General features: G+C 71.1%; 51 protein-coding genes, 1 tRNA gene, 1 other RNA gene and 2 pseudogenes (2 of these 55 only partly in view). 39 read left to right on the top strand and 16 right to left on the bottom strand.

Annotated elements, in window-relative coordinates; translation table 11 throughout:
• Together ddaH and ACGFR7_RS15000 are read right to left on the bottom strand one after the other, a co-directional pair.
• A protein-coding gene (gene ddaH, locus ACGFR7_RS15005) for a dimethylargininase (RefSeq protein ID WP_393318580.1) crosses the window boundary here: on the bottom strand, positions 1-499 show its 5' portion. 326 nt of this gene lie to the left of the window's left edge; only the first 499 of its 825 coding nucleotides appear in the window; the start codon lies at positions 497-499; its stop codon lies beyond the left edge, outside the window.
• Positions 500-713: 214 nt separating this feature from the next.
• Positions 714-1208 carry an Lrp/AsnC family transcriptional regulator gene (locus tag ACGFR7_RS15000; protein WP_393318193.1) on the bottom strand — a complete coding sequence of 165 codons (495 nt, stop codon included), beginning with the start codon at positions 1206-1208 and terminating at the stop codon, positions 714-716.
• Positions 1209-1615: 407 nt separating this feature from the next.
• On the opposite strand from ACGFR7_RS15000, the gene ACGFR7_RS14995 reads away from it, so the two are divergent.
• The 4 genes from ACGFR7_RS14995 to ACGFR7_RS14980 all read left to right on the top strand — a co-directional run bounded on the left by ACGFR7_RS14995 (position 1616) and on the right by ACGFR7_RS14980 (position 7383).
• A complete protein-coding gene (locus ACGFR7_RS14995; RefSeq protein WP_393318190.1) occupies positions 1616-2650 on the top strand; it encodes a RimK family alpha-L-glutamate ligase in 1035 nt (344 codons plus the stop codon).
• Positions 2647-3576: a RimK family alpha-L-glutamate ligase gene (locus tag ACGFR7_RS14990; RefSeq protein ID WP_393318187.1), complete on the top strand. Its 930-nt coding sequence runs from the start codon at positions 2647-2649 to the stop codon at positions 3574-3576. The genes ACGFR7_RS14995 and ACGFR7_RS14990 overlap by 4 nt, the downstream gene beginning before the upstream one ends.
• Positions 3577-3730: 154 nt before the next feature.
• Entirely contained in the window at positions 3731-6052 is a 2322-nt protein-coding gene (locus tag ACGFR7_RS14985) for a germacradienol/geosmin synthase (RefSeq protein WP_393318184.1), read from the top strand.
• A gap of 302 nt (positions 6053-6354) precedes the next feature.
• The gene (locus ACGFR7_RS14980; protein WP_393318181.1) at positions 6355-7383 is read left to right on the top strand and encodes a hypothetical protein; all 1029 of its coding nucleotides are present in this window, start codon (positions 6355-6357) and stop codon (positions 7381-7383) included.
• A 16-nt stretch (positions 7384-7399) separates the two neighbouring features.
• On the opposite strand, the gene ACGFR7_RS14975 is transcribed toward ACGFR7_RS14980, so the two are convergent.
• Positions 7400-7591 (bottom strand): hypothetical protein, encoded by a 192-nt coding sequence (locus ACGFR7_RS14975; RefSeq protein ID WP_393318178.1) that lies wholly within the window; start codon positions 7589-7591, stop codon positions 7400-7402.
• On the opposite strand from ACGFR7_RS14975, the gene ACGFR7_RS14970 reads away from it, so the two are divergent.
• The 3 genes from ACGFR7_RS14970 to ACGFR7_RS14960 all read left to right on the top strand — a co-directional run bounded on the left by ACGFR7_RS14970 (position 7552) and on the right by ACGFR7_RS14960 (position 11400).
• Positions 7552-7782, top strand: a complete 231-nt coding sequence (locus ACGFR7_RS14970) for a TetR/AcrR family transcriptional regulator C-terminal domain-containing protein (protein ID WP_393318175.1) — start codon at positions 7552-7554, stop codon at positions 7780-7782. The two genes, ACGFR7_RS14975 and ACGFR7_RS14970, sit on opposite strands and share 40 nt — an antisense overlap.
• Before the next feature lie 214 nt (positions 7783-7996).
• Complete coding sequence (locus ACGFR7_RS14965) at positions 7997-8833, top strand: ABC transporter ATP-binding protein (RefSeq protein WP_393318577.1); 837 nt, start codon at positions 7997-7999, stop codon at positions 8831-8833.
• Positions 8830-11400: an FtsX-like permease family protein gene (locus ACGFR7_RS14960; RefSeq protein WP_393318172.1), complete on the top strand. Its 2571-nt coding sequence runs from the start codon at positions 8830-8832 to the stop codon at positions 11398-11400. Before ACGFR7_RS14965 ends, ACGFR7_RS14960 begins: the two co-directional genes overlap by 4 nt.
• Before the next feature lie 121 nt (positions 11401-11521).
• Here the strand turns inward: ACGFR7_RS14960 and ACGFR7_RS14955 are convergent, their stop codons facing one another.
• Both ACGFR7_RS14955 and ACGFR7_RS14950 read right to left on the bottom strand, forming a co-directional pair.
• Positions 11522-12166 carry a response regulator gene (locus ACGFR7_RS14955; protein ID WP_393318169.1) on the bottom strand — a complete coding sequence of 215 codons (645 nt, stop codon included), beginning with the start codon at positions 12164-12166 and terminating at the stop codon, positions 11522-11524.
• Complete coding sequence (locus ACGFR7_RS14950; protein WP_393318166.1) at positions 12154-13425, bottom strand: histidine kinase; 1272 nt, start codon at positions 13423-13425, stop codon at positions 12154-12156. The genes ACGFR7_RS14955 and ACGFR7_RS14950 overlap by 13 nt, the downstream gene beginning before the upstream one ends.
• A 193-nt stretch (positions 13426-13618) precedes the next feature.
• On the opposite strand from ACGFR7_RS14950, the gene ACGFR7_RS14945 reads away from it, so the two are divergent.
• Positions 13619-13783, top strand: a complete 165-nt coding sequence (locus ACGFR7_RS14945; protein WP_350252388.1) for a hypothetical protein — start codon at positions 13619-13621, stop codon at positions 13781-13783.
• A gap of 38 nt (positions 13784-13821) precedes the next feature.
• On the opposite strand, the pseudogene ACGFR7_RS14940 reads toward ACGFR7_RS14945, so the two are convergent.
• Positions 13822-14708 (bottom strand): annotated as a pseudogene (locus tag ACGFR7_RS14940) (SLC13 family permease).
• 32 nt (positions 14709-14740) lie between these two features.
• The gene (locus tag ACGFR7_RS14935) at positions 14741-15313 is read right to left on the bottom strand and encodes a TetR/AcrR family transcriptional regulator (protein ID WP_393318163.1); all 573 of its coding nucleotides are present in this window, start codon (positions 15311-15313) and stop codon (positions 14741-14743) included.
• 128 nt (positions 15314-15441) lie between these two features.
• Between ACGFR7_RS14935 and ACGFR7_RS14930 the strand changes: the two genes are divergently transcribed.
• The 4 genes from ACGFR7_RS14930 (at position 15442) to ACGFR7_RS14915 (ending at position 20712) form a co-directional block, all read left to right on the top strand.
• On the top strand, positions 15442-16344 hold the full coding sequence (locus ACGFR7_RS14930) for an MBL fold metallo-hydrolase (protein ID WP_393318160.1): 903 nt from the start codon (positions 15442-15444) through the stop codon (positions 16342-16344).
• 265 nt (positions 16345-16609) lie between these two features.
• The gene (locus tag ACGFR7_RS14925) at positions 16610-16744 is read left to right on the top strand and encodes a hypothetical protein (protein WP_393318157.1); all 135 of its coding nucleotides are present in this window, start codon (positions 16610-16612) and stop codon (positions 16742-16744) included.
• A gap of 295 nt (positions 16745-17039) precedes the next feature.
• Positions 17040-18917 (top strand): ABC transporter ATP-binding protein, encoded by a 1878-nt coding sequence (locus ACGFR7_RS14920; protein WP_393318154.1) that lies wholly within the window; start codon positions 17040-17042, stop codon positions 18915-18917.
• 139 nt (positions 18918-19056) lie between these two features.
• The gene (locus tag ACGFR7_RS14915) at positions 19057-20712 is read left to right on the top strand and encodes an APC family permease (protein ID WP_393318151.1); all 1656 of its coding nucleotides are present in this window, start codon (positions 19057-19059) and stop codon (positions 20710-20712) included.
• 319 nt (positions 20713-21031) lie between these two features.
• Here ACGFR7_RS14915 and ACGFR7_RS14910 read toward each other — a convergent pair whose 3' ends face one another.
• The 4 genes from ACGFR7_RS14910 to ACGFR7_RS14895 form a co-directional block, all read right to left on the bottom strand.
• Entirely contained in the window at positions 21032-21550 is a 519-nt protein-coding gene (locus ACGFR7_RS14910; RefSeq protein ID WP_393318148.1) for a hypothetical protein, read from the bottom strand.
• A gap of 180 nt (positions 21551-21730) precedes the next feature.
• Positions 21731-22708 (bottom strand): helix-turn-helix domain-containing protein, encoded by a 978-nt coding sequence (locus ACGFR7_RS14905; protein ID WP_393318145.1) that lies wholly within the window; start codon positions 22706-22708, stop codon positions 21731-21733.
• Between the two features lie 734 nt (positions 22709-23442).
• On the bottom strand, positions 23443-24144 hold the full coding sequence (locus ACGFR7_RS14900) for an HAD family hydrolase (protein WP_393318142.1): 702 nt from the start codon (positions 24142-24144) through the stop codon (positions 23443-23445).
• Complete coding sequence (locus ACGFR7_RS14895) at positions 24134-25000, bottom strand: GntR family transcriptional regulator (protein ID WP_393318139.1); 867 nt, start codon at positions 24998-25000, stop codon at positions 24134-24136. The genes ACGFR7_RS14900 and ACGFR7_RS14895 overlap by 11 nt, the downstream gene beginning before the upstream one ends.
• A gap of 436 nt (positions 25001-25436) precedes the next feature.
• Between ACGFR7_RS14895 and ACGFR7_RS14890 the strand changes: the two genes are divergently transcribed.
• The 13 genes from ACGFR7_RS14890 (at position 25437) to ACGFR7_RS14830 (ending at position 35996) form a co-directional block, all read left to right on the top strand.
• Positions 25437-25706 (top strand): DUF6284 family protein, encoded by a 270-nt coding sequence (locus tag ACGFR7_RS14890; RefSeq protein ID WP_393318136.1) that lies wholly within the window; start codon positions 25437-25439, stop codon positions 25704-25706.
• Positions 25703-26149: a Pycsar system effector family protein gene (locus ACGFR7_RS14885; protein WP_393318133.1), complete on the top strand. Its 447-nt coding sequence runs from the start codon at positions 25703-25705 to the stop codon at positions 26147-26149. The genes ACGFR7_RS14890 and ACGFR7_RS14885 overlap by 4 nt, the downstream gene beginning before the upstream one ends.
• On the top strand, positions 26146-26469 hold the full coding sequence (locus ACGFR7_RS14880; RefSeq protein ID WP_393318130.1) for a hypothetical protein: 324 nt from the start codon (positions 26146-26148) through the stop codon (positions 26467-26469). The genes ACGFR7_RS14885 and ACGFR7_RS14880 overlap by 4 nt, the downstream gene beginning before the upstream one ends.
• A complete protein-coding gene (locus ACGFR7_RS14875; RefSeq protein WP_393318127.1) occupies positions 26466-27005 on the top strand; it encodes a hypothetical protein in 540 nt (179 codons plus the stop codon). The genes ACGFR7_RS14880 and ACGFR7_RS14875 overlap by 4 nt, the downstream gene beginning before the upstream one ends.
• Positions 27002-28012 (top strand): DUF2637 domain-containing protein, encoded by a 1011-nt coding sequence (locus tag ACGFR7_RS14870; RefSeq protein ID WP_393318124.1) that lies wholly within the window; start codon positions 27002-27004, stop codon positions 28010-28012. The genes ACGFR7_RS14875 and ACGFR7_RS14870 overlap by 4 nt, the downstream gene beginning before the upstream one ends.
• The gene (locus tag ACGFR7_RS14865) at positions 28012-28389 is read left to right on the top strand and encodes an RRQRL motif-containing zinc-binding protein (protein ID WP_393318121.1); all 378 of its coding nucleotides are present in this window, start codon (positions 28012-28014) and stop codon (positions 28387-28389) included. Before ACGFR7_RS14870 ends, ACGFR7_RS14865 begins: the two co-directional genes overlap by 1 nt.
• The gene (locus tag ACGFR7_RS14860; RefSeq protein WP_393318118.1) at positions 28382-28699 is read left to right on the top strand and encodes a hypothetical protein; all 318 of its coding nucleotides are present in this window, start codon (positions 28382-28384) and stop codon (positions 28697-28699) included. Before ACGFR7_RS14865 ends, ACGFR7_RS14860 begins: the two co-directional genes overlap by 8 nt.
• Before the next feature lie 106 nt (positions 28700-28805).
• Entirely contained in the window at positions 28806-30923 is a 2118-nt protein-coding gene (locus ACGFR7_RS14855; RefSeq protein ID WP_393318115.1) for an FtsK/SpoIIIE domain-containing protein, read from the top strand.
• A gap of 203 nt (positions 30924-31126) precedes the next feature.
• A complete protein-coding gene (locus tag ACGFR7_RS14850) occupies positions 31127-31591 on the top strand; it encodes a hypothetical protein (RefSeq protein WP_393318112.1) in 465 nt (154 codons plus the stop codon).
• Between the two features lie 90 nt (positions 31592-31681).
• Positions 31682-32530 (top strand): DNA primase, encoded by an 849-nt coding sequence (locus ACGFR7_RS14845; RefSeq protein ID WP_393318109.1) that lies wholly within the window; start codon positions 31682-31684, stop codon positions 32528-32530.
• 3 nt (positions 32531-32533) lie between these two features.
• Positions 32534-34009: an ATP-binding protein gene (locus ACGFR7_RS14840; RefSeq protein WP_393318106.1), complete on the top strand. Its 1476-nt coding sequence runs from the start codon at positions 32534-32536 to the stop codon at positions 34007-34009.
• A 476-nt stretch (positions 34010-34485) separates the two neighbouring features.
• Positions 34486-34728 carry a helix-turn-helix domain-containing protein gene (locus ACGFR7_RS14835; RefSeq protein ID WP_393318103.1) on the top strand — a complete coding sequence of 81 codons (243 nt, stop codon included), beginning with the start codon at positions 34486-34488 and terminating at the stop codon, positions 34726-34728.
• Positions 34729-34736: 8 nt separating this feature from the next.
• Positions 34737-35996, top strand: a complete 1260-nt coding sequence (locus tag ACGFR7_RS14830) for a tyrosine-type recombinase/integrase (RefSeq protein WP_393318100.1) — start codon at positions 34737-34739, stop codon at positions 35994-35996.
• A gap of 80 nt (positions 35997-36076) precedes the next feature.
• Here the strand turns inward: ACGFR7_RS14830 and ACGFR7_RS14825 are convergent.
• Positions 36077-36164, bottom strand: a tRNA-Ser gene (locus ACGFR7_RS14825).
• A gap of 140 nt (positions 36165-36304) precedes the next feature.
• On the opposite strand from ACGFR7_RS14825, the gene ffs reads away from it, so the two are divergent.
• The 10 genes from ffs to ACGFR7_RS14775 all read left to right on the top strand — a co-directional run bounded on the left by ffs (position 36305) and on the right by ACGFR7_RS14775 (position 47745).
• An RNA gene (gene ffs, locus ACGFR7_RS14820) (signal recognition particle sRNA small type) lies at positions 36305-36403 on the top strand.
• 45 nt (positions 36404-36448) lie between these two features.
• The gene (locus ACGFR7_RS14815; protein WP_393318098.1) at positions 36449-39091 is read left to right on the top strand and encodes a DNA polymerase III subunit gamma and tau; all 2643 of its coding nucleotides are present in this window, start codon (positions 36449-36451) and stop codon (positions 39089-39091) included.
• Between the two features lie 273 nt (positions 39092-39364).
• Entirely contained in the window at positions 39365-39715 is a 351-nt protein-coding gene (locus tag ACGFR7_RS14810; protein ID WP_093484352.1) for a YbaB/EbfC family nucleoid-associated protein, read from the top strand.
• A gap of 51 nt (positions 39716-39766) precedes the next feature.
• Positions 39767-40366 (top strand): recombination mediator RecR, encoded by a 600-nt coding sequence (recR, locus tag ACGFR7_RS14805; protein ID WP_018089931.1) that lies wholly within the window; start codon positions 39767-39769, stop codon positions 40364-40366.
• Positions 40359-41021 (top strand): DUF5063 domain-containing protein, encoded by a 663-nt coding sequence (locus ACGFR7_RS14800; RefSeq protein ID WP_393318094.1) that lies wholly within the window; start codon positions 40359-40361, stop codon positions 41019-41021. Before recR ends, ACGFR7_RS14800 begins: the two co-directional genes overlap by 8 nt.
• A 478-nt stretch (positions 41022-41499) precedes the next feature.
• Positions 41500-42771 (top strand): aspartate kinase, encoded by a 1272-nt coding sequence (locus tag ACGFR7_RS14795; RefSeq protein ID WP_088799022.1) that lies wholly within the window; start codon positions 41500-41502, stop codon positions 42769-42771.
• Positions 42768-43883, top strand: a complete 1116-nt coding sequence (locus ACGFR7_RS14790; protein WP_393318091.1) for an aspartate-semialdehyde dehydrogenase — start codon at positions 42768-42770, stop codon at positions 43881-43883. The genes ACGFR7_RS14795 and ACGFR7_RS14790 overlap by 4 nt, the downstream gene beginning before the upstream one ends.
• A 475-nt stretch (positions 43884-44358) precedes the next feature.
• A complete protein-coding gene (locus tag ACGFR7_RS14785) occupies positions 44359-45021 on the top strand; it encodes a SigE family RNA polymerase sigma factor (RefSeq protein WP_393318088.1) in 663 nt (220 codons plus the stop codon).
• On the top strand, positions 45018-46736 hold the full coding sequence (locus ACGFR7_RS14780) for a hypothetical protein (RefSeq protein ID WP_393318085.1): 1719 nt from the start codon (positions 45018-45020) through the stop codon (positions 46734-46736). The genes ACGFR7_RS14785 and ACGFR7_RS14780 overlap by 4 nt, the downstream gene beginning before the upstream one ends.
• 70 nt (positions 46737-46806) lie before the next feature.
• The gene (locus tag ACGFR7_RS14775) at positions 46807-47745 is read left to right on the top strand and encodes an SURF1 family protein (RefSeq protein WP_393318082.1); all 939 of its coding nucleotides are present in this window, start codon (positions 46807-46809) and stop codon (positions 47743-47745) included.
• Positions 47746-47801: 56 nt separating this feature from the next.
• Here ACGFR7_RS14775 and ACGFR7_RS14770 read toward each other — a convergent pair whose 3' ends face one another.
• Positions 47802-48053, bottom strand: a complete 252-nt coding sequence (locus ACGFR7_RS14770) for a hypothetical protein (protein WP_393318616.1) — start codon at positions 48051-48053, stop codon at positions 47802-47804.
• Between the two features lie 30 nt (positions 48054-48083).
• On the opposite strand from ACGFR7_RS14770, the gene ACGFR7_RS14765 reads away from it, so the two are divergent.
• Positions 48084-49058, top strand: coding sequence for a cation diffusion facilitator family transporter (locus ACGFR7_RS14765; protein WP_393318574.1), 975 nt, complete (start codon positions 48084-48086; stop codon positions 49056-49058).
• A 366-nt stretch (positions 49059-49424) separates the two neighbouring features.
• On the opposite strand, the gene ACGFR7_RS14760 is transcribed toward ACGFR7_RS14765, so the two are convergent.
• Positions 49425-51263 carry a S9 family peptidase gene (locus ACGFR7_RS14760; RefSeq protein ID WP_393318079.1) on the bottom strand — a complete coding sequence of 613 codons (1839 nt, stop codon included), beginning with the start codon at positions 51261-51263 and terminating at the stop codon, positions 49425-49427.
• A gap of 270 nt (positions 51264-51533) precedes the next feature.
• Here ACGFR7_RS14760 and ACGFR7_RS14755 point away from each other — a divergent pair.
• Positions 51534-51833, top strand: a pseudogene (locus ACGFR7_RS14755) (hypothetical protein); the annotation flags it as partial.
• A 49-nt stretch (positions 51834-51882) separates the two neighbouring features.
• On the opposite strand, the gene ACGFR7_RS14750 reads toward ACGFR7_RS14755, so the two are convergent.
• The gene (locus tag ACGFR7_RS14750) at positions 51883-53175 is read right to left on the bottom strand and encodes a cytochrome P450 (protein ID WP_393318076.1); all 1293 of its coding nucleotides are present in this window, start codon (positions 53173-53175) and stop codon (positions 51883-51885) included.
• Positions 53176-53283: 108 nt separating this feature from the next.
• Positions 53284-53970, bottom strand: a complete 687-nt coding sequence (locus tag ACGFR7_RS14745) for a TetR/AcrR family transcriptional regulator (RefSeq protein WP_393318073.1) — start codon at positions 53968-53970, stop codon at positions 53284-53286.
• Positions 53971-54801: 831 nt separating this feature from the next.
• On the opposite strand from ACGFR7_RS14745, the gene ACGFR7_RS14740 reads away from it, so the two are divergent.
• Complete coding sequence (locus ACGFR7_RS14740) at positions 54802-56898, top strand: bifunctional polysaccharide deacetylase/glycosyltransferase family 2 protein (protein WP_393318070.1); 2097 nt, start codon at positions 54802-54804, stop codon at positions 56896-56898.
• A 391-nt stretch (positions 56899-57289) separates the two neighbouring features.
• A protein-coding gene (locus ACGFR7_RS14735) for an LCP family protein (RefSeq protein ID WP_393318067.1) crosses the window boundary here: on the top strand, positions 57290-57671 show its beginning. The gene runs 791 nt beyond the window's last position; only the first 382 of its 1173 coding nucleotides appear in the window; it begins with the start codon at positions 57290-57292; its stop codon lies beyond the right edge, outside the window.

The following is a 57671-nucleotide window of genomic DNA, read 5'->3' as shown; positions in this document are numbered from 1 at the left end:
GGTAGAAGTACGGGTCCACCAGCTGCAGGCCGATGGTCGGTACGCCGAAGAACTCCTGGACCTCGCGGTGCGCGGCCGGCGTGGTGCGAAAGCCGGTACCCGCCAGGATGTAGCGGCCGGCCGGTACGAGATCGCCCTCGCCCTCGCACGGCGACTCGGGCCGGTAGACGTCGTACCCGGCCGCCTTGAACCAGGTCTCGTACTCCACGGACTCCGGCCGCCGCTGCGGCGCATGGAAGGACGAGCCGAAGACCCGGCCGCCCACGACGAGCGCGGAGTTCGCCGCGAACACCATGTCGGGCAGCGTGGCCACCGGCGGCACGCTCTCCACCGTGTGCCCGTGGTCGCGGTAGGCGCTCATCAGCGTCTCCCACTGGCGCCCCGCGAGCGCGGTGTCCACCGGGATGTCCGCACTCATCCACGGATTGATCGTGTAACGCACATCGAAGTGTCTGGGCTCGCAGACCAGATAGCGCCGGGGGCGCGACACACGACTCATCGACACGGGACGTTCCCTTCGCTTCTTACCGGGCTTGCGGGGTACTGCGGGGCACTGCGGGGTACTGCGGGGCGACCGGTTGTCACTGAGGGTCACCCGCGTGCTTCCACGGTAAGGAGCGACGGATTCGGGTCACAAGAAACAAATGCTGCTCGTCGGCGCAGGAATGCTGCGTAGTGGTACCGGTGAGCGCCGGATTTCTGCGTGCTTCGCGTCAGGGCGAGGAGCCGTCCGGGGGCTGGCTGGCGCCCGCCTCCGGGCTGTCCGGCAGGAGATGGGACAGCACCATGTAACTGATCGTCTTGCGGATGAAGGGCTCGGCCCTGATCCGTTCGAGCACTTCCTCGAAGTGCTCGACGTCCTTCGCCCGTACGTGCAGCAGCGCATCGGCGCCACCGGTCACGGTCATCGCCGCGGCGATCTCCGGATGGTTGCGCACCACCTCCGCGAGCCGCCGGGGCGGCGCCGCGCCGTCGCAGTACACCTCGACATACGCCTCGGTCAGCCAGCCCAGGGCGGCCGGCCGGACGGTAGCGGTGAACCCCGTGATCACGTTGTTCTCCCGCATCCGGTCCACCCGACGCTTCACCGCGGTGGACGACAGCCCGATCGCCGCACCGATCTCCGCAAAGCTCGCCCGGCCGTTGTCGATCAACGCCGTAACGATCTTGCGGTCGAGGTCGTCGAAGGGCGCGGCCTTGTTGGTCACTGGGCCTCCCGAAATCCTGCTGGTCCGTACGAGTCCGCACCGGTCCGTGATGGTCCGAACCAGTCCGAGCCCGGTCCGTACCGGTCTCTCTCCGTCGTGGTCGCCTCACGGTAGCGGGGCGCGGGGAAGCGGGTGGGCGGACGAGCGGGTGGCGGGCAAGCGGGAGGGCGGACGAGCGGGTGGGCGGGCAAGCGGGAGGCCGGAGGGCTGGAGGGCGGAGTCGAGCGGGCCAGGAGGAGGCCGCAAAGGCGGGAGGGCGGACGAGGTGGCCCGGCCTCGCCCGAAGCCGGGCCGGAGCCGGGTGCGTGGGCCCGCGACCCCCGCCGGAACCCGCATGGGATCCTGGTACGTCATGGTTCTGCCGGACGGACGGTGGACGGACGTGCGGCGATGATGAGGGTGCCCCGATGAGACTCTGCTTCCTGGTGGAGGAGCAGTACCGCCACGACGGCATGCCGTTGGACGTCGTCCGCCAACTCGGCGCCTGGGGGCACCGGGTGGATGTGCTGTGGCCAGGCCGCTCGCTCATCCCCATATCCGAGGCGATTCAGGCCGGCAGCCATGATGCCTGGGTCCTCAAGACCGTTTCCGGCGGGCCGGGGCTGACGCTTCTGGAAGCCGCCGCTTCCGTCGGGCTGACGACGGTGAACGATGTCCGGGCGATCCGCGGCGTGCGCGACAAGGCGCTGGCCGCGGTGATCGCCCGCCGCAGCGGGCTGCCCGTCCCGGTGACGTATGCGGCGGCCCGTCCCGAGGAGTTCGCCAAGGTCCCCGAGGCGGAGTTCCCCCTCGTGGTGAAGCCCGCTGACGGCAGTTCCGGACGTGCCGTGCGGCTGGTGGCGACGCCGGACCGGCTGCTGGATCCCGCGGCGGAGGCCGGCGCAGGTGCTCCGGGCGCGCCGGACGGGGGGCTGCTCATCGCCCAGCCCTATGTGCCCAACTCCGGTACGGATCTGAAGGTGTACAGCGTCGCCGGCGAGCTGTACGCGACCGAGCGGTGCTCTCCGCTGCATCCCGCGCACGCCGTCCGCGAACGTCAGGTGCCGCTCACCCCCGACATCGCCCGGATCACCGCCGAGATCGGCACGGTGTTCGGCCTCGATCTGTACGGGGTCGACATTCTGCTCGGACCGGACGGCCCGGTGGTCGTGGACATCAATGACTTCCCGAGCTTCCGTCAGGTGCCGGACGCGGTCGCGCGGGTGTCCGCCGCGATCCTGGACCTCGCCCGTCACGGCAGGGCGGTGCAGGCGGCCGGGCCGGCCCTCGGGCAGCCGGGCAGTGAGCCGCTGACGACCGGGCAGATGGCGGGCGAACAGCCCTCGGCGGCGCCGGCCACGGCGAAGCCGGGCGCCGCCGCGGCCCCCGCGACGCCCCCGATCACCGCTCCGCCCGTACCCCGCCCCAGCCGGCCCGCGGCCTCGATCGGTGGCGGCCGGTGAGGATCGGGCTGGTCACCGCGGATCCCGGGCATCCGCTGCTGGCCGCGGTCACCGAGCTGCTGACCCCGGAGCACCAGGTCGTATGGCTGGACCCGGGCGGCGAGGGGCAGGACCCGGATCCGGTCCTTTCCCCGCCCGGCTCTTCCTCGTTCGGCTCTTCCCCGCCCGGTTCCTTCTCGTCCGGCTCCCTCTCGCGCGATCTCTTCCCGCTCGCCGATGTCTACCTCCTCAAGGCGCGTACGCCCCGGGCGCTGGCGCTTGCCGCCCTCCTGGAGGAGCACGGCGCCCCGGTGCTCAACTCCGCGGCGGCGACCGCGCGATGCCAGGACCGGGTCGAGATGGCGGCGGTGGCCCGCGCGGCCGGGCTGCCGTTCGCCGGTACCGCCGCCGTGGCCACGGTCGGGGAGCTGGCCGCGGCCGGTGAACCGGACGGGCCCCTGGTCATCAAGAGCCGGTTCAGCCGGCGCCATGACCTCGTGGCCCGCGCCGACAGCGCCGTACGGCTGCGGGAGCTGGCCGCTGACTGGGCCGATGAGCCGGTGGTGGTCCAGGAGTTCACCGCGAACAGCGGCTGGGACCACAAGCTGTGGGTGGTCGACGGGCGGCTCTTCGCCGGATTGCGCCGGTCGGAGCTGTCTCCGGACGGCCGCGGACCGACACTGCCGCTGCCGGTGGGCGAGCTGCCCGACGGCTGGACCGGCGCCGCGCTCCGGGCCGGCGAGATCTTCGGTCTGGACGTCTACGGGGTGGACGTTCTCGACGCCGGTGGCGGTGCGCCCCTCATCGTGGACATCAATGCCTTCCCCGGCATCCGCGGCCAGGCAGGCGCCCCGGAGGCGCTGGCACAGCTCGCCCTGCGCACGGCCGCAAGAGGCCGGGACCTCGATGCCGGCGAAAGAAAAGCGGCAGAAGTCGGCGAGAAATAGCCCCGTTCGGTAGGCGCCGAACCGAAGTGGATCGGTGGCGGAAGCTCCTCCTCCGTAAGGCCTAACGCGTTGACCCCTGGGGTAGCGCTGCTCCGTCTGGAGGGCGTGGTTCCCCGCGCCTTCCTTCCTTACGTAAGGGGAGAGGCCGGCAACGGTGACACAGCCATTCGAACTGCCTGACTTCTATACGCCCTACCCGGCGCGGTTGAACCCGCATCTGGAGACGGCGCGTACGCACTCCAAGAAGTGGGCCCGCGACATGGGGATGCTGGAGGGCTCGAACATCTGGGAGGAGAAGGACCTCGACGCCCACGACTACGCCCTGCTGTGTTCCTACACCCACCCGGACTGCGACGCGGACGCGCTCTCACTGGTGACCGACTGGTACGTCTGGGTTTTCTTCTTCGACGACCACTTCCTGGAGAAGTTCAAGCGGACGCTCGACCGGGAGGGCGGCAAGAAATACCTCGACCGGCTGCCCGCCTTCATGCCGATGGAGCTGACCGCGGCCGTTCCCGAACCCGTCAACCCCGTCGAGGCGGGGCTCGCCGATCTCTGGGCGCGCACGGTGCCGCACATGTCCATGGCGTGGCGGAAGCGGTTCGCCGAGAGCACCGAGCATCTGCTCAACGAGTCGCTGTGGGAACTGTCCAACATCAACATCCACCGCGTGCCCAACCCCGTCGAATACATCGAGATGCGCCGCAAGGTCGGGGGCGCGCCCTGGTCGGCGGGCCTGGTGGAGTATGCGACCGGCGCCGAGGTGCCCGCGGCCGTGGCCGGCTCCCGTCCGCTGCGGGTGCTGCGCGACACCTTCTCCGACGGGGTGCATCTGCGCAACGACCTCTTCTCCTATCAGCGGGAGACGGAGGAGGAGGGTGAGCTGAGCAATGGCGTCCTGGTGCTGGAGACCTTCTTGAACTGCACCACCCAGGAGGCCGCGGACGCCGTCAACGATCTGATCACCTCGCGGCTGCAGCAGTTCGAGAACACCGTGGTCACCGAACTCCCCGCGCTCTTCCTGGAACGGGTCCTGGACCCCAAGTCCTGTGCGGAGGTGCTGGCGTACGCCAAGGGGCTCCAGGACTGGCAGTCGGGCGGCCACGAATGGCATATGCGCTCCAGCCGCTATATGAACGGCGGCGGCTCCGCGGCCCACACCTCGCGGCCCTGGTCGCCCTTCTCCTTGGGCGGACTCGGCACCTCGGCGGCGGATCCGAGGACCGCGCTGACCACGGCAGGAGCGCGGCTGACCACGGCAGGTACGCCGCTGACCACGGCCGATGGGCAACCGGCCGCGGCCGAGGGGCAGCCGACCGCGCCCGCTGCGCGCCGTCTCCGCAGCGCCACCCATGTCCCGCACCAGAAGGTCGGCCCCTCGCGCATCCCCGACTTCTTCATGCCGTTCACCACCACCCTCAGCCCGCACCTGGAGGGCGCCCGCCGCCGCGTCGTCGCATGGGCGCACCGGATGGGCATCTTCGGCCCGCAGCCCGGGGTGCCGCTGTCCGATATCTGGGACGAGCCCGCCATGGTCCGCTACGACCTGGCGCTGTGTGCGGCCGGCCTCCACCCGGACGCCACTCCGGAACAACTGGATCTGGACGCCGCCTGGCTGGCCTGGGGCACCTACGCCGACGACTACTACCCGCAGGTCTTCGGCCGGACCCGCGATATCGCCTCGGCCAAGGTGTGCACCGAGCGGCTGTCGGCGTTGATGCCGCTCGACCCCTCGGCCGCCGTGCCCGAGCCGGCCAACGCGATGGAACGCGGGCTGGCCGACCTGTGGACACGTACGGCGGGACCGATGACCCCCGAGGCGCGCCGGATGTTCCGTGAAGCCGTCGACACGATGACGGCCGGCTGGCTCTGGGAGCTCGACAACCAGCTTCACCACCGCATCCCCGACCCCGTCGACTACATCGAGATGCGCCGCGCGACCTTCGGTTCCGACCTCACCATGAGCCTGTGCCGCATCGGCCACGGCCGGCAGATCCCGCCGGAGATCTACCGCACCCGCACCCTGCGCTCCCTGGAGAACGCCGCGGCCGACTACGCCTGTCTGCTGAACGACGTCTTCTCCTACCAGAAGGAGATCGAATACGAGGGCGAGATCCACAACGGCATCCTGGTCGTCCAGAACTTCTTCGACTGCGACTACCCGACCGCGCTGAACATCATCAATGACCTCATGACCTCGCGTATGCACGAGTTCCAGCACGTCGCGGCCCATGAACTCCCGGTCGTCTGCGACGACTTCGACCTCTCGCCCGAGGCCCGCAAGGCACTCGACGGCTACGTCCACGAGCTGGAGAACTGGCTGGCCGGCATCCTCACCTGGCACCGGGGCTGCCTGCGCTACACCGAGGCCGAGCTGCGTCATCCCGTGGGTTCGCCGGGGCGGCTGACCGCGCCGACCGGGCTGGGGATGTCGGCGGCCCGCCTCTTCAGGGCGTCGGTCGCGGGGGTGGGGTAGGCGGACCGAGCGGGCCGGGCGGACCAGGTGGGCCGGGCGGGCCGGGCGGGCCAGGTGGGCCAGGTGGGCCGGGTGGACGAGCACGGGCGCTTGGCCCACGGGCGGCGTCCGGCCCGTCCCTCGAACAGCGGCCTCAGGTCCCCGCAATGCCTCCCGCGGGCTCCTGCTGGCTGGTGAACTTCCCATCCGGGGTGAATATCCTGATATGTCATCGGGAACCCCACATGGCGAAATCCCGCACGGGTGTGACCGAGGGCCGGACCGCTGCCCATGGCTGACGAGGAGTTCCGACTGTGCGACGCATGATCGCTTTGCTTGGCGCTGTGGCCTTCACGGGGGCGTCCGCCGCCTTCGGCCCCACCGACGCCGAGGCCGTCAGCGGCGTCATCACCTACCACATCCGCCAGGGCAACCGGATGTACCGGATCGAGGACCCCGGCGACGACCACTGCTACGGAGTGGGCGAAGGGTACGGCGTGGTGGACAACGACACCCCCACCGACCTGGTCCTCTACAACGGTCGCGACTGCACCGGATCCGTGGTGACCACGGTGCGCGCCGGATCCTGGCTCAACGCACGGTTCGGGAGCCTGCGGCTGAGCGCGAACGGCCCGCGGTATCCGCAGGAGCCGGATGACCGGGACACCACGGCGCGTGCGGACGACCCGGGTGACTCGGACGGCCCGTCGCGTTCGGATGATCCGTCGCGTTCGGATGACCCGTCACGTTCGGATGATCCGCCGCGTTCGGATGACCTGGGAGACATGGACGGGCCGGCGTCTTCGGGCGGCCCGGAGGACGCGGACGGGCCCGGCAACTCGGACGGCCCCGGGAATTCGGACGGGCCCGGGAACTCGGACGGCCCTGGGAATTCGGACGGCCCCGGGAACGCGGACGGCCCCGGGAACTCCGACAGTGCGGATCAGCCTGCCGACACGGAGCGTCCCGCGGATCCGGTGAATGCCGCGCATCCGGTGAGCGCAAAGCATCGGCTGAACGCGGCGCATCCGGCGGGTGCTGAGCATCGGGTGAGCGCTGGGCATCGGGTGGACACCGGGCACCCGGTGAACACCGGGCATCGAACGAACGCTCGCCACCAGGTGACGCCTCCGCACCGGGTGACGCCTCCGCACCGGGTGAACCCTGCGCATCGGGTGAATCCTGCGCACCGAGTAAACACCGCACACCGGGTGCGTCCGGCGAATCCGGGGAGCCCCGTGCGTCCGGGGAGCCCCGTCTACCCGGGGAGCCCCGTCGACCCAGGCAGTCCGCTCTACCAGGGAAGCCCCGTCTACCCCGGAATCCTCGGGTACCCGGGGTTCGCCGGCTGACCTGCACGGTCGCCTCTCAGTCCGCTGCGGGGCGACCGGCCCAGCTGGTCAGCGCACGGAACCGTTCGCTGCGGCGGGTGTGTACATCCGTGCTGCGGGTGGCCCAGGCGATATGGCCGTCGGGGCGGACGAGGATCTCACGTACCCGTCCAGATCGGTGCGGGAGGCGTGGCCGGTGACGCTGAGTGCGGTCACCCGCTTCCCCCATGCGGTCTCGACGGACTGCCGCTCCTCCTCGTCCCCGCGAGGTCCCCCCATCTCGCCCCGGCACTACCGGTGTTCACCAGCACGGACTTCGCCGCCCACTTCACGTTCGGGCTGCGGCTGCTCATCGAAGGACTGCGAGCCACCGGGCCTTGTCCCACGCCCTCGCCCCCGCCCCCGCCAGCCGGCAGTTGACCGTCGCCCGGGGCCATCGGTGCCGGGCCATCAGCGCCGGACCCCCGGTGCTGGGACACGGTGCCCAGGCACCGATGCCGGGCGGCTCCCGCGTCCGTGGTGGAGCCCGCTACACCGTGGAAACGGGGCCGTGCTCTCTCCTCTCCGTCCCTGTTCGTTTCTAGCGTTTCTCAGTGGCCTGGTGATCCATTCGACCCACTGAGAGGGCGTGCGCATGTTCGGGCGGCGGCGCGATCCGGCGACGGCTACCGCGGAGCGGGCTCCGGCGAAAGCCACCGAGAGGCGGCGGGGCCCGGGCTCCGATGCGCTCACGCTGGAGGGGGTCGGCCGGGAGTACCGGCGCGGGGTGGTGGCCCTGCACCCCGTTGACCTCGTGGTGCCGCGGGGGCGCTTCCTCGCGGTGATGGGGCCGTCAGGGTCGGGGAAGTCGACGCTGCTGCAGTGCGCCGCGGGGCTCGACCGGCCGACCGCGGGGGCGGTGCGCATCGGCGGTACGGAGCTGTCCTCGCTCAAGGAGGCGGCCCTGACCCGGCTGCGGCGGGAGCGCGTCGGGTTCGTGTTCCAGGCCCACAATCTCGTGCCGTCGTTGAGCGTCGCGGAGAATGTCGCCCTGCCGTTGCTGCTCGGGGACGAGCCCGTGGGCGAGCGGGCCCGGCGGGGGCTCGCGGCCGTCGGGCTGGAGGAGCGGGGCGAGGCCGCGCCGTCGGAGTTGTCCGGCGGGCAGCGTCAGCGCGTGGCGGTCGCCCGGGCGCTGGTCACCGAGCCGGACATCGTCTTCGCCGATGAGCCCACGGGATCGCTCGACCCGGCCACGGCACAGGACGTCCTCGCCCTGCTGCGGGGCGCCGTCGACCGGGACGGCCACACCGTCGTCATGGTGACGCACGATCCGGTCGCCGCCGCCTGGACGGATGAGGCTCTTTTTCTCGTACGGGGGCGGATCCTCGCGCGTCTGAACCGGCCGGACGCACGCCAAGTCGGCTCCATCATCAGGGACTTGGGTGACGGGCGGGAAGCGGCGGCCGGGCCCGGCGGGGGGCGGGTGGCATGAAGGTGACCGGACTCCTCGCCTCCCGCGCCGCCCGTATGCACCGCAAGGCCTGGGCCGCAGTCTTCGCCGCCCTCGCCCTCACCTCGCTGCTTCTCGGCACCTTCGGGCTCGCGCTCGCCTCGGCCGGGGTCGGGCATCCGCGGGTGGAGCGGTATGCGGGGGCCGCTCTCGTGGTCGCCGGAGACCAGGGAACCCGCTTCACCGCGAAGCCGTGGGGCAGCGCACCCAGGACCGCCCGGGCAGGGCTCACCGAGCGGGTGCGGGTCCCGTGGGCGGCCCTCGGTGTGGTGCGGAAGGTACCCGGGGTGCGGGCGGCCGTCGCCGACCAGGTCTTCCGGGTGGGCATGGCGGGACGGGCCGCCCTCGGAAGGCCCTGGGAGGCGGCCCGGCTGGCGCCCCGCGTCGTACGGCAGGGGCATCCCCCGCGGCGGGCGGGCGAGGTCGCGGTGGGTGACGGGGCCCGGCTCGGAGCCCGGGGCGGGACGCGGGTGGGCGCACGTGTGGTGCTGCGGGTGGACGGCAGGGATGCGGCGTACACCGTCGTGGGCGTCGCCGACGGGCCGTCCGCCGCCGCCTACTTCACTGCCGGCGAAGCCCGCCGGCTGTCCGGGCACCCGGGGGCGCTGGACGCCCTGGGGGTGGTCGCGCGGCCCGGTGTGGACACGGGGGCGTTGGCCGCGCGGGTACGGCACGCCCTGGATGCGGCAGGTGTCAGGAGCGTCGGACGGCGTGCGGACGGGGACGTGGCCGCCCTGCGGGTGCTGACCGGGGACGGGCGCGGCGGCGCCGAGTTCCTCGACGCCGGCCCGGTCCGGACGGGCTTGCTGGAGCTGCTGGGCTCGGTAACCGCCACCGTCGTACTGATCGCCCTGCTCGTGGTGTCATCGACGGTGGTGCAGGCGCTGCACCAACGCGAGCGTGAACTGGGCCTGTTGCGTGCCGTCGGGGCGACACCGCGGCAGTTGCGCGGTGCGGTGGGGAGGGAAGTGGGGCGGGTCGCCGGCTGTGCGGCGCTGACGGGGGCGCTCGGAGCGGTCCCCGGGTACGCCGTGTTGCGGGCGCTGCTGGCGGCGCACGACGCGCTCCCGCCCGGCCTCGAACTGCCCTTTCCGCCCTGGCTGTGGCCCGCACCGCTGATCACGGCAGGGATCACCGTCGCGGTGGCCCGTATCGCGGCGGTGCTCGCCTGCGCCCGGACCGCGAAGGTGCGCCCGGCGGAAGCGCTGCGCGAGGTGGCCCCCGGCACGGCGCGCAAGGTCACCGGGCTGGTCCTGTTGCTCGCCGGCGTCAGCTCGGCGGGGACGGCGGTCTTGCAGCAGGGGGCGGCCGCCGGTGCCGCGGCCGGGGCGGCGGCGGTGACGATGGTGAGTGCCTGTGCGCTGCTCGGGCCGTGGATCGCGGAGGGCGCGATGCGGGTGCTGGGTACGCCGCTGCGGCGGTTCGGCGGACCGGGCGGGCATCTCGCCGCCGCCAACTGCCGTGCGGCAGCGCGCCGTTCGGGGGCCGCGCTCACCACCGTCATCCTGGTCGTCGCCTTCGTCTGCGTGCAGCTCTCGGCGGGGGCGACGCTCGCCCACGAGGGGGCGGCGCAGGCCCGCGGGGCACTGCGGGCCGGCCTTGCGGTGCGGGCGGACGGCGGGCTGCCGGCCGGTGCGGTGGAGCGGATCCGTGCGGTGCCTGGGGTGCGGGCGGCGACGGAGGTGGTGCGCAGCACCGTGGTGGTGGCGCGGCGGGAGGCCGGCGAACCCCGGCTGGACCGGCTGCCGGTGCTGGGCGTCACACCGCAGCGGCTGACGCGGACGCTCGATCCCGGGGTGCGCGAGGGGACCGTGGAAGAGCTGCGGCCCGGCACGGTCGCGGTCGGTGCCGACCGGGCGCGGTCGCTCGACGCCCGCCCCGGCTCCGTGGTGACGCTGCGCTTCGGGGACGGGGCACAGGCACGGCTGCGGGTCGTTGCGACCTACGAACGGTCGCTGGCCCTGGGGGACTTCCTCTTCTCCCGGGACGAGCTGCTGCACCATCTGTCGCTGCCGGGCCCGGGACAGGTGCTGGTCACGGTCGCACCTGGCGGTGACCATGAGGCGGTCGTCCGGGCCCTGACGGCTGCGGTGCCGGATGCGCGGGTGGAGCAGGGTGCCGCCGCCTCCGTACAGGTCGTGGCACAGGATCAGGCGCTGGGCGATGTGCTGACGGTGGCGGCGGTGTCGGCGATCGGGGGCTTCACCGTGATCGCACTGCTCAGCACGCTGTCGCTGATCGCTCTCGGCCGTCGGCCCGAACTGCGAGTGCTGCGCTTGGCGGGGGCGGGGCGCCGCCAACTGCGCCGGATGCTGCGGCTGGAGGCGGCGGCCGTGGCCGTTGCCGGGCTGGTCGTCGGGGCCGCGGTGGCCTCGGTGCCGCTGCTGGCGTTCAGCCTGGCGATGGCGGGTACGGTGCCGTCGCTGCCGCTGGGGCAGGCGGTGCTGGTCGTCGCCGTGGTGGCGGTGGTGACGGGGGCGGGGACGATGTTGCCGTTGCGGGGGACGCTGCGGGGGCGGTATCCGGGCACTGGACCATCGGGGTGGTGAGGAGAGGCGAAGGGGGCGGGGCGGAGGCCAGTGGGGGAGGCTCTACGGCTCGCCGGGGGCGGGTCCTGCGCGCCCCGGCGCCTCGGTACTTCCGCCTCCACCCCGCCGTCGTGGGCCGCGCCTACCGCCCGTTCAGGTACGCCAGCACCGCCAGCACCCGCCGATGCCCGCTGTCGCTCGCCGGCAGCCCCAGCTTCGCGAAGATGTTTCCGATGTGCTTGCTCACCGCGCGGTCCGACACCACCAGCAACCGCGCGATCGTCACGTTGTCCCGGCCCTGGGCCATGAGCTGCAGCACCTCACGCTCGCGCGGCGTCAGGGCGTCGAGGGGATCGTCGCGGCGCCGGGTCAGCAGCTCCGTCACCACCTCCGGGTCCAGGGCGGTGCCGCCCGCCGCGACGCGTTCCAGCGCGCTCAGGAACTCGTCGACCCGCCCCACCCGGTCCTTGAGCAGATAGCCGACCCCGCCGGCGCCACCGCTCAGCAGCTCCACGGCGTAGGTCTCCTCCACGTACTGCGACAGCACCAGAACCGGCAGACCGGGCATCTCCCGCCGCGCCGCCAGCGCCGCGCGCAGCCCCTCGTCACGGAAGGAGGGCGGCATCCGGACATCCAGCACCGCGGCATCCGGGCGGTGGGTGAGCAGCGCGGGCAGCACCTCGGGCCCGTCGGCCGCGACCGCCACCACCTCGTGCCCGGCGGAGGTCAGCAGCAGCACCAGGCCCTCCCTCAGCAGGGTGTTGTCCTCACCGATCACCACACGCACGGCAGCTCCACTCCGATCACGGTCGGGCCCCCGACGGGGCTGGTCACTTCCACGGTCCCGTCGAGCGCCGCGACCCGCCGCCGGATGCCGAGCAGCCCGCTGCCGCGCGGCGCGCCGGCGGAGCTTTCCCCGGGGGAGCCGGCCCCGGAGCCTTCCCCGGCGGCCCCGACCCCGGCGCCGCCCCCGACCCCGACCCCGACCCCGGCGCCGCCTCCGACCCCGGCGCCGCCGCGGCCCTCGTCGCGGACCGACACCGTCAACCCGCCGTTCCCGCGGACCAGTTCCACGGTGGCGCGGTCCGCCCCGCTGTGCTTCGCGGCGTTGGTCAGTGCTTCCGCGACGACGAAGTACGCGGCCGCCTCGACCGCCGCCGGGGCGCGCGGGCCCGCCTCCACGCCGTCCTCGTGCACCGCCACATCGAGCCCGCTGCTCGCCGCCAGCGCCCGCACGGCCCCCACCAGACCACGGTCGGTGAGGATCGGCGGATGGATGCCGCGCACGACATGGCGCAGCTCGGTAAGAGCCTCTTCGGCCTGGTCCTGTGCGTCGTCGAGGAGCCTGCGCGCCCTCTCGGGGTCCTTCTCGTACGCCCTCTTGGCCAGCCCCACCCGCATCGACAGCGCCACCAGCCGGGCCTGGGTGCCGTCGTGCAGATCCCGTTCGATACGCCGCAGTTCGGCGCCGTGCGCGGCGACGGCGCCGGCCCGGGTGACGGTCAGCTCCTCGACGCGCTCGGCGAGCAGGGCGGTGCGCCGGCTGTCCGGGGACGGCAGCAGCAACGCACGTGACCAGGCCGCGTCGAGGTCGGCGAGGCGCCCAATCAGCGGCAGGACGACGGCCGGGCGTCGCAGCAGTCCGCACCACACCCCGTCGATGAGGAGGCCGAGGGGCCAGAGCGGCAGCGACAGGTAGGCCAGCAGGAGGCCGTAGCCGAAGTGGGCGGCGAGCCAGCGCAGGTCCCGGTAGGTGCCCGGGTCCGCGGTCGCCGTGCGTACCCGCTCGAACAGCTCTCCGGTGAGCGGCAGATACGCCTCCGGGACCGGCTCTCCCGTCCAGGCCGCCACCCGCCGCCGCTTGAACCCGGCCATCCTGCGCAGCATCAGGACCGTCTCGGGGAGCACCCCCGCGCCGACCACGAGGAGCGTCGCGACAGCGGTGAACAGCAGCACCGCGAGGAAGAGATAGGACACCAGGGCCAGCCCGGCCGATACCAGCAACGAAACCGTGGCCCGCCCCGCCCGCCGCACCGTCTCCCCCATGGGCACAGGCTAGGCGACCCGCCCCGGCCACGGCGCGGGAGCGAACTCCCGGACCGGGGGTGTAGCGCACTCCACCCCGCCTTCGGGAGGACGCTCCCTCGAACCGGCGGCCCGGCCGCGGCATTGTCGGTCCCGCAGATGTTCACCTCTTCACCTCTTCACCTCTGTTCACCTCCCTGCGGAAGGAACTCCCATGAAGGCCCTGCTCTGGTGTGTGCTCTGCCTCGCCGTCCTCGTCAACGTCTCCACCAGCTTCGCCTTCGACGGGGTGCAGCAGGTGCTGATCAGCGTCGGCACGGGCGTGGTGGTGATCGGGTCGGGGGTGGGGTTGTTCCTGATGCGCACCAAGCGGACCTGACGCCCGGAGGGGGCCGGAAGGGCGGCCTCCGGCCCGGGTCAGCTGCCGATGAGCTGGAGCGAGCCCCACAGCGCCACCGTGGCCGGGCCCAGGGCGGCGGGCACCGTGAGCAGGCCGAGCCGGGTGAACTCCTTGAGGGCGACGTCGTGCTCGTGGTGGTGGACGATGCGCCGCCACAGCACGGCGGCCGGGGTGGTGTCGCGCCGGGCGAGCGCACGGAGGGCCATGACGAGGGCGCCTGCCGCCGCGGCCCAGGCCGGGTTGACGCCCAGTGCGGAGGTCAGCACGAATCCGGCGAGTGTGCAGGCCACCGTCACCAGGGCGAACAGCGGCAGCTCGGGGGGCTCGGCGGTGCCCGGGCCGGGGGCCGGGGCGCGCAGGTCAGCGGCGAAGAAGCGGCGGAAGACCAGATATTCGACGCCGATCGCGACCACCCACGGCAGCGCCATCAGCGCCCCGATCCGGGTGAAGCTCAGCCCGCTCGCCGTGAAGGCCGGCAGGTTCGTCAGGTTGGAGACGGGCAGCAGCAGCGACGCGGTGTTCGACAGGTGGGTGCAGGCGTACACATGGGGTTGGGATGGACGCCCATGTACGCGGCGGTGGCGAACACGACGGGGGTCGGCAGGACGACGGTGGCGTCCAGGCTCAGCACGGCCGTGATGGCCGACGCGCGGGCGAAGACCGCGCCCAGCAGACGACTGTGCCGTCCCGCTGACCAGCGCGCCATCCAGGTGCCACAGGCGTGGGCAGCCGGAACGGCCGGCTCACGGCACACACCAGCACCACCAGCAGCATGGCCAGGGACAGGGATTCGGCGAGCACCATGCGCTGGTTGTTCCCTTCCGCGCCGCGGAGCGTGACGTGCGGGCGAAGGCCTCACCCGGGGTTCATGGGCCGCGCCCCGGCGCGCCACGACGGGCGCCATGCCTCACCGGTGCGCCGGTGAGGCGCACGGGGTCAGTGCCGCGGCATCAGCCCGGAGAGGGTCGCCTCCACGAGGCCGCGCGCATACGCCGCGTCCGTCGGGCCCGGCCGGAAGACCAGCCGGTACATCATGGGGGCAACGATGTGGTCCATCACGAGTTCGGTGTCCGGGGCCGGCTCCCCGCGCTCGGCGGCGCGGGCGAGGATGACGTCCACCTGCTCGGCGGCGTAGGCCGAGCACTGGCCCGCATGACTGCCGTCCGGATCGCCGGCGAGCGCGTCGCGGAGGTAGGCCCGCCCCGGAGGCGAGGCCATCTCCTCCAGGAACTGCTCAGCCCATGCCTCCAGGTCCGTGCGCAGCGCTCCGTGATCGGCGGGGGGCGCCTCCGGACGCAGGCGCTCGACGGCCACGTCGGACAGCAGCTCCTGGAGGTCTCCCCACCTGCGGTAGATCGTCGACGGCGTGACCCCGGCGCGAGCGGCGACGAGGGGAACCGTCAGCGCCGCACGGCCCTGCTCGGCTTCGAGGGCGCGCACGGCTGCGTGCACCGATTCCTGGACGCGGGCACTACGCCCCCCGGGGCGGGTCATCGGCCTGGGGCTCATGGCTCCACCTTAAGGGCTCGGAGCCGCGCGGGTCCACATAAAAGCAATCTGTTTGCGTTAGTGTCGCGAGCGCGGTAGCGTGGACTTAACGCAAAGGAATTGCCTTTGACTCGCGGAGAGGACACCTCATGTCTGCCGTCAGTGACACGGCCCCCGCCTGGACGGTGGGCGAGATCACCGTCCGCCGAATCGACGAGACCGCGCTCCCCGCACCGACCGGCCGATGGCTGCTGCCCGACGCCACCCCGGACGTGGTGGCCCAAGTGCCGTGGCTGCAGCGCGATTTCACCGACCATGACGGCACTCTCCGCCTGGCCACGCACAGTTTCGCGATAGAGGTGCAGGGGCTGCGCCTGCTCGTCGACACCGGAATCGGCAACGGCAAACCCCGGACCAACCCCGCCTGGGACCACCTGGACAGCGACTACCTCCCGCGCCTGACGGCAGCGGGCTTCGCCCCGGAGGCGGTGGATCTGGTCCTCCTCACCCATCTGCACACCGATCACGTCGGCTGGAACACCCGTGCCGACAAGGGTGATTGGGTCCCCACCTTCCCCCGCGCCCGTTATCTGGCGGCGCGTACGGAGTGGGACCACTGGTCGGGCCAGGACCTGGACGACGCCCGCCGCCAGATGTTCCGGGACTCCGTCCATCCCGTCCGCGATGCCGGACTGCTCGACCTGGTCGAGGTGCCTGGCGAAGGCACCACGGTCGCTCCCGGCGTCCGTCTCCTGCCCACCCCCGGGCACACGCCCGGCCAGTTCGCCGTGGAGCTGCGCAGCGCCGGGCGGACGGCCCTGATCACCGGCGACTGCATCCACCACCCGGTGCAGCTACCGCGCCCCGACATCTGCAGCTGCGCGGACGTCGACCCCGTACAGGCCGCCAGGACCCGCCGCAGCCTCCTTGCCTCGCTCGCCGGTACCGACACCCTGCTCCTGGGCAGCCACTTCCCGCCGCCCACGGCAGGCCGGGTCATCGCCGAGGGCGACGCCTACCGGCTCTCACCCGTCGCCCCCGACCGCCCCTGACTCCATCGCCGCCGCTGCCTGCCGCTGCCCGCCGGTGACGCCGTCCGCACGCCGGTTCCCGTCCCGCGCATCCCCTCTCCCACCCCGTGAGATGGCATCCGGAGAGTGATCCCTCGCCACCCTCAGCCATGTTTAATAAGAAAATCGGCTTATGTCTGAATTTTCACGCATTTCGCCTTGTTGGAGACAGTTGAGCGTCGTAGCTTGGGAGTTGTCGGAGCCGGTAACGGTTCGACAACAAGGAAAAAACAACGAGGAGGCGAGTATGAGCTTCCGCAAGGTCTTCCCCAGAAGGCGTCACCGCGACCATGACGACTGGCACGACCACGACCGCGACCGCCGCAGGCGCCGCAGGAGGTTCCGTCGAGGCCGCGGGCGCGGTTACCGCTACGGCTACTGACGCACACCTCTTAGTTTCGAGGCAGGCTCGCGTACGGCGCGAGTTTGCCTCGTCGTTTTAGGGGGCGGTGCCTCGTGGTTCCGCTCAACTACCCCACCAGCGACGAGATGACGTAGCGATCATGCACCTGCGTAGCTCACGCCGGCGCGGAGAGCGCCCCGCAGCATCGCCCCAACGAGGCACGGAATCAGGGCCCGTTGGCGAGAATTCGGCACTGCCGCACGATGCCGGCGACCACTCCACTCACTCCACCCCCTCAACCCCCGCCACCGAGACCAGCGAACCCGTCAGCGGCATGCGGTCCCGGCCCCAGCCGGACCCGGACCCCGCCATGGACCGGGTGTTCCGTGCGCTCGTCGCGGACACCTCCATCCGCACCAGACGGGTCGGCTTCAAGGAAGCGGTACGGCGCTTCTGGCCGCTGACCCGCGGCGACCGGCGCTGGATCGTCCTGGTCTGCCTGAGTGCCATCGTCGCCGCGCTCGCGGAGACCGTGGCCATCCTTGTCTTCGCCAAACTCACCGACAACGCGCTCCAGAAGGGCTCGATCAGCGCCTTCTGGGGCCCCGCCGGGCTATGGCTCACCGTGGCCGTCGCCGGCGCGATCGTGGGATACCTGGGCAACTCCCTCGCCGCCTGGACGGCGGAACGCTTTGTGATGCGGCTACGCGCCCGCGTCTTCGCCCATCTCCAGACGCTCCCGCCGCACTTCTTCCAGCGCAACCGTCGCGGTGACCTGGTCGAGCGGCTGACCGGCGACGTCGACGCCATCGAACAACTCGTGGTCTCCGGCCTCGTCCAGGCGGCCACGGCCCTCTTCGGCGTCATCTTCTATGCCGGAGCCGCGCTCTGGCTGCGCTGGGACCTGGCGCTCGCCACCTTCGCCCTGGCCCCGCTGTTCCTGGTCGCCACCACCCGCTTCACCCGCCGGGTCAAAGAGGTCTCCCGCCGGGAGCGTGCGGCGGACGGCGCCATCACCTCGGTGGTCGAGGAAGGGCTGGTCAACGTCATCCTCACCCAGGCCTACAACCGGCAGTTGGACGAACAGGAGCGGCTGCGCCGCGAGGCCCGCAAATGGCTGCGGGCGTCGGTGACCAGCGCCCGTATCAACGAGCTGTACGGACAACTGGTCGAGGTCCTCGAAACGCTCTGCGTCCTGGCGATCATCGGCCTGGGCGTGTGGGAGATCTCCTCGGGGCGGATGACGCTGGGGGAGCTGCTGGCCTTCGCCGCGTTCGTCGGCTACCTCTACCCGCCGATCCGCGACCTCGGCCAGCTCGGCCTGACGGTCACCGAGGCGACCGCCGGAGCCGAACGCCTGCTGGAGATCCTCGACGCCCCGCCCGCCGTCACCGACCCGGACCCCGCGGACGTCATACCGGCACCGGACCGTGCCGTCGGCGCGGTGGAGGTGTGCCAGGTCGGCTTCAGCTACCCGGGCGGCAAGGAAGAAGTGCTCCATGACTTCTCGTTCACCGCGGTGCCCGGGGAACTGGTGGTCATCACCGGCCCCAGCGGTGCGGGCAAGTCGACCCTGGCCGCCCTGCTGCTGAGGTTCTACGACCCCGACACCGGCAGCGTCCGGCTGGACGGCATCCCCGTGAACCGGCTGCCGCTCGCCCAGCTCCGCCGGAACATCACGCTGCTGCCCCAGGACACCCTCGTCCTGCACGACACGGTGGAGGAGAACATCGCCTGCGGACGCGACGGCGTGACCCACTCCGACGTGGTGGGCGCCGCCCGGGCCGCCGACGCCGACGAGTTCATCTCCGCCCTCCCCGACGGCTACGACACGGTCATCGCGCCGGGCACCTCCCGGCTCTCCGGCGGCCAGCTGCAGCGCATCGCGATCGCCCGCGCCATGCTGCGCAACGCCCCCGTGCTCATCCTCGACGAGCCCACCACCGGCCTGGACACCCTGGCCACCCAACGCATCCTCGAGCCGCTGCGGCGCCTCGCCGAAGGCCGCACCACGCTCGTGATCACCCACGATCTGGACCTCGCCGCGGACGCCGACCGCATCCTGGTCCTGGACGAGGGACGCCTGGTGGAGTCGGGGCAGCACGCCCAGCTCCTCGCCCGCCACGGCCTGTATTCCACCCTCTTCCACGCCCACCCGCCACCCCGCAACGGCTCCACACACCCCGTCGCCCGCCCGTCGGGCAGCCACTAGCCACTAACCACTGCCGGTCCCGGCGCCCGGGCCGGCGCGGACAGGCCACTCACTCTCGGTACGCACGACGACACGCAAGGCGCATGCCCGCCTGGTCCGCCTCCCGGGACCAAGATGGTCCCGTGAACCAGGAGCGCGCGTGACCAGGCCATCCGCAGCGGGGAGTGACAGCGCCACCGGAACCCGCCACCTCCACCGGGCGGTCGGGTTCTGGGGGCTGATGTTCATCTCCCTGGGATCGATCATCGGCTCCGGCTGGCTGCTCGGCGCCCTGACCACCGCCGTCATCGCCGGACCGGCCTCGCTGATCTCCTGGGTCCTCGCGTCCACGATGCTGGCCGTGCTCGCGCTGGCCCATGCGGAGCTGGGCGCCACCTACCCGATCGCGGGCGGCACCGCCCGGTTCCCCTTCTTCGCCTTCGGCCCCCTGGTCGGCTTCACCGCGGGCTGGATGTCCTGGCTGCGCTCGGTCCTGATCTCACCGATCGAGGTCGAGGCCACGCTCTCGTACATGGACCGCATCGGCTGGGTGCACGACCGCATCCACGTCCTGCACCCCAACGGCACCCTCACCGCGGCCGGCCTGCTGATCGCCAGCGTCTTCATGCTGATCTTCACGCTCATCAACGTCCTCGGCGTACGCCTGCTGTCCGGGATCAACTCGGTCACCGCGGTGGTGAAGACGGCCGTACCGCTGCTGACCGTGGTGGTCTTGATGACCCTGTCCTTCCACGGCTCGAACTTCACCGCGGGCGGCGGCTTCGCACCGCACGGCGCGCACGGGGTCTTCGCCGCCCTGCCCGCCGGCGTGGTGTTCGCGCTGCTGGGCTTCGAGCAGGCCATCCAGCTGGCCGGTGAGGCGCGCGACCCGCAGCGCGATGTCTCGCGGGCGGTGATCGTGGCCATGGCGGTCGGTACCGCGCTCTACCTCCTGCTGCAGATCGCCTTCATCGCCGCCCTGAACCCCGACGCCGTCAGCCACAGCTGGGACAACCCCGTGGGCAAGGGCAACTTCGGCCCCTACGCCACGCTCGCCACCGTCGTCGGGGCCGGCTGGCTGGCGACCATCCTCTACGTCGACGCCGTCATCTCCCCGGCGGGCACCGGCCTGGTCTACATGGCCGGTGCCGCGCGTCTCTCGTACGCCATGGGACGCGAGCGGGTCCTGCCCCGACCCCTCACCCAGGTCGGCCGCAGCCGGGTGCCCGTCGTCTCGATCCTTCTCGCCTTCGTGGTCGGCGAGATCGCGTTCCTGCCGTTTCCCAGCTGGCAGGCGCTGGTCAGCGTGGTCACTTCGGCAGCGGCGATCATGTACGCCTTCGCCCCGGTGGCGCTGTACGCCCTCCGCGTCCAGGACGGCGGTCGGAACCGCCCCTACCGGCTCCCGGCCGGACCCGTACTGGCCCCCGCCGGCTTCGTCTTCGCCAACTTGATCTTCTACTGGTCCGGCTACGAGGCGGACTGGAAGCTCGGTATCGCCGCCCTGCTCGGCTTCGTCGTCCTGGCGCTCACCCGCCGCGGCATCCCGGCCGCCGAACGCAGCGGGCTGCGCGCAAAGTCGGCCGCCTGGGTGTGGCCCTGGCTCGGCGGCATGGTCCTCATCGGCCACTTCGGCCGCTACGGCGGCACCCGCGCCCTCCCCGCCTGGTGGGACCTGGTCCTCGTGATCGTCTTCAGCCTCGCCATCTTCTACACCGCCGTACGCATGGCCATGCCCCCCGAGGCGGTGGACGCCGCCGTCCAGCACGAGGAAGAGGGCGAGTCGGTGCCACCCCCCGCCGCCTCATCGAGCTGATCCCCTGGGCCGCTGGGCCCCTGGGCTTCCACGCCCCTCGCCCCTCGCCCCTCGCGCAGCCTCGACCGCAGAAACAGCGCTGCGCCATCCGTCACCGGTCCCTCCCCTCGTGGGGACCGGTGCCGAATGGCGCTGGCGAGGACGGTCCGCGCCGGGTGGCGCTGGGCGCGGACGGTTCCGGTGGAGGAGGAGCCATGGCACTGGGCCGCAAGGGAGCGGCAGTAGGTGACCGAGTCGGACGCCACCGCCTACCGGACCTGCCCAACGGACCTGTTGGTGACAAAGGAAGTCACCAACAGGTCCTGCCCCGCTCGGTCGTTCAGTTCTCCGCGTCTGCGGTGCTGCTCTTGTACTTAGGGGTGTTGCCCTTCCAGGCCATGGCGATGAAGTTGATACCCCGGCCTTCCCTCATCTCCCTGGAGAAGTCGCAAGCCGTCCAGCCCTTGGCGCCGCCGAGGTAATCCCTGCACTCGAAGACGGTTTGCGTGTTGCCGCGGTACAGGGCGCGCATCGAGATGCTCATTCCGTCGGCCAGCGAGTCCTTGACGTAGAACGTGTCGCCGTCCGGATCGAAACACACTTCGCCGTGGGTCTTCTTGCCGCCGCCCGACATGACCCAGTTGCAGACGACCGACCGGCCCGGCTTCGGCACGCCGGAGTCGGCGACGTTCTTCGCGTTCTTGATGTGCCAGCCCCCGCCGGCGAGCCGCACCGTGGCCGGGGAGGCAGAGGCGGTGGACGCTGAGGCGGCGGGCGTTGCGAAGGCCGGTGCGGCCATCAGGCCGAGGGCGAGGCCGCCGGCGGCGACGAGTGCTCCGGCTGATGTGAGAGTGCGCATTGATCCCCCTGTGGATATTGCGATTGCGGATCACTACCTGGTTGGTCGTTTCGGGACACGTCCCCTTGGCGACAGGCCCCCGGCCCGTGCACAGGCACTGATCGAACTAACGCCTCCATGATGTCGGTGCGCGGCTGGTGAGTCGTTGGCTCGGAGTGCACAACCGTGTTGGCAATGAGTTCACTTGCGGCCGTTGAGGGCCTGCTGCCGGTGATCCTTGGGCGTGGTGCCATAGGCGGCGCGGTAGGCGCGGCTGAAGTCGGTTGCGCGGGGGAATCCCCAGCGGGTGGCGATGGCGTGGACGGGGAGGGCGTGGAGCGCTGGGTCGGTGAGGTCGCGGCGGGCCGCCTTCAGGCGAAGGCGGCGGATCCAGGCGGCGACTGTGGCGTCCTCGTCCCGGAAGAGGCGGTGCAGGTAGCTGGTGGAGATGTGGTGGGCGGCGGCGATGGTGGCCGGGGTGAGACTCGGGTCGTGCAGGTGCTCCCGGATGAACGCCTGGATACGCAAGATGAGGGTTCGTCGGTGGGTTTCCGGAGGGAGGCAGTCGCCGGCTTCGAGCAGGTGGGCGAAGAGCGCGGCGACCAGATCGTTCAGGACCGTGCCCAGCCGGGGCCCGTCGGAGGGCTGGTACGCGCTCGTGTCCGCGGTCAGCTGGGTGAGAAACCGTGCCAGGAGGGCGCCCATGCCCTCCTGGCCCGACACCGGCGCCCCGACCAGCCGTGGAGCCACGCTGCGAGGCAGCGGCAGCAGGGCCTTGGGAGTCTCCAGCGCAAGGATCGTGACCGGGCCCCCGGTGCTGCTGCGGATGTCGTTCGGCAGTGAGGTGGAGGTGACGAACAGGTCGTGCGGCTTGTACGCGGTCTCCCGGTTGCTCCACTCGCCTGTCCCGGTCCCCTGTACGACGAGGGAAAGATGGTAGGCCTCCGGGTCGGATTGCCGGATCAACTTCGGTGTGCGCCGGAAGGCCAGGGGCTGGTAGGTGGCAGACCACACCGTGACACCACCGAGGTCCAGCACGCGTTGGGAAGCGCGGAAATCGTCGGTGTAGTCGCTGCGCAGGTCCATGGGGGCGTGGGTGCGGCCCAGTAGCTCGACCCAGTAGTCGAACCGGTCCGCCGCGGGCAGAGCATCGGTCCGGAACACCATCTCTTCCAACAACAGTCTTTCCCCGTTTCAGAGGGCGCGGCTCAAAGGGCTCCCGTCAGGTTGTACACGGTGTGCTGGACGCCCTGGTTCCGTGCCCGCGGCTGCCGGACACCCCGGTTCCGCGCCGCGCCGGCCGGTGGTGCGGACGCCCACGTCGCGTGCGCGCCGGCCGGTGGAGCGGACGCCCACGTCGCGCGCGGGCCGGCGCATCATCGGTCTGCCCGGTCCGCTGATCACGATCCTCCGGCAGCATCAGGAGTTCCCGGATCGGGAGCGGCGGGGTGGCGCGGGGTGCGGCCGGGCCGGAGCGGAAGGGCGGGTTCGACGCGATCACGGGGTGGAGCCCGGGAGGACGGCGCGGATGCGCGCTCGGCACAGGCTCGGCACGGGGCTGGTACGCGGCAAGACCGCGCGGCAGACCCAGACGCGCCTCGGGCGCCGACCGAGTCCGACCGCGAGGAGAGCTGAGTCGGAGAGTGGAGCCGGAGAACCGCGAAGGGCCCCACCGCAAGTGGTGGGGCCCTTCAACGTTGTGCCCGGTGAGAGCACTGGCGGAGGATACGAGATTCGAACTCGTGAGGGGTTGCCCCCAACACGCTTTCCAACTCTGCGCGAGTGGGTCCGTGGCTGTTCGGGGGCGTTCAGGGGCTGGGTTCGAACTGTCGCTGACCCGGTTCTGAACGCCCCCGAACGGGCACGGATGAGACTGCGGTTGAGACTACGCGGCTGGGGTGATCAGGCCGTCGTCAAGCCAGAGGGGGGATTGATGCCAGAGCATCGGCCACAGTGGTCATGTCGGTGACCACTGCATCGGCGCCTGCCTCAGCCAGCGTAAGGCCCTTGTGGGGCTTGTTGGCGAAGCCGATGGACATCGCTCCAGCGGTACGAGCAGCTTCGACGTCTGTCACCGAGTCCCCGATGAGGGTGCAGTGATGGGGGTAGATGCGAAGTCGTGCGGCGGCGAGCACCAGCGAGTGGGGGTCGGGCTTCATCAGGTCGGGGTGATAGGCGGCGCGTCCAATGACTTCGTGCACCAGGTGGCGCAGGCCGTGCAGCATCAGGAACGCCCGTACACATGCCGTCGAATTGTTGCTGACGACGGCGACCTTTCGTCCGGACGAGTGCGCCGCTTCGAGGGCGGCGACCGAGCCAGGGACGGGCGGACCCGCGACCTTGACGGCCGACACTTCGGCTTTGGTCAGTGATTCTTCGATTGCCCGGATGACCGGCTCGCCGCCCTGCGTGGCAAGGCGCAGGATCTCCATCGGGTCGTCGACGCCGGCCGCCTTGCCGCCAAGAGCCGCGTCGTGCTGGGCCACGATCTCCGTGAGTTCCCGCGCGACACCAGGGGCGGGCCGACCCGCGAATACATCGCAGATCGGCCCGTCAAAGTCGAACAGGACTCCGCTGGTGGCTCCGACGACCTCGGAGAGCTTGCTATTTCCCATCAGGGTCGAGGTCCCTTCCGATGGTGCTCCACACGCTGTCGAACCACATGCGCGCCTGCTCGACCTGCTGCGCCCCGCTCGATGCCTCACCCTCGTTCACGGAGTAGTGGAAGAGCGTGGCGTCTGCCCCCACCAGGTCGTAGATCTCTACGACCTCCCCCTCCGCGACCACCTTGTTGGGCCGGATGGGGTAGTACCCGAAGAACGCATCTTCCTGATTGACCACGTACAGCTTGAAGAACTGCGTTCCGCTGTGGACGCGCACGCTCACCTTGGTCTCCGGCACCAGTCCCAGGACGCTTAGCTCGTGGATCGAGTTGGCGATGCTGCGGGTGAAGCTGACCATCATGTCGTGCATGCGACGGCGTAGGCGTGGGTCGTCCGCCCCGTCTTCGCGGCGCACGGGCGCGGCGTGCGGGATCGCCATGTCCGGCACCAGGATGCGGATGCTGATGCTCGACGGCGTCAGCCGACCGACGCGGATCTTGTCGATGGGCTCCTGAAGCGCGCTGTGCAGGGTCTCGCTGGAGAACCCAGCGAAGTCGATCGAGACGTCCGTGCTGGCGAATGCCTGCTCGACGTACGGACGGAGACCGGCCGGCCGTTCCGTGCGGTTGCGGACGTACACGCCGCTGCCCTTGCGGGACACGACGAGACCCTCATCTTCCAGATCTCGGAGGGCTCGCTGGATCGTGGCGCGGGCGAATCCGTACAGCTCGGTCAGCGTTTTGTGCGACGGGAGCTTGTCGCCGGGGCCTAGCTTCTTCGTCCGAATGGCGGCGCCAAGACTGCTCGCCACCTGCTCATACGGCGGCCGGTCGTCGTCCGGATCCAGGGGTTCGGGCGTGAAGGTCATGCCCCGATGCTACGTCCTTCCCCCTTGATCAGGACAGCCAGGATAGCCAGGTGTTGACGTGACTAGCCAAGCTGGCTACGTTGTTCTTGCGCCCACCAGGCTAGCCAAGTTGGTCAGGCTGAATGGCGTGGATGGGCCTTCTTTGGCCTGCACAAATGCGAAACCTGCACAGCAATGGGCTCCGCTTCGGCGGGGCCAAGGGGCCCGGGACAGAGCGGGCCGAGGGGCCCGGATCCCTGGTCAACCGGAGGGCTCAGACCGAAAGGTCACGTCTCCATACGCCTGAAACGGGAGCCCGTGTTCCCGAAGGAGACAGCACACGCACTACCTCATCCCGCCGTCTAAGGCGCCCACACGCCCATGAACGGCGCGCGGCCCCGGGGCGCAATCCCGGGGCCGCTGTTTGGGCCGTTCCACTGTGAGAGGAGCACGACCCATGAACCACATCGTCACTGTTCAGGACGCTGTTACCGCGTTCGCCGACTTCATGGAGCCGACGAACGCTGAGCTGGACGCGGTCGAGCAGGAGATGCCCGTGATCCTCGCGGACGTCGAGCTGCTGGACGCGCACATCGTCACCCTCGACCGCACGCCGACCGAGCTGGACGACCGCCGCATCCGCCGGGCCCGCCGCCGCGCGCTGGCCGCGCGGGTCGCGCTGGTCAACCGTGCGGCTGACACGACCCTGCCCGGGGGTGCCGCGTGAGCGCCACCGACCGGAACCTGACCGCTGCGCACGCTGAGGTGAAGGCGGAGATCGCGCGGACGGACACCAAGACGGCGTTGCTGCTGGCGTTCGTCGGCGCGGTGCTCGCCGGATCGTGGACGGTCGCCCGTGACTTGCCGCTGAACGTGCCCGCCATCGTCACCGGCGGTCTCGGTCTGGCGCTGCTGCTCGGTGCGGCTGGTCTGCTGCTGCGGTCGGTGCGCCCGAACCTTGGCGGCCGGCACGGCTTCCCGCTGTGGGCCACCCTCACCGCCGACGAGATCACCAGCGCCGTCGCCTCGGACCTGGCCGCCGACATCGCGGGACTGTCCCGGCTGGCGGTCGCGAAGTTCACGTGCCTGCGCCGCGCGGTGGACCTCACCATGATCGGCGGCGCCCTGCTCATCCTCGCCGCTCTGCTCACGGCTGGAGGTGCGGCATGAACAACCAGACAATGAGCGACCTCGCTGCGCCGCTGCGCTTGCTGCGGCTGCTGGCCACGGACTTCCCCGACCTGCCCGCCATGAACGTGGATGTCTCCACGCTCTTCCCCGACCAGCTTGAGCTGGTGAGCCACGACGGCTTCGGCACGTTCGAGGCGTGGCGCGCGGCGGTCGGCATCCTCCCCGAATCGGTGACATACGCCGAGCAGAGCGAGGGGCAGACGCGGGTTCTGCGCGCGGCCACCGACTACGCCGGCACCCGCCTGAGCCTGATCGCCTACAGCGCGAACCCCGCGCATGAGGACGGTGAGTCGCTGTGATCCGCATCGTCACCCGTGCCCAGCTCGCCGGGCTGCAGCAGGACATCGATCAGGCCCGCGCCCGTACGCGGGAGGTGCAGGAGACCGCGGATCGTGCGTTCGCTGGTCACACCCGCTCCGCTCAGCGCCTGACCGCGCAACTGAAGACCGCACGTCGTGAGGCCGAGGTGGCCCGGGCGGATGCGCTGGACCTCCAGGCGGCCCTGGACAACATCAAGGCCCAGCTCGCCGAGGCACACGACCGGGCAGCCGAGCAGGCCGCCCGGACCGAGGCACTGAGCGCACCGGCCCCGGCGGATGCGTCCATGGCACTGCTGCTCTACTACGGCAAGCCCCACAGCATCCACCCCGACCGGTCGGCCGCCTACGCCTATGCGGCCACCCTGGGGGCACCGTTGAGCGGCTGGGTCCCGGTCGGTGAACGCCCCGCCGCGGAGCTGCGGTGGGTGTGCATGTCGTTCATCTACGACGCCGCCCGCGACCACTTCCGCAGCGTGACCGCCCCCGCGGTGGAGCCGTTGGGGGGTGCGGCGTGAACGGTGTTCAAGTGCGTTCAGCGGAGAAGGCGTTGTCCGCTGGCACGTGGCTGATCGTGGGCGGGTCAATGCTCTTCTCGATCCTGACCGTGACCCCGCTCATGTCCGCCCACACCCCCAAGGCGTGGGCCTGGACAGCACCGATCCTGCCGCTCGTTGTCGACGCCGCGGTCGTCATCGTGGTCCGTCTGGACTCGGTGCTGGCCCGCCTGGGCGGGCACGGAGGCCGGTGGCCCATCGCCCTGCGGTGGATGACCGGCGCCATGACCCTGGCCCTGAACATCGCTGACTCCGCCCTGAACAAAGACCTGGTGGGCGTAGCCGTTCACGCGGTGGCGCCGCTGCTGCTGATCGTCACGGCAGAGACCGGACTCGCCTACCGCCGCGCCATCACCCACGCCGTGACCGCCCTGGAGGACAAGCGGCAGGCCGAGCGCGAGCGCCGGGAAAACGCCGTGCGCGAGCGTGAGGAAGCCGCCCGCCGGGAGCGGGCCGAGGAGCGCGAGCACGCTGCCTCCCTGGCGCGTGAACAGCGTGAGCATGAAGCCCAGCTCACCCGTGAACAGGCCGACCGCGAAGAGCGCCAGCGGCGAGAAGAGCGTGAGCAGGCCGCCGCCCGGGAGCGGGCGGAGCGGGAGGCTCGTGAACGCCGTGAACGCGAGCGTGAACAGCAGCACCGCGAGCGTGAACAGCGTGAACGCCAAGCCGCCGAAGAGGCAGCGCGTGAGCGTCGCGAGCGGGCCGAGGCCCGTGAGCGTGAACAGCGCGAGCGCGAGGAGCAGGCCGAGCGTGAACGCTCCGCGCTCCTGGCCCGCGGCCCGGCCCAGGAGAAGCTGCCCGAGGACGAAGCCCGCACCCTGATCGCCGCGGCGTTCGCCGCAGGCCTGCCGGTGCGTGCCGCCTCCGAACTGTGCGGCTGGTCGGTCGGCTGGGTCTCCACCCGCTACGCCGAGCAGCGCCAGCCGGACGACGCCGGCCGCGCTGACCTCGCCATCGCCACCTCGTGATGGGCAGGCCCAGCCGCGAACCCTGCGGCCTGCCCACCTACCCCTGGCGCCTGGCCCCGGAGGGCCTGGCCACCCGCCGCCAACTGCGCGCACGCGGTTTGCGGCCCGGGGGTCAGTGCGTGGCCGCGACGCTCGAAGGGCCACGCCGCCGCCGGGGGCCGCTGGTCGCCTACCTCTACCGCGTCGACCTGGCCAAGCCGGTACGGCCGATGACGCCGGGCCGTTGGGCGGCGCTGGCCGCTGCGAACCGGGCCCGCCGCGTCTGCCCCGGCTGTCGCCGGGATGCGGGCTACGTCATCCCCACCTCGCTGGGCACCTGCGTGCCCTGCGCCTACCCCGACCCAGATGGGTCTGAAGGGAACACCTCGCATGGGTAACTCCGACCTGCGCCGCCTGGACCGCGAGATCCAGGCGACCACGAAGAAGCTGGAAGCGGTCCGCCGGGGCGAGTCGTGGCCGCTGAACGGCCGTGAGCGCCGGGCCATGGCCCGCGCCCTGGCCGGCGGATCCTACCGGGCCGCCCGGGGCCGCAGCACGGGCCGTGCGGAGGAGCAGGTCGACGCCACGGGCAGCGCTGCCGAGATGCGGCTGAGCGCGGAGTTGACCGCGCTGCACGGCGAGCGTCAGCGGCTCATCACCGAGGCTGCCCGCGACAAGGCCAAGAGGAAGTCGTCCGGCTGGTTCTGACCAGCCCCTTTCGGTGCCGGGGTGGCCGCCTCTTTCCACGGACACGGCCACCCCGACCCTCTCCTTCACTCCCGCCCCTGCTGGGGCAGTCAGGAGCACGTTCAGCATGTCTGAGAACGTCGTTCACCTCCACAAGCCCACCGACCCTCCGACCGACGACACGGCCCCGATGGTGCTGACCGTCGTGCCCGACCCGGCCCCGGCGGCGCCCGTGCCGCTGTGGGTGCGCTCCGGCCGCGCCGTGAAGAGCGCCGCCACGCACGAGACGACCCGGGCGACGGTCCGCGCGGCGGCCCGGCACAGCCTCTACACCCTCAACGGCGGCCGGATCGTGGCCCGCCGCGCCTGGGACGGCCGCACCGGGTCCCGGTACGAGCGGATGATCCGTGCCGCTGAGGCCGCGGGGAACCTGGAAGCGGCCGAGGAGTGGGAGGAGCGGCTGCAGCGCTTCCGCGCCGCCCGGCACCACCGCCGCATGGACCTTCTCCACTCCCCGGCAGAGGCCGCCAAGGGCGTAGCCGTCGGCGCCGGCATGAGCATCGGTGTCCTGGTCGCCCTCGGCGTCGTCATGGCCCTCAACACGGGGCACGTCGGCGACGTGATCACGCCCCTGTCGGCGACCATCGACTTCATCGCGCTGCTGATCCGGATCGTTCAGGTCGTGTGGGGTCCGGCGCTGGCGATCGGGCCGTTCCTGGCCTTGCTAGCCCTGTGGTCGGTGGGCCGTAAGCAGCACGCCGCCCCGGCCTGGGCACTGCCCGCCAACGTCCGGTCGGATGAGGGTGAGCCGATCACCCCGTCCATCGTGGTCAAGGCCCTGCGCGACCTCGGCGTCCCTGCCCTGGCGCGCGCCATCAAGGAGATGGGCGACGCCGGCGCGTCCATGCTGGGGCCGATCCGGATCGCCGGATGCGGCGTGGAAGTCGACGTGACCCTTCCCTCCGGGGTGTCGACCAACGAGGTGCAGGGCAAGCGCCGCAAGCTCGCCGAGAACCTGACCCGGCACGAGCACGAAGTGTTCATCACCATCCCCCAGGCCGCCCGCACGGTCCGGCTGTGGGTGGCCGACTCGGGGGCGCTGGACGAGCCGATCGGCCCGTCGCCGCTGGTCACCGACGACACGATGACCGCCGACTACGCCAAGGGCCGCGCCCCCTGGGGTCAGGACCTCCGCGGGGACGCTGCCGCGCTGAGCCTCTACCAGCGCCACCTGCTCATCACGGGTCTGTCGAACCAGGGCAAGACCGTTGCCCTTCGCTCCCTGGCCCTGTGGCTCGCCCTGGACAAGTCGGTGCAGTTCCTCATGGGCGACCTCAAGGGCGTGGGCGACTGGGCCATGTTCGACGGGCTCGCCACGACCCTGATCCAGGGCCCGACGGATGAGCACGTGATCCAGGTGACCGAGATGGTCGAGGGCGCGGTGGACGAGATGAACCGCCGCATCCAGGCGCCGCCCGGCACCGTGTTCCCGCCGCTGATCGTGCTGGTCGACGAAGCACAGGTGGCGTTCATGTGCCCCGCCAAGGACGCCGACAAGCGCCCCTACGGCGGGTCCAAGGCCAACTCCCGGTACTTCATGGCTGTCCGCAAGATCCACAACCAGGGTCGGGCCGTGAACGTCCTGATGTGGCAGGGCACCCAGGACCCGACCAACGAGAACCTGCCCAAGCTGGTCCGCGAGGGCGCCCACACCCGCGCCTCCCTTGCCCTGGGCACCGAATCCCAGGCCCGCATGGCCCTGGGAGACAAGGCCGTTGACGGCGGCGCGGCGCCGAACCTGCTGCGTCCGGGCCTGGACCGGGGCACCCTGGTCGTCGCCTCCGACGGCATCACGATCCCGGCCGGACAGTCGTCCATCACCGTGCGCACGCACTACATCGACGACGACGCCGCCGAAGCCATCACCGACCGGGCCAAGGCCCTGCGCGACGGCGTCACCACTCTGCACGCCATCGAGCGGGAAGAAGAGCACGACCCGCTCGCCGACATCGCCGCAGTCGTCGGCGACGCGACCCGCGTGCGCACGAAGGACGTGCTGGCGCGGCTCGCGACGCGGAACGCGGACGCCTACGGCGGCTGGTCGTTCATCGACCTCAAGAGCGTCCTGGACGACGCCGGCGCGGAGCCGTACAAGTCCGACGGAGTGATGGTCGTCGCCCGCGACCGGGTCACCCGCGCCCTCGCCGACCGCGACACGAACGGTTCCGCTTCCGCCGACGGATGACAGGGATCCGAACCCCGAGGGGTCAGGGAGGCAGGGAGAACTCCCTGAACGCCTCCCTGACCCGCCTCCCTGGCCCTGACCTGCATAAATGATCGTTCAGGGAGGCAGGGAGGCACGCAGGTCAGACCCCCAAACACCCCTCCACACGGCACCCCGAAGGGGGTGCCACTGCCTCCCTGACCATGCACCGGAAGGGATTCCGCATGTACCCCGACCACACCCACCACCCACCCGTGCAGCGGGCCGTGGAAGTTCACCAGCCCACCCCGTACCCGCCCGCCGTCGCCGCTCCGGCGCCGGTCGTGTCGGTGCAGCCCGGCAGCGTTCCGGCGGTGGCGAGCATCGTCCTGCCCGACGGCCGTGTCGTCACCGGCTATGCCGTCGACCCGGCGCAGCCTGAGCCGGTGGCAGTCCCGCCGGCTGTGTCCCGTACGGCCGTGAACGTCGCTCTCGGGGGCGTCGGGTTCCTCGCGGTGTGCGGCGGGCTGCTCCTGTTCACCTCGTTCATCGCCGCGCTCACCGCGTTCATCACCCAGCTCATCGTCCTGGCAGCCGTGATTTTCGGCGGATGGATCGCCGTGCAGGTCTTCAGCGCGAGCGGCCACCAGGGTGGCACCACCGTGAACATCCGCAAGGCCGTGATCAAGCGCAACCACTTCCACGGCTAGCTACGCCAAGGGCGGCCCCCTCGTCTCGCCAAAGTCGCGGGGCCGCCCTTGTCCAACCGTCCTCAACAGACCTGTTGGAGGTCTCCCAGCATGACCCAACCCACCGACATCCGGCGAGTAGCCCTCGCCTTGGCCGCCGTCAACGTGCCGGTCTTGCCCCTGCGGGAAGGCAAGCTACCGTTCGGAAACTGCCGAGCCTGCACGAAGAGCGCGTGCGGGGACCGGCCGAACATGAAAGCCGCCGGCCCCTGCCAGTGCCCCCGGCCGTGTCACGCCTGGGCCGCAGCCAGCACTGACCCCCGGGTCCTCACCTCGCCGACATGGGCATCCGCGTGGCGTGAGGCGACGGCCGTCGCTTACCACCCCGGCGGGGCGGGGCTGACTGTGGTCGACCTGGACGACGCGGCAGCCGTCGCATGGGCTCGCGAGGCACTGCCCGCCACGCGGACCGTGCCGACGACGCGGGGCGAGCACTGGATCTACCGGGGTGCGATGCAGTCCGCGAACGGTGTGCGGCCCGGCGTCGACATCAAGTCGCTCATGTCCTACGCGCGGTGGCTCGGTCCCGGAACCGGCACCATGACCGCCCTGCCGGACGCCGTGCGTGCGCTGGCCGTGAAGAAGCCCTCCACGGTCCGGTCTGCACGGCCAGTCGCCACCGTGCCCGCGCTCGCCGGGGGCGGGGAGTGCCGCCACCGCACGCCCGCCTACCTGGACCGTGGCATCACCATGGCAGAGCAACGCATCACCGAGGCGCGTAGTGCGGTCCACACGACCGTGTATCGGACGTTCCTGGCCGTGCTGTCCACGCACGGCAGGTGCGGCTGCCTCACCGATGCCCACGTCACGCGGCTGTTCACCGCCGCGCAGGCCAAGGGCGAATCGCCCCGGCACTGCACCGACGCGTGGACCAACGCCCGCACCGCACTGGGGATGTGAGCCGTGTCCGAGGACGAGAAGACGCCGGCCCGCCAGATCATCACCGACTACGCACAGGCGCACTTCCGGTACTTCCGCACCATCGACGGCACCGTGTACGCGCAGAAGAACGGCCACCCTGTGGCCCGCCCGATCCGCTCCCAGGGCACGACTGGAAGCCACCGTCAGGAACTCATGGTCGGCCTGTTCAGGGACGGGGTCGGCGTGTTCAACGGCACGGCACTCAAGGAGGCGTTGGACTTGATCGAAGCACTCGCGCTGACCGAGGACGTACAGCCCACCCACATCCGCGTGGCACCCGGGTTCGACGGTGCGACCTGGCTCGACCTGGGCCGCGACGACGGCAAGTCCGTCCGCATCCACCCCACCGGCTGGGACATTCGCACCCCCGACCCGCAGGAAGTCTGCTGGCGACGCACCCAGCTCACCGGCGAACTCCCCCTGCCCGAAAAGGACACCAACGGCAAGGGCATCGACCAACTGCTCCGCCTGTGCAACTTCGCCAACGCCGAAACCGAGTGCCTGGCCATCGCCTGGCTGATCGGCTGCCTGGAGCCGTCCGTCCCCGTCCCCGCCCCCTTCCTCACCGGCCCCCAAGGCGCGGGCAAGTCCACCGGCGGCCGGATGCTGGTGCGGATCATCGAGGGCATGAGCGGCGACCTGCGCCGGGCTCCCAAGGACGAAGAGAACATGATCACGGCCGTCGCCGCCGGATGGGTCACCGCCCTGGACAACCTCTCCCACCTGCCTCCGGACCTGTCCGACCTCATGTGCTGCATCGTGACCGGCGCTGAGAGCATCAAGCGCGCTCTTTTCACCGACGGCGACGTCGTCCGCTCCCGTTACCGGCGCCCGATGCTCCTGACCGGCATCGATGTCGGCGTCATCCGGCCCGACCTCGCCGAACGCCTCCTGCCGCTCCGTCTCGTGCGGCCCCGGGTGCGGCGAACCGAGGCAGAGCTGTGGACGGAGTACGCGGAGATCCTGCCGATCGTGCTCGGTTCCCTGCTGGACCTGACGGTCAAGGTGCGTGCCGCTCAGGCTGACACTCCCACCGACCTGCGGATGGCAGACTTCGCCCACCTGTGCGCGCAGCTCGACACGGCTACCGGCTTCGGCTCGCTGGCCGCGTACCGGGCCAGCCTCGATGACCTCAACGACGACGTCATCGAAGGTGACCTGCTGGCGCAGACGGTTCTGAACCACGCGGCTGGCCTCGACGCGGGTACGGAAGTCCGTATGACGTCCTCGGAGTGGCTGCACTGCCTCACAAGCCTCTACAGCGGCGAGGAGTGCCGTCCCCTGCCCAAGGGCTGGCCCACCACCGGCAAGGTCCTCTCCGACCGCCTCAAGCGGCTACAGCCGACCCTCGCCGCACGTGGCGTCCTCATCGACTGGGGCCGCACCAGCGCCGCCCGCTACATCGAGATGACCCGCCCCGCGACGCTGTCCCCACACCAGCAGGAAGCGGCGTTCTGACCGCCACCGTCACGGCGCCACACTGAACAAGCAAGAGGAGCACCCCGCGCCCGCCCGGTGCTCCTCTTGCTTTCCGGCGGCTTGCCGCCGCTGCACAAGACGTGCCGCGAAGCGGCTCCTTCTTCACGTCCTGAGCCGCGCCGCACCACCACAGACACCACCCCTCTTTTTCCTAAGAGAAGAGATCCTGCGTCACCCACGTCACCAGCCACCCGAACGCGGTCCCTGACCAGCGGTGACAGCGGTGACGCAGACGGCAAAACCTGCGTCATCCCGCGTCACCCGCGTCACGGGTGACAGAACTTCGCCCCGCGCCGTGACACGCCCCGAGCTGCCCGCGTCACCGCATAGCCGCAGTTCAGAGCCATAAATGACGTGCGTGACGCGATGACGCAGAAATCCGCTCCTCGGACAGCACAGACCACGACACCTGAGATTCCGCCGTCATCCCCGGACTCCGCCCAGGAGGTTGATCCGTGACGACCACCGCAGCGTTCGTGTCGGACGCCGAAACCGAGTTCGACCCGACACTCCTCGCGCTCACGGTCGAGGAGGCGGCCCGCCGCCTCTGCGTCGGGCGCACCACGATGTACGCCCTCATTCGCGACGGAGCAGTGGAGACCGTGCCCATTGGTCGCCTCCGCCGCGTTCCCGTCAAGGCCATCAGCGCCTATCTCGACGCCCACATGCATTCCCGCCCCAAGTCCGCAGCCGCATAAGGAGAATCATGGGAAAGCGAGCTAAACGCCCTGATGGGGCATCGTCCATCTACTTCGGCAAGGACGGCTATTGGCACGGGCGGGTCACCGTCGGCGTCCGGGACGACGGCCGGCCCGATCGTCGCCACGTCATGAGCAAGGTCAGCGAAGCGGAAGTGATCAGGAAGGTCCGTGAGCTGGAGAAGCAGCGCGATGCGGGGAAGGTCCGGAAGCCGGGGCGACCGTGGACTGTGAAGGCGTGGCTCCTCCACTGGGTGGAGGAGATCGCGAAACCGTCGGTGCGAGAGAACACGTACGCCGGATACGAGGTGGCCGTCAGGGTGCACCTGGTCCCCGGCGTCGGTGCGCACCGGCTGGACAAGCTGGAGCCGGAGCACCTGGAGCGCTTCTACACGAAGATGCTGGCCAACGGCAGCAAGCCCGCCACCGCGCACCAGGCTCACCGCACAATCCGCACGGCGCTCAACCACGCCATGCGGCGCGGCCACGTCACCCGCAACGTCGCCATGCTCGCTGTCCCGCCCCGGATCGAGGACGAAGAGGTCGAGCCGTACGACATCGAGGAGGTTCAGCGACTCCTCGCCGAAGCGGCCAAGCTCCGGAACAGCGCCCGCTGGTCCATCGCTCTCGCCCTGGGGCTGAGGCAAGGGGAGGCCCTGGGCCTGCACTGGTCGGACGTGGATCTGAATGCGGGCATCTTGCGGGTGCGGAAGAACCGGCTTCGCCCGAAGTACCTCCACGGCTGTGGAGGCGAGTGCGGACGGAAGCCCGGCTACTGCAAGCAGCGGGTCAGGAAGAACGAGGACACGGCGAACACGAAGTCGCGTGCCGGCCGCCGGGTGATCGGGGTACCCGACGAACTGGCTCGGCTTCTGGAGCTGCACCGGCAGGAGCAAGAGCGCGAGCGAGTGCGGGCCGCTCAGGAGTGGCATGAGACGGGCTTCGTCTTCACCTCGCCCACCGGACAGCCCTTGATGCCCAGCACCGACTACGACGTATGGAAGCAGTTGCTCACGGACGCGAAGGTGCGCGACGGCCGGTTGCACGATGCTCGGCACACCGCCGCAACGGTGTTGCTCATTCTCGGCGTCCCGGAGCGCGTAGTGATGCAGATCATGGGCTGGTCCTCCACGGCGATGGCGGCTCGCTACCAGCACGTGACCGGAGGAATCCTGGCCGACGTGGCGCAGCGGGTCGGCGGTCTCATCTGGGAGGTGGCGAAGGCCGCCGACGACGACGGTCCGGAGGGCTCCGCCGAAGCGCGTTGAGACTGTAGATGAGACTACGAACCGCGAAGGGCCCCACCGCAAGCGGTGGGGCCCTTCAACGTTGTGCCCGGTGAGAGCACTGGCGGAGGATACGAGATTCGAACTCGTGAGGGGTTGCCCCCAACACGCTTTCCAAGCGTGCGCCCTAGGCCACTAGGCGAATCCTCCGCCGCAAACAATACAAGACGTTGAGGAGTGCTCGCGACCATGATCCTGAGGAGGGGGCGCGAGAGGTGGGTGAGGGGGCGGAGCGGGCGCGGGGTGGGGTGCGGGTTCGTTTCCCGGGCGGGGGATCCGCTACTGTGGTGCGCAGCCCCTCACGTGGCGCTATCTGACTGAACTCCCCCAGGGCCGGAAGGCAGCAAGGGTAGGTCGGCTCTGGCGGGTGCGTGGGGGGCGCTTGCGTTTACGGGGCCCCTCGGTTGTCAGTGCGGCCCGATATCGTCGTATGCGTGTCGTCCCTTGCGCTGTACCGCCGCTACCGCCCCGAGACCTTCGCCGAGGTCATCGGGCAAGAGCACGTGACCGATCCGCTGCAGCAGGCACTGCGGAACAACCGGGTCAATCACGCCTATTTGTTCAGTGGGCCGCGAGGTTGTGGCAAGACGACCAGCGCGCGGATCCTGGCGCGCTGCCTCAACTGTGAGGAAGGTCCCACCCCCGCGCCCTGCGGGAAGTGCCAGTCCTGTCTGGACCTGGCCAGGAACGGCCGGGGCTCGATCGATGTGATCGAGATCGACGCGGCATCGCACGGTGGCGTGGACGACGCCCGTGAGCTGCGCGAGAAGGCGTTCTTCGGGCCCGCCAGCAGCCGGTACAAGATCTACATCATCGATGAGGCGCACATGGTGACCTCGGCGGGCTTCAACGCCTTGCTGAAGGTCGTCGAGGAGCCGCCGGAGCATCTGAAGTTCATCTTCGCGACGACCGAGCCCGAGAAGGTCATCGGGACGATCCGCTCGCGTACGCATCACTACCCGTTCCGGCTGGTGCCCCCGGGGACCCTGCGGGAGTACCTGGCCGAGGTGTGCGGGCGGGAGGACAGCCCGGTCGAGGACGGGGTGCTGCCGCTGGTGGTGCGCGCCGGGGCCGGGTCGGTGCGTGACTCGATGTCCGTGATGGACCAGCTGCTCGCCGGCGCGGGCGCGGGCGGTGTGACGTATGCCATGGCGACGGCATTGCTGGGGTACACCGACGGATCGCTGCTGGATTCGATCGTGGAGGCGTTCGCCGCGGGGGACGGCGCGGCGGCCTTCGAGGTCGTGGACCGGGTCATCGAGGGCGGCAACGACCCGCGGCGCTTCGTCGCGGACCTGCTGGAGCGGCTGCGGGACCTGGTGATCCTGGCGGCCGTGCCGGACGCGGGGGAGAAGGGGCTGATCGACGCCCCGGCGGATGTGGTGGAGCGGATGACGGCGCAGGCGTCCGTCTTCGGGGCGGCCGAGCTGAGCCGGGCCGCCGACCTGGTCAATACGGGGCTGACGGAGATGCGCGGGGCAACCTCGCCGCGGCTGCAGCTGGAGCTGATCTGTGCGCGGGTGCTGCTGCCCGCGGCGTACGACGACGAGCGGTCGGTGCAGGCCCGGCTCGACCGTCTGGAGCGCGGCGCGGCCGCGGCGCCGCCGGCCGGCGGCGGGGCCGGTGGCATGAGCGGCGGTGCGGGTTCCGGGGGAGGCCCCGTGGCCGGGCCGGCGCCCGTGGTGGCGTCCGGCGGCATGCCCGCGGCCGGATATGTACCGGGGCCGGAGGCTCATCCGGCGATGCCTGCGGCCGGGTCGTCCGGACCGGCAGGACCGTCCGGGCCTGCCGCTGCGCGTGCCGCGGTGCGGGGCGCGGCGAGCGGCGGTGCGGGCGGCGGCGGTCCGGCGGGCGGTGCGGGGGCTCCCCCCGCTCAGGCTCCGTCCGCGCCGGCTCCGGCTGCCCCGGCGGCTCCCGCTCCCGGTGCGCCGACGGCCGGTGCGGCGGCGTCCGGCGGAGAGCAGCAGTGGGGTGGCGGCGGAGGCGTGGCGGCGCCACAGGGCGGCCCGGCGGCCGCTTCGCAGGCCGGGGCTCAGGGCGAGGCGCAGGGCGGTGGTGGTGAAGGCGCGGCCGCGCGCCCCGGAGCCTGGCCCGGTAGCCCGGGCCGGGGCAATGGCGGCGGCGGAACCGCTGGCGGCGGCGGAGCCACCGGGGGCGGCAATGGCCCCGGCGGCGGGCGCCAGCCCGGTGGGTGGCCCACGGCCGTGGCGCCGGGGCAGGGGGGCCAGGCGCCGCAGGGCGGGGCACCCACTCCTTCGCCGTCGCCGTCGCCGTCGCCGTCGCCTTCGCCCGAGCCGGCGGCCGGTCCGCCCGCGCCCGTATCCCAGCAGCCGCAGGCCGGGGCGGCCCCGGGGGCGGCGCAGGGTGCCGCTCAGGTGCGGCAGATGTGGCCGGACATCCTGGAGGCGGTGAAGGACCGCCGGCGTTTCACGTGGATCCTGCTGAGCCAGAACGCCCAGGTCTCCGGCTTCGACGGCACGACGCTCCAGATCGGCTTCCCCAATGCCGGTGCCCGCGACAGCTTCGCCAACGGTGGAAGCGAGGATGTCCTCAAGGACGTGCTGGCCGAGCGGTTCCAGGTGCAGTGGCGGGTCGAGGCGATCGTCGACCCGTCGGGCGGGGCCAACCCGCCGGCCGGCGGCGCTCCCCGTAGTGGCGGTGGCGGCTTCGGCGGCGGGAGCGGTGGCTTCGGTGGCGGAGCGCCTGCCGCGCCACAGCAGGGCGGTCCGCAGTCCCCGCCCCAGCAGAGCGGCCCGTCGGCGCCCTCGTCGTCCGGGAGCCAGTACGGGCAGGGCGGCGGCGCGGCCGGCGGTGCCGGCGGCAGCGGCGGTGCCGGCGGCAGCCAGGGCGCGCGGTTGGCGCGGGAGGCCGTCTCCCCGTCGGCGTCCGCGGGCGGCGGGCAGTCGGCGCCCGGGGCGGAGGCTTCGTACTCGCCGCCGGAGCCCCCGCCGACGTCGATCGAGTACGACATGCCGGCCGAGGACGATCCCGACCTCGTCGACTCCGCCCTCAGCGGCCACGACCTGATCGTGCGCGAACTCGGCGCGACCGTGGTGGAAGAGTTCAACAACGAGTAGAAGAGCGACGGGAAGAACGAGCAGAAGAACAACGAGGAGCAGGCGGCTTCCACAACGAGTGGACGACGTGCACGATGCGTAGCTGACGCATCAGCACCGCGTAGGCAGCGCGCCGGTGCGCGGGCAAGTCCGGGGCTCGGGGCCGGAGAACGCGTAAGCGGGCGTACACCAGGCGTACACCCGTGCTCCTCCCTACGGCGTAGGGCGCGGGGCTCGTGAAACACGTAGGCTCGGGCTACCGCACAATCGTTGTCGTATGGCAGGAGTCACGTCGTGATCCCCGGTGGTCAGCCCAATATGCAGCAGCTGCTTCAGCAGGCCCAGAAGATGCAGCAGGACCTCGCGGCCGCCCAGCAGGAGCTCGCGGAGACACCCGTCGAGGGCTCCGCGGGCGGCGGCCTGGTCAAGGCCACGGTGACCGGCTCCGGTGAGCTCACGGGCCTGGTCATCGACCCCAAGGCGGTCGACACCGACTCCGCCGAGGAGACGGCCGAGACGATCGCCGACCTCGTGCTGGCGGCGGTCCGCGACGCCAACGCCAGTGCCCAGCAGCTCCAGCAGCAGAAGCTCGGTCCGCTCGCCCAGGGTCTGGGCGGTGGCGGAATCCCGGGTCTCCCCTTCTGAGGAGTAGCCAACTAGCGTACGCATCACGGCAGAAGAGAAAGAAGACGTTCCGTGTATGAAGGCGTGGTCCAGGACCTGATCGATGAGCTGGGCAGGCTGCCCGGCGTCGGTCCCAAGAGCGCGCAGCGGATCGCCTTCCACATTCTTCAGGCCGAGCCCACCGATGTCCGCCGGCTCGCGAACGCGCTGATGGAGGTCAAGGCGAAGGTCCGGTTCTGCGGCACCTGCGGCAATGTGGCGCAGGAGGAGCAGTGCCGGGTCTGCCTGGACCCGAGGCGTGATCCGGCGGTCATTTGCGTCGTGGAGGAGCCCAAGGACGTCGTGGCGATCGAGCGGACGCGTGAGTTCCGCGGTCGCTACCACGTCCTCGGCGGGGCGATCAGCCCGATCGAGGGCGTGGGGCCCGACGACCTGCGGATCAGGGAACTGCTGGCCAGGCTCGCGGACGGCACCGTCACCGAGCTGATTCTGGCCACCGACCCCAATCTCGAGGGCGAGGCCACGGCCACGTATCTGGCCCGCATGATCAAGCCCATGGGCCTGAGGGTGACGCGGCTGGCGAGCGGTCTGCCGGTCGGTGGCGATCTGGAGTACGCGGACGAGGTCACGCTGGGGCGGGCCTTCGAAGGGAGGAGACTTCTCGATGTCTGATGCCACGCTGCACAACGCGACACAGGACCCGGACGACTTCGCCGTATCGATCTCCGACTCGGTCGAGAGTTTCATCGTCGCGGTGACGGAGGTCGCCAAGGGCGACGAACCGGACAGCGCGGTGCCCTTCCTGCTGCTGGAGATCTCCCAGCTGCTGCTCACCGGCGGCCGTCTGGGCGCCCACGAGGACTTCGTTCCCGACGAACGGTACGAGCCGGACACCGGCCCGGAGCCGGACGTCGACGAGCTGCGCGAGCGCTTCGCGGCCCTGCTCGACCCGGTGGACGTCTACTCCGAGGTCTTCGACCCGTATGTGCCGCGCAGCGAGCCGGTCGCCAGCCGGATCTCCGACGACCTGGCCGACATCATCACCGACCTGCGGCACGGCCTGGCGCACTACCGGGCGGGCCGGGTCAGTGAGGCCCTGTGGTGGTGGCAGTTCTCCTACCTGTCCAACTGGGGCCCGACCGCCTCGGCCGCCCTGCGCGCGCTGCAGTCGCTGGTCGCCCACGTACGCCTCGACCAGCCGCTGGTCGAGCTGGATGGTCTGGACACCGACAGTGACGTCACCGGCGACGAGCAGCGGCTCGCCGAGGAGGCCGGAAAGGTCATGGTGGCGGAGATCGCCGGGCCGCTGGGGCTGCGCGGGGTGTGAGTTGGGGGTGTGAGCCGGGGGTGGCCGCACCGGGCGCCTGACGGGCCGCTGCGCCGTTCACCGCTCCTGCGCCGGCCGGGTGCGGGCGCCGCCCCCGCCCGCCGTAGCGCGCTCGGCGCGCGCCGTATCGCTCCGGAGCACCGGAGCACGTGAGGTGCCCGGGCCGTCCGCCCTGTGGGCCTCTTCGCCGCGCCCCGACCTTGTGACCTGGGTTACGTTTTCGTGTGTACTGCCCAGAAGCGGGCATGTGCTCGCCGAGCGGGCGCGACGGTGCGCCTTGTGGAGCCGCCTCGGGACGTGGACCTCACGGGACAGGTGAGCACGGTGAAAATCCGTGATCAACCAGTGAGTCGCATGTCTCACGATGTGGTATCAGCAGGGCGGATTCCGCTTGCTCGTTAGACTGAGCCGACCGCAGTACCCCCATTTCCGGGGGTCCGGGAGGAAACTCCCGATGAGACAGTTGCGAGGAGCGCACGTGGGCCTTGTCGTGCAGAAGTACGGCGGCTCATCCGTTGCGGATGCCGAGGGCATCAAGCGCGTTGCCAAGCGAGTCGTCGAAGCCAAGAAGAACGGCAACCAGGTTGTCGTAGTGGTTTCGGCGATGGGCGACACGACGGACGAGCTGATCGATCTCGCGCAGGAAGTGTCCCCGATTCCGTCGGGGCGCGAGTTCGACATGCTGCTGACCGCCGGAGAGCGGATCTCCATGGCCCTGCTTGCCATGGCGATCAAAAACCTCGGCCATGAGGCGCAGTCCTTCACGGGCAGCCAGGCAGGTGTCATCACCGATTCCGTGCACAACAAGGCACGGATCATCGACGTCACGCCGGGCCGCATCAAGACCTCCGTCGACGAGGGCAACATCGCCATCGTCGCCGGGTTCCAGGGCGTGTCTCAGGACAAGAAGGACATCACGACGCTGGGGCGCGGTGGGTCGGACACGACCGCCGTCGCGCTGGCGGCCGCCCTGGACGCCGATGTCTGTGAGATCTACACCGATGTGGACGGTGTCTTCACCGCCGACCCCCGGGTCGTGAAGAAGGCCCGGAAGATCGACTGGATCTCCTTCGAGGACATGCTGGAGCTGGCCAGCTCCGGATCCAAGGTGCTGCTGCACCGTTGCGTCGAGTACGCACGCCGTTACAACATCCCGATCCACGTCCGCTCCTCGTTCTCGGGGCTCAAGGGCACATGGGTCAGCAACGAACCGCAAGGGGACCAGCCGATGGAGCAGGCAATCATCTCGGGCGTCGCACATGACACCTCCGAGGCGAAGGTCACGGTCGTCGGAGTCCCGGACAAGCCGGGCGAGGCCGCGCGCATCTTCCGTGCGATCGCGGACTCCGAGGTCAACATCGACATGGTGGTGCAGAACGTCTCCGCCGCGTCGACCGGTCTGACCGACATCTCCTTCACGCTGCCCAAGGCGGAGGGCCGCAAGGCCGTCGCCGCCCTGGAGCGGACCCGTGCGGCGGTGGGCTTCGACTCGCTGCGCTACGACGACCAGATCGCCAAGATCTCGCTGGTCGGCGCGGGGATGAAGACCAACCCCGGCGTCACGGCGACGTTCTTCGAGGCGCTGTCGAACGCGGGCGTGAACATCGAGCTCATCTCGACCTCCGAGATCCGCATCTCGGTTGTCACCCGTGCCGATGACGTCAACGAGGCCGTACGGGCCGTGCACACCGCCTTCGGTCTCGACACCGACAGTGACGAGGCCGTGGTCTATGGCGGCACCGGCCGATGATTCCGGCCGAGGCGGGCCGTCCGTCCCTCGCCGATACGGCGTGGGCGGACGCCCGTAAGGCCGCCAAGCCGCATCTCGCCGTCGTCGGCGCCACCGGCGCCGTCGGCTCGGTCCTGCTCGGCATCCTGTCCGAGCGGGCCGACATCTGGGGCGAGATCCGGCTGATCGCCTCTCCCCGCTCGGCCGGCCGCAAGCTGACCGTGCGGGGCGAACAGGTCGAGGTCGTCGCGCTGAGCGAGGAAGCCTTCGACGGCATCGATGTCGCGATGTTCGACGTCCCCGACGAGGTCTCCGCGCAGTGGGCACCGGTCGCGGTGTCCAAGGGCGCGGTGGTCGTGGACAACTCCGGCGCGTTCCGGATGGACCCGGACGTGCCGTTGGTCGTGCCCGAGGTCAATGCGCACACGGCGCGGGTGCGTCCGCGCGGCATCATCGCCAACCCGAACTGCACGACGCTCTCGATGATCGTCGCGCTGGGGGCGCTGCATGCCGAGTACGGGTTGAGCGAGCTGATCGTCTCCTCGTACCAAGCCGTTTCCGGGACGGGCAAGGCCGGCGTCGACACCTTGCGCGCTCAGCTGTCCGCGGTGTCCGGTACGGAGCTGGGCACCGCGCCCGGCGACGTGCGCCGGGCCGTCGGGGACACACTGGGGCCGTTCCCGGCGCCGATCGCCCTCAACGTGGTGCCCTGGGCCGGCACGCTCCAGGCGGACGGCTGGTCCTCCGAAGAACTCAAGATCCGTAACGAGTCCCGCAAGATCCTGGGGCTGCCGGATCTGCCGGTCACCGCGACCTGTGTACGGGTGCCGGTGATCACCACCCACTCCCTGACCGTGCACGCCCGGTTCGAGAACGAGGTCTCGGTCGGCGGTGCGCACGAAATCCTGGCCGCGGCCCCCGGGGTCGTCCTCAGCGACGACCCGGCCGAGGACGAGTACCCGACCCCTGCCGATGTCGTCGGTACGGATCCGACCTGGGTCGGACGGGTACGGCGCTCGCTGGATGATCCGCGGGCGCTGGAGCTGTTCGTGTGCGGGGACAACCTGCGCAAGGGGGCTGCCCTGAACACGGCGCAGGTGGGGGAGCTGGTGGCGGGGGAGCTTCGGAGGTAGGGGCGGGTGCCCCTGGAGGTAAGGGCGGGTCCCCTGGGGCCGCGGCTGGAGGCCCGGTCGCTCAAGGGTTCCGGCGTTCCGGCGGAATGCCGGTGCGGGCTCCGGCCGTGGTGTGCAGCCGAGTTGGCGGGATCGGACGTCGTGTGCCTGCCGCCTGGGGGATACTTTGTGGAGCGTGTGAAGATTCTGTGAGCGGATTACTGGCCGAACCTCTTGATCTGGGCTGACGGCCTGTTCGGCCATTCGCTCCCCGCCAGACTGCAACCGGCAGTTGGGCGGGGAGCGTCTTTGTGGCCGCCCGCAGGGGTGGCCCGGGATGTCCGCGGGTCGCAGGGTGAGGCCCCGGTGTCGGGGAATTCGCGTCGGGTAATTAGGGCATTCAGGAAGAGCTGGTACGCATGAGGGCATTTGATGCACCGTCAAAGGCGGTGCCTTGCGCGTACAACCCTTATAGGGGGAAGCGTGTCCAACAGGCGTGGCAGAGGTACTCGGATTCACCATCGCCCCGGCGGGGGCAGCGGGCGCAACAGTGCGCCCGCCGCGGCCCCTTGCGTCCGGGGGCATGCCAGTGATCGCTCCCTGGCCCACCACGCGTCCCGCGCAGATTCCTCCGCAGCGTGGGGACACTGACGAGGCGATGGCAGCGGGCACCACAGTCGACCACCTCACCGAGACCTACCGCGCGCACTACCGCTCCCTGCTCGGTCTCGCCGCGCTGCTCCTCGACGACACCGCCTCCTGCGAGGACGTCGTCCAGGAAGCCTTCATCCGGGTGCACTCCGCACGTGGACGGGTGCGCGAACCCGAGAAGACCCTCGCCTATCTCCGGCAGACGGTCGTCAACCTCTCGCGCTCCGCGCTGCGCCGCCGCATCCTCGGGCTCAAGCTGCTCTCCAAGCCGATGCCCGACATGGCGAGCGCCGAGGAGGGCGCCTACGACCTCCTGGAGCGGGACCAGTTGATCCAGGCGATGCGCGGTCTGCAGCGTCGGCAGCGTGAGGTGCTGGTGCTGCGCTATTTCGCCGATATGACCGAGGCGCAGGTGGCCCAGACGCTGGGCATATCGCTCGGTTCCGTCAAGGCCTACGGGTCGCGGGGCATCGCGGCGCTCCGCGTCGCGATGGAGGCTCCCGCATGAGTGGCACCACGCGTGGCCGGTACGACCCGTTCGACTCCTGCGGCCCGTCCGGCGCGACCCGCCCGGGGCGTCCGGCTACGCCGGGCCGACCGTTCGATGCGGTTGCGCCGGGCCGGCCGTACGACCCGGTTGCGCCGGGCCGGCCGTACGACCCGGTACGTGAGCTGTACGCGGCGCACGAGGCGCAGGGCCACCCTGGAGGCGAACGAGGTGCGGGTCACCCGGGCGACGAGCCGGATGCGGGCCGCCGACGGGGCGAAACGGTCTGGCAGGGCGCGAAATCCAGCCAACATTCCGGCAGCGGCGATGACATCGGTGTCGCGGAGCCGGGATCTGCCGGTGGCGAGCGGACACCTGCTGGTGGCGAGCGGACACCTGCCGGTAGGGACGACCCAGCGGTCCACGCCGACCAGGCAGCTGCCGGTACGGACGAGGCGGCGGCCCGCGCGGAGCAGTCCCACGCCGGTACGGACGACGCGGTGGCCCACGCCGGGGCGGCGCGCGCCGAGGCAGCACCCGCGGGCATGGCGAGGGGCCCGTTCGGCGCCCGGGGCGGAGCGGACGCCGGTGAGGGGCCCGACAGCCACGCGTACGGCAGCGACAGCGAGGAGCACGCCGGCACCGCCTTCGGCGGCGGTACGGGTGACGGCGGCCACGGCCGCAGCCACCCCACCGGCGGCTTCGGCGGCGAGGACGACCTGAGGCGGCTGCTGCAGTCCCGGGTGGGCGGCCTCGAACCCGCGCCGGACGCGCTGGAACAGCTGCGCCGCGCGGTGCCCGCCCGCCGTCAGCGCCGTCGGCATGTCGTCCTGGGCGCGGCCGCCGCGCTGCTGCTCGGCGGTACGTCCATCCCCGCCATGGTCCACGTGGTGAGCCTCGCCGACGGCTCCGAGGAACGGGCCGCCAACGCGGCCGGTAACCAGCACGCCCAGGCTGGTACCGGCGGCGCACACGGCGAAGGCACCGAGCAGGCCGGCCCGCGACCGACCCAGGAGGGCGGCGAGACGCCGGGCGGCGGCGAGCCGCAGGGCGATGGCAGGGCCACGGGGAAGAACGGCGCGGGCCCCGGCGCGGGCGCCGGCACCCCCGGCCCGGACGAGACCATGGACGTCACCTCGCCGGTCTGCGGGCGCGATCAGCTCGGCAACGGCAGCAGCACGGTCGGTCCCGCGGACTCCACGGGCCGTATCTACGGCACGTTCCGGGTGGTCAACACCTCTTCCGCCGCATGCTCCGTCGAGGGAGGCGGGACCGTCGGCCTGGTCGCACACGGCTCCACGAACCCTGACCGCATCCATGTCGTCGACCACACCTCGGGTGATGAGGCCACCGGCCTTCCCGACCCGGCCACCACCCCTGACCAGCTGGTTCTCAAGCCGGGGGAGGCGTACGAGGTCAAGTTCGCCTGGATCCCGCAGTCCGGCGGCGGCACCACCGGATGCGTCAATCCCGGTCCCTCGCCCACCCCCGCCCCCTCCAAGGACCCGGGGCAGTCCCCGGACGCCGGGGCCACGGCAACGGGCGACGGCGGTGGTGGCAGCGGTGGCGGTGGCGGCCAGGCGGGCGGCGACGAGGGATCCGGTGGCGGCGACGCGTCCGGTGGAATCGTTCTCACCCATACGCCGGAGGCCGGTGAACCCTCCGCGGCCGACGCCAAGGTCACGGACGCCTGCGCCGGAACGGTGTACCGCACCGAGGCGCTGGCCGCCCCGTAGGGGGCGACGGCAGGGGCATGGCGGGAGGGGGCGGTGCGGTCCCTCCGCACGGGCCCCGTACCGTTGTGGTGTGTACCGGTTCCTGCTGACCCCGCGGTGGTGGGGAATCAATGTGTTCGCCGTACTGGCGATTCCGCTGTGCATTTTCATGGGCAGCTGGCAGCTGAGCCGCTTCGAGGACCGCGTCAACACCCATCAGCAGCAGGAGGACCGCTCCGCCCGGGCCAAGACCGCGGCGGCCCGTCCGCTGGCCGGTCTGCTGCCCGTCGACACGGTCACCTCAGGACGGCAGGCCGGTGCCCGCGGGCACTACGACGCCGGGCACCAACTGCTCGTACCGGACCGCACGTTGAAGGACAAGCACGGCCGGCAGCAGCAGGGCTTCTACGTCCTCGATCTGCTGCGCACGGACGGCGGCAAGGCGCTGCCGGTCGTACGGGGCTGGCTGCCCGGCGACGCCGGTTCGAAGGCCGACACGGCCAAGGTGCCCGCGCCGCCCAAGGGCGAGGTGACGGTCACCGGCGCGCTGCAGGCCTCCGAGAACCAGGGCACCGACGGTGTACAGGCCGGCGGCGGGCTGCCGCGGGGACAGCTCGGCATGATCAGCGCCGCGTCGCTGGTCAACATCGTGCCGTACGAGGTCTACGACGCCTGGATCACGCTCACCGACACCCAGGCGCCGCTGCGCGCCGTCCCGCCGGCCGCCGCCGAGGGCAGCGGCCTGGACCTCAAGGCCTTCCAGAACCTCGGCTACACCGGAGAGTGGTTCGTCTTCGCCGGCTTCGTCGTCTTCATGTGGTTCCGGCTCTTCCGCCGTGACGCCGAAGCCGCCAAGGACGCGGCGCTGGGCATCGTGACGGAGGAAGGCGGGAGCGCTGCCCAGGGCGAGGAGCGGGCCTCCGGCCAGGATGAGGAGCGGGGCGTCGGCCAGGGCGAGGAGCGGGCCTCCGGCCAGGGCGAGGAGCGGGCCTCCGGCCAGGGCGAGGCGGCTCCGGTCCGGCGGGCCTGAAGCCGACCGCCGGGTCCCCGCTCCTGCGCCCATGTTGCACCTGGTCAGAGGCGGTATCACGGCAGTAGCCGCAATCGGATCGGCGTGCCACGGTAGGCCATATGGCAGGCAAGAGCACCCACCCGCATGGTCATGATCACGCCCGTCACCCCCAGCGTCCGCATCAGGCCCACGACACCCAGGCCCACCACCTCCATCCCTCCGGTCACGGTCAACCCGACCACCATGACCACCATGACCACCACGGCCACCACGGCCACCATGACGATCACGACCATCACGGCCACCATGACCACCGTGATCACCATGACCGCCACGGTTGCGGCCGTTGGTCACGGATCCGGCATCGGATCGTCCACCTCGTCACCCCGCACAGCCATGAGGCCATGGACAAGATCGACACTGCGATGGAGACCTCCCGCGAGGGCCTGCGCACTCTGTGGCTCTCGCTCGGCATCCTGGGCCTGACCAGCGCGATCCAGCTGGTGGTCGTGGTGCTGTCGGGGTCGGTGGCGCTGCTCGGCGACACCATCCACAACGCTGCCGACGCCCTGACCGCCGTTCCGCTGGGCCTCGCCTTCATCCTCGGGCGCCGGGCCGCGAACCGCCGCTACACCTACGGCTACGGCCGGGCCGAGGATCTTGCGGGTATCGCCATCGTGCTGACGATCGCGCTCTCCTCGGCGCTGGCCGCCTACGAGGCCGTGGACCGTCTGCTGAACCCTCGCGACATCACCCACCTGTGGGCGGTGGCAGCGGCCGCCGTAGTCGGGTTCATCGGCAACGAATGGGTGGCCCGCTACCGCATCCGCACCGGGCGCAAGATCGGGTCGGCCGCGCTTGTGGCCGACGGCCTGCACGCCCGTACCGACGGCTTCACCTCCCTCGCCGTCCTCTTCGGCGCGGGTGGCGCGGCCCTCGGCTGGCGGGCGGCCGACCCGCTCATCGGCCTGCTGATCACCGCGGCCATCCTCATGGTGCTGCGCGACGCCGCCAGGGAGGTCTACCGGCGGCTGATGGACTGTGTCGACCCCGGACTCATCGACGCCGCCGAAACGGCTCTGCGCACGGTGGACGGCGTCCGCGGCATCGGTCAGGTCCGTATGCGCTGGATCGGCCATACCCTGCGTGCCGAGGCCGATATCGTCGTGGACTCCCGTCTCACCGTGGTGCAGGCCCATGCCCTGGCCGTCGCCGCGGAACACGCCCTGATCCACGCCGTCCCCCGGCTCACCGCCGCGACCGTGCACACCGATCACACCAGCGAGGGCACCGATCCCCATGCGGCGCTGGCGCATCACACCACTACCTGACCGGGCCCCCGCCCCCGCCCCCCGCCCCCCGGCCACCGGCCACCGGCCCCCGGCCAAGCCGGGGGAGCACCCCCGCCCAGGCCGGAGGGAGCACCCCGCCCGAGCGCCGGGGCTCACCCCGCCCGTCCCATGGGCTCACCCCGCCCGAGCGCCGGGGCTCACCCCGCCCGTCCCATGGGCTCACCCCGCCCGTCCCACCCGGGCTCACCCCACCCGTCCCATGGGGAGTTGCCCTGCCCGAGCCCGGGAAGTTGCCCTGCCAGAGCCCCAGAAGCACCCCCCGGTGGGACGCCCGGGTGGGACGCCCCAGTGCTTCTCGCTCCTCCCCGGCCCCCTTCCGACTCCTCTCCGGCCCCTCGCCGGTTTCTAGTTCTTCTCGTTCTTCTCGATCACGTACCGCTGGGCGAAGTCGAGCTCCAGGCGGACCTGCTTGATGCGCTCTTCCACGACCAGAGAGCCGTGGCCGGCGTCGTAGCGGTAGACCTCGTGCGGGTGGCCGCGGCCCGCCAGTCGCTGGACGTAGTTCTCCACCTGCTGGATCGGGCAGCGCGGGTCGTTGACGCCCGCGGAGATGTAGACCGGGGCCCGCACCGCGTCCACATAGGTCAGTGGCGACGACGCCTCGAAGCGTTCCGGGACCTCCTCGGGGGTGCCGCCCAGCAGGGTCCGGTCCATCGCCTTGAGGGCTTCCATCTCGTCGTTGTACGCCGTGACGTAGTCCGCGACCGGGACCGCCGCCAGACCCACCGCCCAGGCCTCCGGCTGGGTGCCGAGTCCCAGCAGGGTCAGATAGCCGCCCCATGAGCCGCCCGACAGCACCAGCCGCTCCGGATCCGCCAGGCCGGACGAGACCGCCCACTCGCGCACCGCGGCGATGTCCTCCAGTTCGATCAGCCCGACACGATGCTTGAGCGCATCGGTCCAGGCGCGGCCGTAGCCGGTCGAGCCGCGGTAGTTGACGCGGACGACCGCGAAGCCGTGGTCCACCCAGGCCGCGGGGGACGAGGCGAAGGCGTCGCTGTCGTGCCAGGTCGGGCCGCCGTGAATGTCGAAGACCGTCGGGAAGGGGCCCTCCCCCGCCGGCTGCTGCACCAGCGCGTGGATCCGGCCTCCCGGGCCCTCCACCCACACGTCCCGCACAGGCACCGACCCGGGTGCCTTCCTACCGGGCGGGTCCAGCACGACCTTGCCGCTCGTCGACCGCACCTCCGGGGGCTGGGCCGCCGACGACCACAGGAACTCCACCGTTCCGTCCGGCCGCGCCGTCGCGCCCGAGACCGAGCCGGCCGGGGTCTCGACCCGCGTCAGCAGGGGACGGCCGGGCGCAGCAGCCGCGTCCGTGGCGCCGGCCGTAGCACCGGCGCCGGCCGGCCGGCCCAGCTCGTAGCGCCACAGCTCGCTCCGTGCCTGGTACTCGTGCTCCACCAGCAGCGCCGACCCGTCGGGATACCAGTCGGCATCCACGTCTCCGGGCAGGTCTATCTCCAGGGCCGTCTCCGTCCCGGTCAGCGGATCCCAGATCATCGGCTCCCAGCGGCCCCGCCGCTGATGCCCCACCAGCAGCCGGGCGTCCCCGTCCACCGGTGCGAAACCCATCACCGACAGGCCCAGCTCTTCGGTCCCGCCCTTGGTGTCGTCCAGCTCCGCGACCGTGGACCCGTCGAGCCGTACGACGCGGATCGCGGAGTGCATCGCATCGCCGTGTTCGGTGTGCTCAAGGGCGATCAGCGAGCCGTCGTGCGAAAGATCGCCGACGCCCGCCGACTCGCGGTGCCGGTAGATCTCCACCGGCGCCTCGCCCGGCCGTACGACGTGGACCGTCGAGCCCTCCTCGTCCGTGGAGCACCCGATGACCGCGGTCCCGTCCCGGCCGATCGCCAGCCCTCCCGGATACGAGGCGGCGAGCCCCGGGGCGGCCGGTTCATCCGGGCCGCCGGCGAACGGCTGCCGCATCCAGACGCCGAACTCGTCCCCGTCGGTGTCGGAGAACCACCAGATCCACCGGCCGTCCGGCGACAGCGTTCCGTCCGTCGTGCCGTTCGGCCGGTCCGTGGCCTGCCGCTGACTGCCGGTCGCCCGGTCCCAGGCGTACAGCTCGAAGGTGCCGGTGGCGTTCGACACGAACAGGGAGCGGTCCGGGGCGTCCTCGGCCCAGTCCGGGAGCCCGATCCGCGGCGCACGGAAGCGCTTCTCCCAGTCCGGCACCGCGGCATCCGCGCCACGGGTATCCGCCGGGCCCGCCGAGCCGCTCGAGTCTTCCGTCGCACCGTCCGTCACCGCTACCGGGCCGGCCGAGGCCGCCCCCGTCACGGCTGTGGGGGGAGTAGCGGCCGTTGGCGCGTGTGAAGAGCGCGAAGGGTTCGGAGCGGTGGCGTGGCCTGGGTCTGCGGTCGTCTCGTCAGTCATGGGCCCATTCTGCGCCCGGCGCAGGAAATCCGTTGGCGAGGGCCACAAGCCTGTGGATAACTTCGCTGTATGCGAAGAAACACCGGTCCCGATGACTGGTGGGAGGCCAACCGCGCGAGGTGGGACGAGCGCGTCGCCATCCGCACCGTGAGCGATTATTACGACCAGGACGGATTTCGCAGGGCGCGCGACGTGCTCCGTGATTTCGGGGTTGCGGAGGTCGGGGACGTCACCGGGCGGTCCCTCCTTCACCTCCAGTGCCATTTCGGGGTGGACGAGACTCCCGGTACGTACACGGATTTCGGCGCACGGACGGTCAACAACCGCAGCGTCGAATGGCAGCACCCGCTCGGCGACGTCGTCTCGGCCCCGGACCCCCGCGGCAGGCCGTCCGGGCGGCCTGCCGCGGGGGCTGTGCTCATCCCAACCGCACCGGCAGCGCGTTCAGGCGCCAGCTACCCGGCAGGGGCGTCCGCTCCAGGCGTTCCGGTGCGACGCCCAGCGACAGCTTCGGGTAGTGCGCGAGCAGTTTGCCGAAGGCGACTTCGCCCTCCTGCTTGGCGAGTGTGGCGCCCAGGCAGTAGTGCGCCCCATGGCCGAAACCCACATGGTTCTCTGCCTGGCCCGCGGGGTGACGGGTCAGGTCGAGGCGGTCGGGGTCGGTGTAGTGGCGGGGGTCGAAGTTCGCCGACACCAGGACGAGTTGGACGGCGTCGCCCTTGCGGATCGTGGTGCCGGCCAGGTCGACGTCGGCGGCGGCGTAGCGCAGCTGGGTTATGTGCACCGGCCCGCACCAGCGCATCAGCTCGTGGACGGCGCGGGGGAGCAGGGACGGGTCGTCCTGGAGCAGGCGCAGCTGGTCGGGATGGGTGAGCAGCGCCGCCGTGCCGTTGCTGATGAGGTGGGCGGTGGTCTCGTGACCGGCGAGGACGAGCGTGAGGATCATGGTGACCATCTCGACGTCGCTGAGCCGGCCGCCGTCGTCGTCATGGGTACGGATCAGCTCGCTGAGCAGATCGTCGGTGAGCGCGCCGCGCCGCTCCCTGACCATTTGATGGATGTGCTCGATCATCGGCGGGAACGAGGTGCTGAGCCGGTCCGGCTCCATCGAGACGAGGTCGGCACCCCACTTCCGCCACTGGGGGCGGTCCGCCTCGGGTATGCCGACCAGTTCGCAGATGACGGTGATCGGCAGCGGGTAGGCGAAGTGCTGGATGAGATCGACGACGCCGTCCTCGGCGTGCTCGGGCAGCCGGGCCAGCAGTGCGTCGGCGATCTGCTCGACCCGTGGCCGCAGGTCGGTGATCTTGCGGGCCGTGAAGGCCCGCGACACCAGGCGGCGCAGCCGGGTGTGATCGGGGGCGTCGTAATTGAGAATCGATCCGAGCAGATAGGGGCGGAGGTGCTCGGGGAGGCCCAGCATGTCCATCAGCCTGGTCAGCGGGTTGTCCTCGGCCGCGTGCCCCAGCAACGGCGCGGCCGGGTTGTTCACGAACCGCTGGTCGCGCAGGACTTGGCGGACCTCCTCGAACCGCGTCACCAACCAGACGGGTGAGTCGTCCATGAATCGGCCGCGTACGACCGGGCCCTGCTCACGCAGCGCGCCGTAGCCGGCGAACGGGTCGTTGATCAGTGCCGGGTCCATCACGTTCGGCTCGCCCGGGTGTTTCCCGACGTGTGCAGCGAACGGTGAGGTGGGTGATGCCGACATCTTTCGTTCTCCTCCGGGTTGGGAGTCGGTCTGGGAGTCGGTCTGGGAATCGGTCTGGGAATCGGTCTCGGTGTCGGCCGCGCCGCCGTGGCAGGCGGACCAGGCGGATCAGTCGCGTATCTGCCGGCGGATCTCGCGCAGGGTGAGTTCCCCGAACTGTTCGTAGAGCGCGATGATCTCCGGCGCCGCTGCGGCCGCGGCCTTGTGTCCGCCGGGGGTCTCCAGTGCGCCGCGGACCGTTCGGGCGAGTATGTCGGCGCGTACCTGAGGGGCGACCGGGGCCCGGCCGGCGAGCAGGGCCTCGCCCGTGAAGAAGCCGGTGGCCATGGCCATCAGGGCGTACTGCTGGTGGTGCACGTCGAGGTCGTCGTGCACCAGGCCGTACCCGCGCAGTACTTCGAGATGGCGGCACAGCATCCGGTCGCCTTCGGCTATCAGCTCGGTGAGTTCCTTCTTCGCGGTGTCGTTGAGCCGGCCGAGGACGTCGGCATCGTCGGTGTATACGGCCCGCAGCACCGGATCATTCAGGAAGTCGCAGAAGAGCCCGCGCAGCATCCGGCTCGGCAGGATCTCCAGCGGATCGGCGCGCATGCGCGCCACCTGCCGGTGATGGTTGCGGAATTGGCTCCGCAGGACGACGGCCAGGAACAGCGCGTCCTTGGTCTTCCAGTGGAGGTAGACCGTGCCCTTGCCGACCTTGGCTCGCCGGGCGATCTCGTCGATCGTCAGGCGGTCGTAGCCCCAGGCGAGCAGCAGCTCTCCGGCCACCTCAAGGATGCGCTCACTGCGCTCCACCCGGTCCACGGTCAGTCCCCCTCTGACTCCGTGACCAGATTTCATATCTGGTCACGGAGTCAACGCTAGAACCGTCGGAACGATGGGATAAGGGCTATTCCGGCCAGGAGTTGGCCGGATGGACCTTCATGCGTGTGCGGGGTGATTCGACGTCAGGTGTTAGAACACTCTCAAAACGGGGTGGCTCGACGCTGTGGGGCGAAGTGCGCCAGGCCGCGCGAGGTGTGCTCAGAAAGGGCTGCGACCTGGTCTTATGCGCGCGGGATGCGGGAGTGTGGGCGGTGGGGCGTGGCCCTGTCAAGGTGACGAGAGATGTTCGAAGTTCTCCACTGCTGAGGGTGACTGGTGAGTACACTCGCCGACCATGTGTGAGGCCAGCCGGAACACAAAACGGCAAAATATACCCGTTTCTCAGCCATGTGCCGACGCTTCGGTCTGGCAGGGAAAGGCTGTGCGGAACCCGGCCGCCGCTGTCGGACGCGCTCCCCGGCGGGCGTTCGCCGCTGGCGACGGGTGGGTTCCGACCGGGCGGGTGGCCGTGACGGGCAGAGCGGCGAAGGCCTCGGTCTCCGAGGGCCTCGCGCCGTTTCCCCTCCCCGTCACGGCGGCCGCCCCGACGGTCACCGCCGGCACCCGCAGCGCCTGCACTACCCCCACATCCCCCACCCCCACACCCCCCATGACCCCCACATTTCGCATCACCCCCCACATTCCCCCACACCCCCACACCCCCACACTCCCCAACGCCCCCACACTCCCCAACACCCCCACCACCGCCCCTCTCTCAAGACACCCCGCCCCGGCCGCGCCCGAGACCGTTCCGGTCGCGACGTGAGGGGCCGGAGCAAACGGGGCAGGCATGCCCAGTCCCGTGATCCGCGCGGCCATTGGCTGCTGCTGAGCCTGGTGCTTCCCCTGGTGTTCGGTGCCCTGTTCTTCGAGGGCTGGACCACCCATGAGGTGGACGCCGCCAAGGTCCGCAGCGACTGCACCCAGCCCGTGCCGCCCGCGGTGGAGAAGGGCGGCCCGGTGGTGGATCTTCGCGGCGGCACCGTGAAGACCGCCGGGATGCCGGCCCGTACGGTGGCGCTCACCTACGACGGCGGACCCGACCCGGTGTGGACGCCGCGGCTGCTCGACCTGCTGCGCAAGCACCATGTCCACGCCACCTTCTTCCTGTACGGCGCCAAGGCCGCCCAACACCCGGACCTGGTACGGCGGATCAGGGACGAGGGCCATGAGATCGGCTCGAACACCTACACCGGCGCTGTCATGGGCTCGGCATCGCCCCTGCGCGCCCGGATGGAGCTCTCGCTCACGCAGAAGGCGCTGGCCGGCACGGTGGGCATCCACACCAGGCTGCTGCGGCTGCCGCAGACCACCGCGGCGGACACCATGTGCGGCGCGGAGTGGAAGGCCGCCAAGAAGGCGAGCGCGGAGGGCTACACACTGGTCGCCGCCGACCGGTGGTACCGCAAGCCGTCGCAGGGCCTCATCCGGCAGTTCAGCCAGAACGACACCGCCTACAAGGACACCGAGCGGCTGCTCGCCAACCGGAACGTCGACCAGTTCACCACCGTGACGGCCGGGGCCAAGCTGCCCCCGGCCGTCAAGACGGTTTCCGGCACCGAACGAGCGGTGGGCACGGCCCTGGTCTGGGTCAAGGTCGCCGGCTACACCTTCGTGCACGGCATGACCTGGGTGCTGGGCATCGCCGGCACCCTGGGTGTGCTGCGGCTGGCGTCCCTCGTCGTCTTCGCCCGGACGCACGTCCGGCGGCTGACCCGCTTCCGTCCCGGCTCCCCCTGGCTGCGGGAGGTCGCCGATCCGGTGACCGTGCTCGTGCCCGCCTTCAACGAAGAGGCGGGCATCGAGTCCACCGTCCGTTCGCTGCTCGCCTCCACCTACGTGGAGATGCAGGTCATCGTGATCGACGACGGGTCGACGGACGACACGGCGGAGATCGCCGTCCGGATCGGAGACCCCCGCGTGGAAGTGATCCGCCAGTACAACGCGGGCAAGGCGGCAGCCCTCAACACCGGCCTGGCGCACGCCCGGTACGAGATCGTGGTCATGGTCGACGCCGACACGGTCTTCGAGCCGGATGCCGTCTACCGGCTGATCCAGCCGCTCGCGCACCCGGCGGTGGGTGCGGTCAGCGGCAACACCAAGGTCGGCAACCGCGGCCGGTTGCTGGGCCAGTGGCAGCACCTGGAGTACGTCTTCGGGTTCAACCTCGACCGGCGGATGTTCGAGGTGCTGGAGTGCATGCCGACCGTCCCCGGCGCCATCGGGGCCTTCCGCAGGGACGCACTGATGGGCGTCGGCGGGGTCAGCGAGGACACCCTCGCCGAGGACACCGACCTGACGATGGCCCTGTGGCAGGCGGGCTGGCGGGTGGTCTACGAGGAGTCCGCGATCGCCTGGACCGAGGTGCCCACCTCGCTGCGGCAGCTGTGGCGGCAGCGCTACCGCTGGTGCTACGGCACGATCCAGGCCATGTGGAAGCACCGCCGCGCCGTCATCGAAGTGGGCCCCTCGGGGCGCTTCGGGCGGCGCGGGCTGAGCTACCTCGCGCTCTTCCAGGTCGCCCTGCCGCTGCTCGCGCCGGTCGTCGACGTCTTCGCCCTGTACGCGGCGCTGTTCCGCGGCCCGGTGCTCGCGGCCACCGTGTGGTTCGGCTTCCTCGGGCTCCAACTGGCCTGCGCCGGGTACGCGTTGAAGCTCGACCGGGAGCCGGTGAAGTCGCTGTGGACGATGCCGTTCCAGCTCTTCGTCTACCGGCAGCTGATGTATCTGGTGGTCATCCAGTCCGTGGTGGCCTTCCTGCTGGGCACCCGCCTGAAGTGGCAGCGCATGCAGCGCTCCGGCACCGCGGCCCAGCAGATCGGCCAACCGGTCGCGTACCAGGGCCTGACGTCGAGATGACCCCGTAACGGGCCTGCGGGGCGTCCGTACGGCCGTGTGCCGTGCGGACGCCCCGGGCACCGGCCAACAGCCGGCCGCCGGCCCGGTCCCGCACCCTCCCGCTCGCTTGTGTAGATCCGAGCACTCCTTGGTGAAGAGGACATGACATTGGAGACTTCCGCGCATGACTGACTGGCTGGACAGGCCGCCCGAAACCTGGCGCGGCGGCGAAACGGAGACGACGTACCCCGGCCCCGGGCAGGTGTGGCTCCCGGAGGAGCACCCGCCCCAGATGTATCCGCCCCAGATGTATCCGCCCCAGGGGCCTCCGCCCCGGATGCACCCGCCCCAGGAGCCTTCGCCCCGGACGCAGCCGTCTCAGGGGCCTCCGCCTCAGATGCACTGGCCCCAGATGGACCAGGCAGGGACCGTGAACAGCCCGCTGCCCGACGTCCGGGCGCCCGCACCGGCGCCGGCGCCCCCGGTCCGGTTCGAGGCACCCGGCGGGGACGACGGGCGTGCGGTCCGGCCCGGCCGCGTGGGCCCCGAAGCCGGGCGTGCGGGCCGCGGCCGGCGCGCCGTCCGCCGTTCCCCGCGCCGCCGCCGGATCAGGCGGACGGCGATCTTGCTGGTGACCGTGCTGCTCTCCGGCTCCCTCGGCACCTACGTCTGGGCCGATACGCAGCTCAACCGCGAGGTCGACCTGGATAAGATCGCGGACCGGATGCCGCAGGGCCGGGGGACCAACTACCTGATCGTGGGATCCGACAGCCGGGTGGGCCTCTCCGACCGGG

Origin of the sequence: Streptomyces sp. NPDC048516, from assembly GCF_043199875.1 — a bacterium.
Classification (GTDB): domain Bacteria; phylum Actinomycetota; class Actinomycetes; order Streptomycetales; family Streptomycetaceae; genus Streptomyces.
Note: the sequence above shows the minus strand (reverse complement) of the source record. Positions and strands in the feature narration are given on the sequence as shown.

Bases quoted from the DNA above. Each gene is read 5' to 3' on its own strand.
- ACGFR7_RS14930 (WP_393318160.1), top strand. From the start codon at position 15,442: ATGTCTGCCGTCAGTGACACGGCCCCCGCCTGGACGGTGGGCGAGATC.
- ACGFR7_RS14925 (WP_393318157.1), top strand. From the start codon at position 16,610: ATGAGCTTCCGCAAGGTCTTCCCCAGAAGGCGTCACCGCGACCATGAC.
- ACGFR7_RS14770 (WP_393318616.1), bottom strand. From the start codon at position 48,053: ATGGTGATCACGGTGGTCATGGTGGCCGTGATGGTCGTGATCGTCATG.
- ACGFR7_RS14995 (WP_393318190.1), top strand. From the start codon at position 1,616: ATGAGACTCTGCTTCCTGGTGGAGGAGCAGTACCGCCACGACGGCATG.
- ACGFR7_RS14850 (WP_393318112.1), top strand. From the start codon at position 31,127: ATGTACCCCGACCACACCCACCACCCACCCGTGCAGCGGGCCGTGGAA.
- ACGFR7_RS14845 (WP_393318109.1), top strand. From the start codon at position 31,682: ATGACCCAACCCACCGACATCCGGCGAGTAGCCCTCGCCTTGGCCGCC.
- ACGFR7_RS14865 (WP_393318121.1), top strand. From the start codon at position 28,012: ATGGGCAGGCCCAGCCGCGAACCCTGCGGCCTGCCCACCTACCCCTGG.
- ACGFR7_RS14950 (WP_393318166.1), bottom strand. From the start codon at position 13,425: ATGGGGGAGACGGTGCGGCGGGCGGGGCGGGCCACGGTTTCGTTGCTG.
- ACGFR7_RS14920 (WP_393318154.1), top strand. From the start codon at position 17,040: ATGCGGTCCCGGCCCCAGCCGGACCCGGACCCCGCCATGGACCGGGTG.
- ACGFR7_RS14890 (WP_393318136.1), top strand. From the start codon at position 25,437: ATGAACCACATCGTCACTGTTCAGGACGCTGTTACCGCGTTCGCCGAC.
- ACGFR7_RS14830 (WP_393318100.1), top strand. From the start codon at position 34,737: ATGGGAAAGCGAGCTAAACGCCCTGATGGGGCATCGTCCATCTACTTC.
- ACGFR7_RS14960 (WP_393318172.1), top strand. From the start codon at position 8,830: ATGAAGGTGACCGGACTCCTCGCCTCCCGCGCCGCCCGTATGCACCGC.
- ACGFR7_RS14750 (WP_393318076.1), bottom strand. From the start codon at position 53,175: ATGTCGGCATCACCCACCTCACCGTTCGCTGCACACGTCGGGAAACAC.
- ACGFR7_RS14780 (WP_393318085.1), top strand. From the start codon at position 45,018: ATGAGTGGCACCACGCGTGGCCGGTACGACCCGTTCGACTCCTGCGGC.
- ACGFR7_RS14910 (WP_393318148.1), bottom strand. From the start codon at position 21,550: ATGCGCACTCTCACATCAGCCGGAGCACTCGTCGCCGCCGGCGGCCTC.
- ACGFR7_RS14900 (WP_393318142.1), bottom strand. From the start codon at position 24,144: ATGGGAAATAGCAAGCTCTCCGAGGTCGTCGGAGCCACCAGCGGAGTC.
- ACGFR7_RS14860 (WP_393318118.1), top strand. From the start codon at position 28,382: ATGGGTAACTCCGACCTGCGCCGCCTGGACCGCGAGATCCAGGCGACC.
- ACGFR7_RS14790 (WP_393318091.1), top strand. From the start codon at position 42,768: ATGATTCCGGCCGAGGCGGGCCGTCCGTCCCTCGCCGATACGGCGTGG.
- ACGFR7_RS14895 (WP_393318139.1), bottom strand. From the start codon at position 25,000: ATGACCTTCACGCCCGAACCCCTGGATCCGGACGACGACCGGCCGCCG.
- ACGFR7_RS14935 (WP_393318163.1), bottom strand. From the start codon at position 15,313: ATGAGCCCCAGGCCGATGACCCGCCCCGGGGGGCGTAGTGCCCGCGTC.
- ACGFR7_RS14965 (WP_393318577.1), top strand. From the start codon at position 7,997: ATGTTCGGGCGGCGGCGCGATCCGGCGACGGCTACCGCGGAGCGGGCT.
- ACGFR7_RS14800 (WP_393318094.1), top strand. From the start codon at position 40,359: ATGTCTGATGCCACGCTGCACAACGCGACACAGGACCCGGACGACTTC.
- ACGFR7_RS14945 (WP_350252388.1), top strand. From the start codon at position 13,619: ATGAAGGCCCTGCTCTGGTGTGTGCTCTGCCTCGCCGTCCTCGTCAAC.
- ACGFR7_RS14855 (WP_393318115.1), top strand. From the start codon at position 28,806: ATGTCTGAGAACGTCGTTCACCTCCACAAGCCCACCGACCCTCCGACC.
- ACGFR7_RS14980 (WP_393318181.1), top strand. From the start codon at position 6,355: ATGATCGCTTTGCTTGGCGCTGTGGCCTTCACGGGGGCGTCCGCCGCC.
- ACGFR7_RS14880 (WP_393318130.1), top strand. From the start codon at position 26,146: ATGAACAACCAGACAATGAGCGACCTCGCTGCGCCGCTGCGCTTGCTG.
- ACGFR7_RS14975 (WP_393318178.1), bottom strand. From the start codon at position 7,591: ATGGGGGAAGCGGGTGACCGCACTCAGCGTCACCGGCCACGCCTCCCG.